Origin of the sequence: Collimonas sp., assembly GCF_039923675.1 — a bacterium.
Taxonomy (GTDB): Bacteria; Pseudomonadota; Gammaproteobacteria; order Burkholderiales; family Burkholderiaceae_D; genus Collimonas.
In genome coordinates, this window is sequence record NZ_JBDTCG010000088.1 from 1 (window position 1) to 45,235 (window position 45,235).

The following is a 45,235-nucleotide window of genomic DNA, read 5'->3' on the forward strand; positions in this document are numbered from 1 at the left end:
AGGAGTCAGCCATGTCAGCGTTAATCGTCATCCGGCTTCATCCCGACCATCCCATCCCGGGGGGCTCGTTCAGCGCCTACCTGAGCGGCCTGACCGTTACCGCCTACGACCTGTCGACCGGTGATCCAACAGTTGGCCAGGTCCTTGGCTCGGCAGTTTACGTAGCGCCGCCGGTACCCGCCACGCCTTGGATTCCCGCGCCCACCACTGGCATTGTCCAGCATTTCACCACCTTGCTGCTGCGGCCGCCGGAGGCGGTGGCGACGGCGGTGATCGAGATCGCGCCGCCGGCCGGCTACAAGGAATACGTCTCATCCGATTTGCGCATCGAGATCAGCCGCGGCGGCAGCACCGTGACCGACAAGACCCTGTATTACGACATTATCACCGTCCCCGGCCCGGCGCCGCTACCGGTTTTTTTCCCGGACCTGGACCCCAGCCTGTATTTGCAGTTGCCGCGTCCGCTCAGCGCCGGGCTGGCGTCGCTGGACCTCAGCAACGACGGCACGCCGCCAAATTTCACGGCCTTGAAGACCGCCGTGAATACGATACTGGCGGCGGATCAAGGTCCGATTCCTGCGCTCGCCGCCATCAAAGCCGAGCAGGCCCGGCATATCGCCTACGAAATCGTCTGGGGGCCGCAAGACCCATTGCCGGCCCTGCCGTCAGTCAGCGTGCCAGCGAACTGGGACCATATCGGTGCGCTGTATACTTCTGAGGCGAATGACGCCAGCCTGAGCAATCCGCTGGAACAGAATCGCCAGCAGTTCGAGGGCAATCTGAACAGTTATTACGCCACCCACAATGCCCAGGTTGACAGCCTGACGCGCTATGTCTATGCGCTCGGCGCAGCAATCGCCTGCGAAGCCAGCAGCACCAATGCCACATCCGCGCTATTGCAATTTCCGGTGTATCCCGGCAGCACCAGCCTGGGCACCACCGTCGACTCGGCCGAAGTCATGCTGGTCGACGGTAGTGGCGGCAGCGGGCCGCTGGTGCCTGCATTTACTGTTCCCGCCGAATATTTTTACGTGCTGGGCGCGCAGCTGTCAGTGCAAATGGGCGCCGCCCAACGATTCTTGATGGCGGTGCGCGACAATCAGGAGCGCCTGTTGCCGGTATTTATCAACGCGTACGACAGCGGCGTCATCGACCCGTCTCCTGCAATCAATCCGGCGCAAGCTGTGCGCCGGCTGGACGCCTTGCAACCGGTGTCCGACACCATCGCGCCGTCATGCAAACTGGATGCGACAGTTCTATCGCTGGTGAACGATTGGCTGGCGTTTCCCGGCGCCGCCGATTGGCGCAGTTACACGCCCGGCGATGATGTCGTAAAATTCTGGCAGCCAGAGCTGGCGGCTCGGCCATCGCCATATTTGCAATTGGTATTGTGCGCGCTGACCCTGGATTTCCCAACGCTGATAGCGGCCATCCTCGCCTTGCCGGTCGCTACCGTCGCAGCGCTTGCCGGGCTGTCGGCAGCGCAATGGACAAGCTTGTTTGGCTCGCCAGTCAACATCTTGCTGCTGCCGCCGTTCACCGCGCCCGGCACCCCTGAAATCCGGGTGGCGGCATTCATCCGTTGGGTACAAAAATTTTTCGATATGCAATCCGGCGTCGCCGCCCCACCGACCGGAGCGGCTGGCAACGCGCCGGTGCTGGATTTGCCGACTGTCGATATCATCGCCGAATTTGTTGCGCAATACGTACTGTTGACCGGTCCGTTTACCTTTGGCGCTGCAGGACTCAATGATGGTGCGGTCGAAGACGCGGCAGCATTGGTCTTTCCGGGCGACCCGGCGGCGCAATCCTGGTTATATCAGCGCATGTACATAATTAACAATCTGTGCCAGCTAGCCACTGTGGCGTCCAACGTGATGCCGCCGGTTCCGAGCTTGGCGTTTTCGGTGGCCGAGGCGCTCTACGCCCGCGGTTTTACCAGCGCCGACGACATCATTCCGCTCAGCCTGGCGGACTTCAGCGATGCATTGTGCGGCACCGTGGCGTTCGCACAAGCCGCGATCATCTATGCCAAGGCTGCAGCGACCGGTCCGCAACCGGCGCCGACGCCGAAGCCGTTCCAGCCGATTAATCCTGGAGGGCTGGTGAACTGCATCCCGCCTTGCTATCTGTCGCCGTCGGGGCCGGTGGAATATCTGCACGAACTGCTTGCGCTTTCCGAAGCCTCGACTTGCCATGACCCGGCTGCCGAGCCGCCGAAGGGGAAATCGACCTTGGGCGACGCCATTGCCGCACGCCGCGGGCCACTAGGCAATTTGACCGTGACTGCGGCGAACGCCGAAACACAGATTCCCTTGCTTGATATCGTCAACGAAAACCTGGAAAACCTTGCCGCCGTCATTCCTGCATCGCCCATAGGCGCGGTGTACGACACCGCAAGCAGCCATCTCGGCGGCCATAAACTCTGCGCGACCAGAAGCAAGAAAGATGAGGATTGCCATCCTGCCTGCGAACTGTTCGATGCCTTGCCTGAACATTCCGCTCCCGCAGTGCCTGTCGCCCAGCCAGGCGCCTACGACAAGCTCGAGCAGGATTTTTCTGCGCCAGCGCTGCCCTATTCCGAGCCGTTGGATATTTGCCGCAGCTATCTGGAACATGTCGGCACATGCCGGTTTGAAACGATGCGCACTTTCCGGCAAGAGATTACCGAATTCGCGCTGGATCCTACCTTGCCGGCGCCGCTCTTCCAAAGCCAGTTGTGGCGTTATCCGGTACGCATCGACACCGCCATCGAGTATCTGGGAATCAATCCTGAAGAATATACATTGCTGTTCACCCAGGATATCGTTGCGGCGCCCACGCCAGGGTTTCTGGTCCTGTATGAATTATATGGATTCGACACATCCGACCCCGGCGGCGTCAGCTGGATCGAGATCGCGCTGCAGTTGCCGGAGTTTTTAAAACGTACCGGTTTAAGTTATTGCGAACTGGTGGATTTGCAAAAATCCAGATGCTTTACGTTTGCGGCAATTGAGCGCACAACGCTCAACCGCGGCGGCGGCGCCAGCAATCCGGGAGACACTGCCGTCGAACCACCCGGCAATGGCCGCACGCTACTGCCGGACTGCGAACCTTGCTGTCTTGAGCACTATCAGATACGCTTCATCAAACCGGCGAGCCAGGAAGATGCGCTGAGGATGCTGGCGGTTTTCTTGCGCCTATGGCGCAAGCTGCAAGCGGTGTGCGGCGCCAGATACAGCTTTACCCAGCTGTGCGACATTTGCGAAGTGCTGCAGCTGTTTATCGGCGATGCGATCAATCCCGATTTTATCCGGCAGCTTGCGGCATTCCAGATTCTGCGCGATCAATTCAAGCTGAAACTCGACGACGGCACACATCTGGCCGGCGCGCACGGCGCCAACCGGACGCATATCCTGGCCTTGTGGGTTGGCAGTAGCGCAGCGAAGTGGAACTGGGCTGTCGATCAGCTGGTCCAGAGAATCCAGAATTTTGCCCATACCTACCCGGCCTATGCAGATGAATCAGAGCATAAGGCAGGACATGAATCCAAGAGAAAACACCATCCGCAATTCATCAAGCTGCTGAAAGCCAATCTCGATCCCTTGTCGACACTGGCCGGATTCGATCCGGCGAACCCCACCGACACCTGGCACAACAAGCCGGCCGGCACTTTGCGCTTCGCCGAAGTACTGGCGAAGATGACCGCCTCGCAATTCGGGATTGGTGAAATCCTGTACTTGTTCAGCGCCGACGATCATCTCGATGGCGTCGACCCGTTTCCTTTGCAAGATGTCAACGACGCACTCGATTCACCCCTGTCGTGTCCCGAAGACGACGATCATCACGACCTTTGGACATTGCGGCATGCGTTGCTGGCAGCTGAAGTCAGCGAAGAAGAACAGCGAAAATGGAGCTGGCAGCGGGTCGAAGCGGCGCTACGCGATGAATTCGGCTTCCAGCTTGCGCCTGGCGCCACCGATTACCTGACTTCGCTGGCGCAGCATTTCTTCCCTGGCGTGCTGGAACATGCCGGCATGGCGGTATCGGCGACGGAACGGCAATACCGGGTCCATCTTGCCGCACCCTCGGCTGCCATGTGGAACCTTCCACCGGAAGGACCGTTCCGTTTCGACACCGCAGCTTCCCAGCTATGGACGCAATTGCCATTGAGCGACGAGCAAGTGGTCAACAAGCTGGAGCATCTGCGCAATCTGACGCCGGCGGAGCAGCTGGCGACACAAAACCTGTATCACATGCCGCGTGTGGACCTGGCGGCGTTTGCCTGTTTCTTTCCAGATTTCGGCGAGGCCGAAAGACATTTGATCGAGGAGCACGACGAAGACAAGCGCTGGGCCTGGTTCCGCCACCAGTTCGCCTTGATGTACAAACGCTGCCATCTGATTGCCGAACATCTGGCGCGGCACGTCGCTGCGGCCACCGGCGAGGAATGGCAACACGGGTTCCCGACCGCCTGGCTACTGCTGAAACACCTGTACGCAGACGAAAATCGCGCCCAGAGCACATGGGAAGCCGATAGCGGCGCCGTACCCGATGTGACCTGGAAACCGCAACCCAGCGGCGGCGCCTTTGCGGCCCTGCTTGGCCTGACCGGCACCGGGCTGCTCGGCGAATTCAAAAGAGTCGACGGCGCCGCCGGCGCTTTGGCCTGGCGTGAAATGCGTGGTCCGATGACTGCCTTTGATCATCAGAAAAATAAAAACAATGCGCCGGCGCCGACCATTCTGCCGGCAATGGATTTGCAGTTGAGCACCGAACAGCTCAAGTATGTCGACCTGCGCAATGGATTCGCCGTGCAAGACCAGCATGGCAAGGAACTCGGCGGCGCCGAGAGATTTATCGTCAACTGGTCTGGCGTGCTGCTGGTCGATGAAGACGGTAAATACACGTTCAGCGCCGGCGCGCCGACCCCTGACGGCGAAGAGCCGGATCTGGAGCGGGCGGAACATTGCCAGTGGCGAGTCACGCTCAACCGTGGTCAAAAGAGCTGGAGCGTCCTGCATCACCGTGGACATGAGGACCGCAGGCATGACAACCCCGATGGCGATCACGGTTTGCATGATTCCCATGGCCGGGAGGAGTCCACACTGCATCTGAAGCGCGGAGCTTACAACATCACGGTGGAATTCAGGCAGGCGGCAGCGGATTTCTCGGACGCCGATGATCTCTATCCGCAGCACACCGGTTTTCAGGTCAAATATTGTGGCGCCGATACGCATGAGCGGCCGGAAGCGCTGCCGCTGCGATGCCTGTTCCGCGGGCAGGCGGACGAGCCATTGAATAACGGGGTCAAATTTCCCGATACCCCGCAATATTGCAGCGCCGCGCTGTTCTTGCAATTGCGTTATACCAGCAGCTTGCGCGATATCCGCCGTACCTATCAGCGTGCATTCAAAGCACTGCTGTTTGCGCACCGGTTCGGACTTTCCGGGCGGCCATTGAAGCCTTACCAGCAATCCGAGCTGGGCTATATGCTGGATCACGCCGATCTGTTTGCCGGCGCCAGCTATTATCGCAATCCTGCGCCGGCCGGGCCGTTCTTGCGCCATGCCGCCAATTTCGATTTCAATTTCCTGCCGTTGAAAGACGTCTATGACTCTCCCTTGCCGGCCCAGGATCAGCGGGTGGCGCCAACCGCCAAACGCCGGCAGGCGCTGTTTGACAACTGGGAACGGATGTTCGATTACACCTGCATGCGGCATGAACGCCAAAGGGCAATCGAACGGCCGGTCTGGCTACTGTTTGAGGACGCGCTAGAAAAACAGCCAGACAATCCTGAACAGTTGCTACGCCACCTTGAGATCGATGCGCGCCATGCCAGCCTGGTATCGCGCTATTTTCAATCTCAAACCACGGCAGTTCATGCGATCAACACCACCGATCTGGAGGATGACCGCTGGACGGTGCGTGTGTGGCACGGCGACCGCTGGGTAAATAATCTGGTGAAGCATTTCACGCCGCAGAATATTGCCACCGCCCGCCCCGACCTGTGGGCCGCGGACGATCCGGGGCAATTGGTGACCGGCGAAGTAAAGACAGGCGACGCCAATCTGGTCCGCTTCATAGACGATGGCTGCCTGGAAAATGAAACGCCGCGGCGCTATGCCGACGTCAAACGGCTTAACGACCACTTGCGAAGCCGTGCCCGTGCCGCGCTGATTGCCTATCTGTGCGGCATGCAGCGGGTGGCGTTGCCTTGGGGCGGCTTTGCCAGTACGCCCAAAGAGCTGAGCGCCTTGCTGCTGCTGGACGTCGATACCGGATGTTGCGAACACGCCAGCCGCATCGAGGAAGCCATTACAGCGGTACAGAATTTCATCCAGCGGGCGCGTCTAGGGCTTGAAATGAACTGGTCCGTGAGCGCGGGCTTTGTCCATCTTTGGAAGCATGAATTCGCCTCATATCGGGTATGGGAAAAATGCAAATGCCGGACCTTGTACAAGGAAAACTGGATAGACTGGGATGAGCTCAAGCAGGCGCGCAAGATTGAAGCGTTTCAATTTCTCGAGCAAGAGCTACGCCGCTCCACACTCACCATTGCAGTGCCGGGCGGCCTGGAATACTGGCCGGAGACGCTGCCGCCGCTCCATCCTGCCGTGAAATTCCTGCAACAGCGCGATGCTTCGGCGTTGCGGCTGCTCGATCCACCGCGCGAAGGCTTAGGCGTGCTGGGAACACCGGAACGTGACGCACGGCCGAGTTGGCTTGCGCCGGATACAGCGCAAGCCACAATGCCTGCGCCACCCGGCGGCCTCCCCAACAACCCCACCGGCGCCGGCGGCAGCCTGAGTACATCCGCCGTTGCAGCCAAGGCCGCTACCGTCACGCTTGATGACAAACTGCCTTTCTGGATCCAGGCGGCGATACGTCTCGGAACAAAATTCGTACGGGTTGCAGCCGGTGGCGTTCCACCTGCTGCCGCTGAATTTCATCCCAGCGATTTTCACGAAGAACCTGGTTGCTGCAACGAATGCGGATGCGCACATCCGCCGCTGATGGATGAGTACTATTTCTGGCTGGTCGCCGCGCAAGTCTTTAACGCGCCGTTACAGGACGAATATTATGATCCGATACAGCAAGCGTCTACCTATTGGCATGACGACGATAAGCTGCCCGCGCTGCTGGATTGGAAAGCGGCGGCGGCCACGCAGCTGGCCTGGTGCCGCGTGCATAACGGTGAGTTCAAACAGCCGCGACGCGCAGACGGGCTGGTGCAGCTGACCAGCGGCAGCATGCCCGATCTGGCCTATGTCGGCCGGACCGGCGATTCGCTGACATTCTCCGTGACTGGCGGCGCGGCTCCAACCGGCTACCACGGCACAGACGCACCCGGCTTCCGCTATGACATGGCGGCCGATGCCTGCGTTACGCTGCCTTTGGTGGCGGATGCGCCTGCCACGGCAAGCCCGTACCCGGCAGGTTTGCCGGCCTACCCGTACTTCGCTTTTGTGGAGCCGGGCGATTGTCTGTTTCCGGCTTCCCTGTTCAGTCCGGCGCTGTCGGTGGCAGGCGTATTGCGTTGCCACTGCCGTTTCGAACCCGCGTTGAAATGGTATCAATTGGTGAGCAACCCTCTGCTGACTGACAACAGCTGGGTGCATTGCCTGGGAGATGACGGTGGAAACCAGCCACCGGCGGCCAATCTTCCACCTGTGACATCGGTGCCGCCAGCGGCGGACATAACGCCTGCGGCGACGGCGGCAGGAACCGCCCCGGCCCGCACCGACGGCGGCATGTTACCGGCTGCGATGTGCTGCGACAGTACCCATATCTCGGCAGAAGCGGCGCGCAATCGCTCCGTCCTCCTGCACTACCTGGAAACCCTGGTGGAATGGTCGCGGGCGCTGATGCGCCAGAACTCGCGCGAATCTGCGCAGCAAGCGCGACTGGTGCTGGATACCGCGGCGATGATCCTGGGCGCCTGTCCGCGGGTTCTGGTCAATTACACGCCTGCCGCAAGCGAAACGGTGGCGACCTTCACCCCGCTTATCCCGCCGCTCAATCCGCGCCTGATGGCATTGTATTGCGATGTCAATGACGGATTGGCGCTGGTGCATCACTGCATGAGCGAGGCACGCCTGCGCAATGCCGGCACGTGCGGTCCGTACGGCAAATGCGGGGCGCCGTATTTCGGGCAGGATCCATGCCGCTGCGCCACGCTGGAGCAGCACTGCGGCTGCGAAGCGATGCAAGAGCCTTGCTGCGACGACGATGAGTGGTGCCGACCGCATAGCCCTTACCGCTTTGTCTACCTGCTGCAGAAGGCCCAGGAAGCAAGCGGTAAAGTACGTGAACTGAGTGGCGCATTGCTGTCGGCATTCAACAATGGCGATGCCGAATTCCTGGCGTCCATACGGGCGCGCCACGAAACGCAGCTGGCCGACATGACCATCAACGTACGGCAAAACCAATGGCGCGACGCCGATTGGCAAGTGCAAGCGCTGGGCAAGACCAAGGAAGTCAGTCAAACCAATCGCCGTTTTTATAAACACCTGATCGACGTTGGCCTCAACAATGGAGAGCTGAATTATCAAAGCAACACCAATTCTTCTCTCGATCTGCGTTCCTCGGCGATCCCGATTGAAGCCACCGGTGAAGCGATGCGCTTGATTCCCGACTTGTTTGTCGGTTTTCCCTGCGAAGAAACATGGCTGCCGCTGGGTACCAAGCTGGGCGAAATGTTCCAGGCCATCGCACGCATCACCAATGAATTCGCGGAAATTGCCAGCGTCAATGCCGGATTGGATTTGACGCAGGCAAGCTGGCAGCGGCGGCTGGACGACTGGGTGCATCAGGTCGAGATCCTGGATATCGAAATCGAACAAGAGGAAATCCAGATACTGGGCGCCGAACGCCGCCGCGATTCGGCGCTGGAAGAGTTGAACATCCAGCAAACGCAATTTGCGCAATCGCGTGAAGTGCTGGATGCGTTGCGCGACAAATTCACCAGCCATGAGTTATATCTCTACCTGCAAAAGGAAACCGCCGCGCTGCACTGGCAAATGTTCGAACTGGCGCGCTATCTGGCCGTGGAAGCGCAACGTGCGTTCAATTTCGAACTGGGTTACACCAAACGGCAATTCGTCGTCAATGAAAGCTGGGACAATCTGCACGAAGGACTGCAGGCCGGCGAACGGCTGCAATTGGCGCTGCAACAGATGGAAACGGAATATGTCGGCTGCAACCGGCGCGAATATGAACTGACCAAGCATATTTCGCTGGCCCTGCATTTTCCTTTACAGTTCCTGCGGCTGAAAATCACGGGAAGCTGTGAAATAGAAATTCCGGAATGGATGTTCGACATGGATTATCCCGGCCAGTATCTGCGCCGTATAAAAAATGTCAGCTTGACCATACCCTGCGTCACCGGCCCTTATACCGGCGTCCATTGCCGTCTGACCCTGCTCAGCAGCCAGACCCGGATCGATCCGTGTCTGCCGTGTCCGGTCACCGAATGCTGCCACGACAAGCCACGCAACAGCTGCGGCTGCAGCCACGGACCGCATGAACATTACGCGCTTTGCGGCGCCGACCAGAGAGCGGTGCGGCATTATGGCGCGAAAGAAGCCATCGCCACTTCCAGCGGTCGCAGCGATGCCGGGCTATTCGAGCTCAACTTCCACGACGAGCGGCACCTGCCTTTCGAATTCCTCGGCGCTGTCAGTTGCTGGCGCATAGAAATGCCGCCTGAAAATAACTACTTCGATATGGATAGCCTGACGGATGTGGTGGTGCACATGAATTACACGGCGCGCGAGGGAGGCATTCCTCTCAGGCAGGCCGCAAGCGCCAGCGCACAGCAGAAATTGCCCGGCAATGGCTGGATATTGATTGATTTGCGCAAGGATTATCCGGATGCCTGGGAGTTGTTCCAGCGGCGTTCCGCGCATCAGGACCACGACGATGAAAAAGCCGGGGCACGTAGCATGCGCTTACCCATTTCACGCAAATTATTCCCTTTCCTGCCGGCTGATCCAGAGTTGCGCATCTCGAAGCTGGCCGTGCTGTTCGAGCTGGAAGAGTGCGGCGACGAGAAAGCCGATGCGTGCCCGGAAATCGACGCTTGCCCTTGCGCCCATGACGACGTGCAGGATTGCCAGCTGGTAGAGGTGATGATAGATCACGCCGACGACGACTGTGACGATGCCAGCGAGACCGAAATCAACTGCGTCACCAGTGCAGAATGGCCGAAGCTGTATCACGGGGTTGCCGAGGTAGATATCGGGCCGATCAGACATGGCCGCAAGCATCATTCCGTGACGCTGACCCTCGACCACGACGTCAGCAGGCTGAAACGCGCATTTATATTGTGCCGCTACGAGACGGTGTGCGCGTGCTGCGAAACTGTGCGGCCGGTTGCGCAGGAGCATGCTGCTTGCTAAGCAGATCAACCGCTGCAGACAATGGAGACTATGATGAGCACCAAGTCTAGCAAGGCCAACAAGACCAGTGCGCCGAGGTATCAGTTTCTGGTGGGAGCTAATCTCGCCACCCTGGAAACCGACCTGAACCGGCTCGCCACCGATAATCCAGGCTTGAACCTGAACCAGGTTTTTTACGTGCAGGGAACGGGATTTGTCGGTGTGCTTGAGCGGCCCGTGGAGCATACCGCTGCGGATGAGGTTGCCGTCGAAGTCGAAGTTGAAACGATAGGTAGCCGGAAAAAAAGTCAGCCGCAGTCGCACAAGAGTGGCAAGTAGTTAGTTGTCGGCATGTCTTTGCCACCCTTCGCAGGAGACCGCCCGGCGGATATTTCTATTAAAGGAAAAGGCCGCAAGCCAGTGGCGCAAAAACCACAGGCCTTAGGTACATTGATTGCTCGTCATCCTCCTGTAACGGTAGCAGGCTAGTCTCTCGCACGACTGGATTTCTTCCCTTGCTCCACTACAAAGGCTTTTGATGAACAAGCATTCGCATCCCGTATTGCGCCGTAAATCCACCCGCATCGCCCTCGCCGCTTCTGCGCTTTGCGCCACCCTGGCCAGCGGCCACGCATTTGCGCAAAATTCTACCCAAACCGTTAGCGCTACCACCGCCAACAGCGCGGAAGCAGCCGCGCCTGACAATGATGGCGGCCAGATCGCCACGGTCGAGATTTCGACGCGCAAGACACGTTCCACGGTGTCCATGAGCGGCAATGAAATCCAGAAAATCCTGCCTGGCGTGAATCCTCTGAAAGCGCTGGAAACGTTGCCTGGCGTCAGTTTCCAGACGGCCGACCCGTGGGGCAACAACGAACAGAACCTGTCACTGTTCGTGCACGGTTTCACCGGCCAGCAGCTGGGCTACACCATGGATGGCGTGCCGCTGGGCGACCAGCAATACGGCAACTACAATGGCTTGTCGCCGCAACGCGCGGTCACCAGCGAAAACGTGCGCAGCGTGGTGCTGTCGACCGGCGCAGGCGACCTCGGCACGGCCTCGACCAGCAACCTAGGCGGCACCATCGACACCTTTTCCAGCGATCCGCTGCAAAAGTACAACGTCAATGTCCAGCAAACCGTCGGCAGCCACAACACGTCGCGCACCTTTATCCGCGTAGATACCGGCGAATTCGGCAATGGCAACAGTGCTTACTTTTCAGCTTTGCATCATGAGGCACGGGCCTGGGATTTCAACGGCCGCCAGAGTAACGACCAGTTCAACGCCAAATTCGTGCACGACGGCAGCGCCGGCAAGCTGACCCTGTTTGCCGACTATTCCGACAAGACCGAACCCAACGAAGACGCGACGGTGCATGTCGCCGGTGAAAAAAGCGCACCCTACACACGCTCATTCCTGTACCCGAATTTCGCCGCCGCCCAAGCCTATCTGTCGCCGAGCGGCGCCACGCCGGCCGCGGACGGCAACAATTATCACAACTACTACAGCGATGCGCAGCGTACCGACTTCCTGACTTACGCCAAATACGAAGCCAACCTGAGTCCTGACCTGACCTGGACCAATCAGATTTATTTCCATCATGACGACGGCGTCGGCGTGGTTGCCGGCCCGATCGGCGTGGCCGGCTTGCCGGGCCTGTTCGCGGTGTACTATCCGAACCAGAACCTGAAACAGGTCTTCGGCAACTCCGGCTACGCCACCCGCACCACCGAATACACCATCAACCGCGACGGCTATATATCGACGCTGCACTGGGACCTGGGCAATCATCAGATAGAAACCGGCATCTGGCTGGAACATAATCGTTCGGAAGCTTACCGCCGCTGGTACGCACTGGATGTCAACAATCCGAGCTCGCCATATACCCGCCCGTCCAATCCGCTGATTACCCAGTATGGCAGCGGCATCGATAACAAGGTAGCCCAGTTCCACCTGCAGGATGAGTGGAAGTTACGGCCCAACCTGGCGCTGCAAGCCGGTTTCAAGTCCAGCTTGCAATTCGCCGACGGCCAGTTCCCCGTGCAGGAAGCGCCGGCTGCCATAGGCGGCGGATCGCAAGGTTTGCCGGTCGGGGAGATCGTCACCAAGAGCTGGTTCCTGCCCGGCGTGGGGGTGCGTTGGGACTTGTCGAAACAAGACCAGGTGTTCGCCAATATCCAGAAAAACATGCGCCAGTTCGTCACCTACGGCGCCGGCGGCGCGTCGCCATGGAGCCTGCCCAGCCAGCAGGCTTTCGACCTGTTCAAATCCACCGCCAAGCCGGAAACCTCGATTACCTACGAGCTAGGTTTGCGCGATACGCGCCAATTGGACTGGGGCGTAGTCAAAGCCTTCGACGGCCAGATCGACCTTTACCATGTGGATTTCAGCAATCGTCTGCTGTCGATCAGCCCTACTCCGGTCATCAGCTCGATCATCGGCGGCAACGCTATCCTGGCCAACGTCGGCAGCGTCAAGACCGATGGCGTGGACCTCGCCGGCACCCTGCATTTTGGCCATAACATCTCGTTCTATGACGCCGTCTCCTACAATCACTCGCAGTACGAAGACAACTACACTTCAGGCACCAGCGTGGTGCAGACGGCGGGCAAGAACGTGCCGGGTGCGCCGACCTGGATGAACAAGTTCGTCGCCACCACTACCGTCGCCGGGGTTGAAGTCCAACTAATCGGCGATTTCGTCGGCAAGCGCTATGCGACCTATACCAATGACCTGCACGTCTCCAGCTATTTCCTGATGGGCCTGAACCTGTCAGGCAAGCTGCCGTACATGGGCAACCTGCTGAAAAATCCGCGCTGGAACTTCAACGTGGCCAACCTGGCCAACCGCCAGGGTGTCTTGGAAGTTGTGGTCGGCGCTGCCAGCGGCACGTACAACACCTATCCGATTCCGCCGCGCCAGGCGTTCCTGACCTTGAAGGCTGATTTTTCATAACGGGCTTTGGATGCCAGGCTTTCTCCCGGAAAGCCTGGCACCGCAAGCTGCAATCCGGCGATCAGCTCGCCGCGCCAGACTATGGCTGCTGTTTGTAACGGCCTCCCGACAACAGCTGGATGATGACTGCAACCGCGATGTTGATCAGCAGCGCCAGCAGGCCGGTGTAGACGGTATAGCTGTCGCCGCCGAGGTGCAAGGTATGCACCGGCTTGATACCGTCCGCGTAAGCCAGCCAGCTGCCGCCGGCAATCCCCACCGCCCAGCCGGCCAGCAAGGCATTCGGTCCGAACCAGCCGAAGAACAGTCCGAAGACCACCGCCGGAAAGGTCTGCAGGATCCAGACGCCGCCCAGCAGTTGCAGATCAAGCGCAAACTTGGTCGGCAAGAACAGGATGAACACCACCGCGCCAAGCTTGACCGCCAGCGACACGATCTTGGCCACCTTGGCCTCGCCGGCCGGGGTGACGTTTGGATTGACATAAGGCTTCCAGAAATTGCGGGTGAACAGGTTGGCGGCGCCGATCGACATCACCGCCGCCGGCACCAGTGCGCCGATGGCGATCGCGGCAAACGCAAAGCCGCTGAACCAGCTCGGGAACAGCGCGTTGAACAAGGCCGGCACCACATCGTTGTTGTTGTCGACCTTGATGTGCGCGGCATAGGCCATGTATCCCAACAAGGCGATCAGGCCCAGCAGCACCGTATAGGCCGGCAGGAAAACCGCGTTCTTGCGGATGGTATCGGCGCTCTTGGCGGCAAAAATCCCGGTCAATGTGTGCGGATACATGAACGCCGCCATGGCTGAACCGAGCGCCAGGGTGGCGAACGGCAGGATCTGCGCAGATTTCAACGTCAGCCCGGTGGCTCCACCCTTGGCGGCGAACGCATCGCCGGCGGAAGCAAACACCACGCCGTAGCCGCCTAGTTTCAACGGCACCAGCACCACCGCGACAATGACCACGATATAGATCATCAGGTCCTTGACGAAGGCGATCAGCGCCGGCGCACGTAACCCGGCCGAATAAGTGTACAAGGCCAGTATCACGAAGGCCGCCAGCAGCGGCAGTTCACCGGTGATTCCCAGCGCCTTGATCACCACTTCCATGCCGATCAGCTGCAACGAAATGTAAGGCATGGTGGCAAACACCCCGGTCAGCGCAATTGCAAATTCCAGTTTGCGCGACGAATAACGGCCGTAGACGACATCGGCGGCAGTCACGTGGCCAGCCTTGTGGGCGGCATGCCACAGCTTCGGCATGATGACGAACACGATCGGATACACCAGGATCGTATACGGCAAGGCGAAGAAGCCATAGGCGCCCACCGCATACACCAGCGCCGGCACGGCGATCACCGTATAGGCAGTATAGAAATCGCCGCCGACCAGGAACCAGGTGATCCAGGTGCCGAAGTTGCGGCCGCCCAGGCCCCATTCGTCCAGATGCTGCCCCTTGTTGCTTTTGCCGCTTTGCCAGCGCGAGGCCCAGAATCCCATCACAGTCACCAGCGCAAAGAAGAACACAAACACCGACAGCGCGGTCCAGTTGATCTGGCCATTCATTATTCGACTCCCTTTTTCAGGTCGCTGCGATAGACCAGCCAGATGATCAGTGCGGTCAGCGGCACCCAGAGAAATTGATACCAGTAGAAGAACGGGAAGCCGAACAGGGCCGGTAGTTCGTGGTTATAGAACGGCACCCACAACAAACCGATGAAAGGCAAAACTAACAAATACCGCATGAAACGACTCCTTTTTTTGACCTGGCATAATGTGTTATTGGTTTTTCAGGATGTGCCAGATGTCACCAGGAGGCTTGTCATTGCTTCGCGAGTGAGTTTACCGGCATCGTCCAGGGTAATGCCGACCAGCAACGGATTTCATTATAATACCGCCGCCGTTCCTCGGTTTTTCACCTGGCTTGGGCCGGACTTGTGTCTGATTCCGGCCGCCGGCAAAGCTGTCGCCATCAGCTACCAACCGCAGCAGCCGTGCCGGACAGCCACGCCTGCCTTGCCCGTCGCGGGTGTTTTAGGATAGGCTTGTGACTTCGCCCTTCCCCTTTAGCATAAAGAGAAAATCGTCACCTATGGATATGCCATCTCACCAGCTCACCATGACCATACTGATGTCGCCCGACATGGCTAATTTTTCCGGCAACGTCCATGGCGGCGCCATTCTCAAACTGCTCGACCAGGTGGCGTATGCCTGCGCCAGCCGCTATGCGGCGCAGTACGTGGTGACTTTGAGCGTCGACCAGGTGACTTTCCGCCAGCCGATCCATGTCGGCGAGCTGGTCAGTTTTCTTGCCAGCGTCAACCACACCGGCACGTCATCGATGGAAGTCGGCATCAAGGTGGTGGCCGAAGATATACGCACCCAGGTGGTGCGTCATGTGAACAGTTGTTTTTTCACGATGGTGGCGGTGGACGACGAACGGCGGCCGATCGCCGTACCGCCGCTGCGGCCGTTCAGCGCCGAGGAGAAGCGGCGCTTTGAAGGCGCCATCCTGCGCAAGCAGCTACGCCAGGAACTGGCGCGCCGCTTTGAAGAGGGCAAGCCGACCTGAGGGTGGCCTTTGCTTTCCTCCTCCCGTGTTTTTTACTCTTTGCGATCACCCAAAATGGCTTGATCGCATTCCTGTCGACAGAAACGATCCGATGACATCTTCACTCGTACGCCTTGCTTGCGTGTTTGGACTATGCATGTTCTCAGCGGCTACCGCGCTAGCGGCTCCCGCACCATCCAAGGCCGCCGCCAGCCAACAATTCCACGCGCTGTACACACAAGAATGGCAGTGGCGCCAGCAACAGTTTGCCGGCGCTGACGATGAGGACAACCAGGGGCATACAGCCGACCATCTACCCAAAGTGGACGCCGCCACCCAAACCATGCGCGAGCAGTACTGGGCCAACGTACTCAATCGGCTGAATACCATCCCCAAGAGCCAACTGAAAGGCGAGGACCCGGTCAATTACGAGGTCTACAAACAGCAGATCAAGGTACTGCTGGCCCGCCAGAAACTCCTCACCTGGGAGATGCCGTTCAACAGTGACTCGGCGTTCTGGAGCGACCTGGGCTTTACCGCGCGCAGCACTTTCACTGATCTGCAGAGCTACGAGAATTATCTCGGCCAGCTGCGCGATATCCCGCGTTATTTCGACGAACAGATCGCCAACATGCGTTCAGGCCTGGCGCGTGGCTTCACCCAGCCGAAGATCATCCTCAAGGGACGCGACCAATCGATCACTGCTGTGACCGATGCACCCGGCGAGCAGAACCTGTTCTACACGCCTTACAAAAAAATGCCCGCAATTATTCCAGCAGAGGAGCAGACCAGGCTTCGCGCCGAAGCGCTCGCGGCAATCAAGAACAGCGTGATTCCTGCCTACGGCAAGCTGCTCGCCTTCATGCGCAACGAGTACATCCTCAAGGCACGCGACAGTCTCGCCGCTGAAGACCTGCCCGATGGCAAAGCGTTCTATCGCTCACAGATTCTCGAATACACCACGCTGGGCATGAGCCCCGATGCGATTCATGCGCTGGGGCTCAAGGAAATGACCGCCATTCATCAGCAGATGCTGGACACTATCAAGGAGACCGGCTTCAAGGGCAGCTTTGCCGACTTCCTGCATTTCCTGCGTACAGACCCGCAATTCTATGCCAAGACGCCGGATGAATTGCTCAAGGAAGCCGCGTGGATCGCCAAGCAGGTCGATGGCAAGGTTGGCAACTACATCGGCCGGCTGCCGCGACGCCGCTTTGCGATCGAACCGGTGCCGGCGGATCTGGCGCCCTTCTACACCAGTGGTCGCGGTGGCCCGGGCAGCTACCTCGTCAATACGTATGACCTGCCTTCCCGCCCGATGTACTCGCTGCCGGCACTGACCTTGCACGAATCTTCACCCGGCCATGCTTTGCAGATGCCACTGGCTACCGAGATGGATGGGCTGCCCGACTTCCGTCGCCACAGCTACATCTCCGCCTACGGCGAAGGCTGGGCGCTATATTGTGAATACCTGGGCCAGGAAATGGGCATGTATGCCACGCCTTACGAACGCTTCGGTTATTTGAGCTATCAGGCCTGGCGTGCGGCGCGACTGGTGGTTGACACCGGCTTGCACCATCTCCATTGGACACGCCAGCAAGCGCAGGATTATCTGCGCGAGAACACGGCGCTGGCCGATCACGAAATCGAAACCGAAGTCGATCGCTATACCAGTTGGCCGGCCCAGGCCTTGTCCTATTACCTGGGCGAGATGGTGATACGCAATGACCGTGCTCGCGCCGAAAAAGCACTCGGCGCAAAGTTCGACATCCGAGCCTTCCACGATGCGGTGCTATCCACCGGCTCGATCCCGCTGCCGGTACTTGATGCGCGGATCGATCGATTCATCAGCGATGGCGGCAAGTCGCCTTATCCGCAGCATTGACAGGCATCGGCTTTGTCACGTTGGCGGGCCGCTTTGAATACCCAAGCCGGCTTGGGTTCCTGGCGGCAGAACATGTGCCGTCAGCTTGGTTCGGCTGTTTACCGGTCCGTCGGAAAACGTAAAGACTCTCTCAACAGGTAGCCCATCGGCATGTTCAACGTAATATTGTTTTTTGCGGGTATCGGACTCAGGAACCACTTGGCGTATAGCTTATAGATTTCGCCATCCTGGATTATGCGTGCAATTTCGTGGTCAACCATCGTCTTGAAAGCGACGTCGCCCTTCGGCAGCATGATCGCGTAGGGTTCGGTCGTCAAAGCCTCTCCTACGATGACATACTCCGCCGGCTTGCCGGCTGTCGCTTTCAATCCATAGAGCAGCACATCATCCATCGCAAAAGCATCTGCGGTCTTGTTTTCCACCATCTTGAACGATTCGTTGTGGTCGCGCCCTTCCAGCACCGTCATGTTGAGCGAACGGATCTGGCCGCGGTCTTCCAGCGATTTGACGCTGGTCGTACCTTTGGTTGTCACCACTTTCTTATCGCGCAGATCAGGCCAGTTCTTGATCTTGTCCTCGACCCGGACGATCATGCGCGATGCCGCGATGAAGTGCACGATCGCAAAATCGACGCGCTTGCGTCGCTCTGCGGTATCCGTCGTCGAGCCGCATTCCATGTCGGCTTTTCCAGCAGCCATGATGTCGATGCGATTGGTTGATGTGACAGGGATATAGGTGATGTTCAGCTGTTGCAGCTTCAATTGCTGTTTTATCGCATCGGCTATTTTGAGGCAAAGATCGATCGTGTAGCCGACCGGCTTTTTATCCTGATCCATAAAAGAAAATGGAAATGACGATTCCCGATAAGCGATGACGATGGTTTTACTGTCAAGTATTTTTGTCAAGACATCGGCGGCATGCACCGCTGGTGCGGCGACGCCCAGCATCAGCACAAGCGCCATGCCAACGCTTGAAACATGCCAAGCGCTTCTCTTGTTATTCCCCATTGCCACATTTATCCCCTGTCAATTTGCGCGGCCGAGCCGAGCCGTTTGCAAGTACGCCGGTCAGGATGCAATCTTCGCAGCGTGCATGATTTTTCCATGTCGCTGAATGGGGACAAGCTTTCCCGGTCCATCAGCCAGGTCAGCATAATCAATGCAAGGGGTGTGGCGAAATCAGGAAATAATGATTTTCTTGTAGTCTCGGGAGTCAGGCCTGTAGGGAGATCCTTAGCCATTGGAAGACGCAGCTACCTATCGTGGCCCGCCACATTTTTCCTCCACACGTATCCGCGTGCAGCTTACGGTTCTCGTCAGATTGGTGCATTTTTTGTCACATGCAGCGTTCATTTTTCAGATTTATCAGTTTCCCTTTCTTTTTTTGTTTGGCACGAATCCTGCAGGGAACGTGAATAATTCAATTCACCAATCGAACCATGGAAATCAAGACCAACGCCGCCAATGCGACCATCGCAGCCTGCGTCTCTGCCTGTATCTCTGTCCTGGCCGCTTGCGGCGGCGGCGACAGTAGCGGAGCGGCTTCAAACCCTTCTACGGCTCCCGGCGGCAATGTCACGACCAACAGCAATCCGGCTACGACGCCTGTGGCTGCGTCACGCTCCGACATCACTGCGGCCATCCTGGCGAACAGCAATGTGATCTTGAATGGCGACTCCATAGTCAACCTGCCTGCAGGGACAACTACCTACAGCGGCGTCATTTCCGGCACAGGCACCTTGGCTATCGGCGTTGCCGGCGCAGCTGGCACCTTGATTCTTACGGGAGACAGCACATTCACACTGCCCGCCGCGCAGCAGACCGAGACAGCCACCCAGACCAAGAGCCCCACCGACCCCAACCACGTCCATTACTGGGTTATCCGCAACCCCAATCCGCCAGCAGTGATTGTCAATGCCGGCGCCACTTTGCAGCTGGGCACCCCCTCGTCGGCCAGCGGCAGCATCGGCAGCTATATCCCCAATACTGCGGGCACTACGATCAACCTGGACAATTTTCAGATCGACGGCACCCTGGTGCTTGAATCCGGACCGACGCTCCACATGGGCATCCTGAGCGGAGCCGGCGTGATCCAGCGGCCACCTGTCGGCGCAACCGGAGGGACGGTCTTTTTCGTCGGCGAGAATTCGTTCAGCGGCGTGTATTCGCAACTGTTCGGTGGCTATTTCGGCAGTGATCACGTGATCTTTTCCATGCCAAAAGCGACCATTTTCAGTAATGAATCATTCATCACCGCCGCCCCCCAGGGGTTGTTCGACGACACCGCCGGCAGCGTACTGAAGTATCCCCAGACCATCTGGGAAAGCCACTATGGCGACGACATCAACACCGACGCCGGCCATGTCATCTTCACCGGCATCTACAGCTACAGCAATAGCGGCGACCAGCTCAAGCCGTCGCTCAGCGATCCAAGCCTGAATACCATGCTGGTCCGCAATGGCAGAGGTAGCCTCACCGGCGGTAACAATTCGAGCTTCCGTGGCATCAATATCGAAGGCGGCACCACACAATGGGGCGACGGCAGTTCCAACAAATTCTTCCTGCCGTCAGCGCCCTCACCGGCCGCTTCGGATTCATCGGTCAAGAACGCCTATATCAATCTTCATAACGGTTCGACGCTGGTCTTCGACTACAACGGCAAGTACGCCTGCAATATCAGCATCACCGGCGGCGGCGGCGGCCCGGACGCCGACGGCTCCGCCGGCACCGGCAACCTGACCATCGCCGGGACGCCCGGGAACTATGCAGTCCTGACCATGCCGCAGAATTACAACGGCATAACAGCTATCGGCGCGGGTGCGACGCTGCAATTGGGTAACGGCTCGGCTGTCACGGCAACCGAGGCCACCATCGGCGCGCCAACCACTGCCGAGCCATTCGGCGCCATCACTTCCAAAACGACCATTGCGACGTATACAGGCGACAGCAGTCTCCTCACTGCGGGGTCATCCAACGGTAATGCTGCGGACGCCATCGTCAACAACGGCGCTCTTGTCGTCGCCAATACCAGCGCGGCGATTTCCTTGTCCAACATCAGTGGCCCGGGATCGCTGCTTCAAGCCGGTACGGCAAGCACCACTCTGCTCGGAAATAATACCTTTAGCGGCGGCACGACTATCACGAGCGGCGCACTGACCGTTGCAAGCGATACCGCGCTAGGTACAGGCAATGTCGCCAATTCGAGCTCGCTGGCGACTGCCGGCGGCCAACATCTGGTCAAGGTGGGTGGCGCCTACAGTCAGACCGCCAATGCCGCGCTCACGCTTGCTATCGGTACGTCACCCGATCAATTGCAGGTCGCCGGCCAGGCAGCTCTGAGCGGGACTTTAGTGCTTAATTTCAGCGGCACACCAGCTCGAGGGACAAAATTCGTGGTGGTAAGCGCAGCGGGCGGCATTGCCGGAACATTTAACGCTATCACCAGCAACGGCGCTTCTGTCGTCGGAAACAAGGATGCGACGACCTACTATGTCGTCGTCCAATGAATCTGATCAGGCAAATAACAGGCTTTCACGCTCAACCGCTTTTTTGTCCATCTTCGCGATTTTCACGCGCATTAGAAATAACCTCGACGAGGCTGACATAAAGCTGCAGATGCGCTCCCATTCTTCGCAAAATATTGCATCGGAAATCAGGCTTTCCATCAATCGCGCCGCACGGGTTGTCATCAAATATTTTGCAAATGCAAAACAAGGAAATCCCTACGCAAAAATAAGAATGACCTGATTTCCATTGGTGGAAATTTAATCAATCATTCCTCGCAATGTGGCCGTTGTTCGCTGGGAAATTCGCAACTCTCAAATATCGAGCTGTATGTCGAATACTTTTGCAAACACGAAGACAAATCTCGAAATGTTAATAAATTATAAATAAGAGAAAATATGCCCTACCCAATCCACTATCGCCTCCTTCTTTCTGCGACATCTTCTCTGTTATTGATACCAGCGTTGACTGTGACGCCTGGAACCGCCTACGCCGCCTGCAACACTTCGGGGCTCTCAACCAGCTGTGATGCAAGCGCAACCAATCCCTGGACAACGACGGTAGGCACCGGCAACGTACCCGCAGAGGACGGACGGATTGTCACCGTCGGGGCAGGCAGCCAGCTCTCAGTTGGCGATGCAAATGCCATCAGTCTGCGCGACAACGCAAACGTAACAGTTCAGAGCGGTGGCACGGTGAGCGCCAAGGGTAGCAGCAATACAGGGCTATACAAGACAGGCGCCAATACGGTCGAATTCCGCAATAACGGCACATTGACTATCGACCAAGGGGGGCAAATCCTCGCGACCGGGACCGACGGCAGGGCAGAAGCAGTCAATCCGCAAGGCGCGGGGAATGTCATCACCAACAATGGCACGATCAAGGCCGATCATGCCGCTGCCATCTGGTTTCAAAATGCCAGCGGGTTGAACACGATTATCAACAACGCAACAGGCATTATCCAGGCGCCAGGCAATGTGATTGGCGCGTCGGGGAATGGCGCCGTCGATTTCACCAACAAAGGACAGGTCATCGGCAATCTCGTTTTTGCCGGCGGAAATGACGTACTCAGACTCTATACAGGGTCGTTGATTACGGGTAATTTCGACGGCGGCGGGGGCAATAACACCCTGTTCTTGAGCGGCAATGGGGCCTCGTCCCTATCGGGTAACATGACGCATTTCTCGTCACTGATCAAGAACGACTCTGGGACCTGGACGTTGACCAGCCCTATCACCGGGGTCACGGTCACCGAAGTTCGACAAGGCACATTGACTCTCGCCGGCAACAACAGCGGGTATACCGGCAAGATGACTGTCGATGCAACAGGTACACTTGAAGCACCTGCACAAAACCTGCCACTCGCCATCACGGACAACGGTCTGGTACGCTTTGTACAGCCCGCCAATGGAACTTATGCCGGTCTCATTTCAGGCACTGGCGCGGTCGAGAAAACCTCGGGCGGCACATTAGTGCTGGCGCCGACAGCTTCTGGCGGCAACACTTATTCCGGAGGCACCACGCTCACCGGCGGAACTGTCGCTGCGGGCGTTGACAACGCATTGGGTGCAAATACGGGCAGTCTCACATTCAATGGCGGTACGCTTCAGTTCCTGCAGAACTTCAATCTCGCCAATACGCGCGCGATAACGCTAGATGCGCCAGGCGGCACGATCGATACGCAGGGGTTTTCATCCACGCTGGTGCAAGGCATGGATGGTTCCGGCAGCTTTAACAAAACGGGAACGGGCAGCCTGACGCTGGCAGGAGCCAACACCTATACCGGAGGCACCACGATCACGCGTGGTACGTTGCAGCTTGGCGATGGCGGCACAACCGGCAGCATCGTTGGCGATGTCGCAAATAATGGCTCGCTTGTCTTCAAGCGCTCGGATACGGTGACTTTCCTTGGCGCGATTTCCGGCGCCGGCGCCGTTACCCAGGCCGGCAGCGGCATAACGGTGCTGAATACGGACAATCCGTATACCGGCGGAACAATCGTTGCTGCAGGCATACTTGCGGTGGGCGACGCATCGCACGCAAGAGCAGCGTTGTCTGGCGGCGGCAACACAATCATCTCATCAGGCGCCACGCTTGGCGGCTATGGCAACGTCGCAGGAGCGGTAACCAACAACGGCACCATCGCCGTGGCCAATGCTTTGTCTGCGTTTACCAGTTCGGGCAACGGCGCGTTGACAATCAACGGGCCATTGGTCAACGCCGGACTTGTGCAGGTCGGCGGCCAGGGTATTGGCAATCGGCTCAATATCGTCGGCAATTATGTCGGACAAAACGGCACTATCGCCCTGAACACTTATCTTGCAGGCGATGGCGCGGCGTCGGACCGGTTAGTGATCAACGGCGGCGCTGCCAGCGGTTCGTCCAACTTGCGCATCACGAATGTTGGCGGACCGGGAGCTTCCATCATCGCCGATGGCATCCAAGTGGTTCAAACCGTTAACGGTGCGACGACGACAGCAAACGCATTCACACTTGCCGGGCCGGTCAAGGCCGGTGCATATTCTTACTATCTTGCCAAAGGCGGGACGACCAGCGGAACGTCTGAAAACTGGTATCTGCGAAACACCATGGCACAGCAGCCCACCATCCCTGTGACGCCTCTGGGCACTCCGCCGATCACCCCTTCGGTTACACCCCCGGTGGCAACAACACCAACAGGTTCCAATGCAATCCCGTTATATCGTCCGGAAGTACCGATTTATGCGGAAATTTCCAGTGTTATCCGACAGATCAATATTCAGCAGCTCGATAATTTTCATGATCGACAAGGAGAACAGTCACTGCTGACTGAGAACGGCACATTGCCAGCCGCATGGGGACGTGTCTGGGGTAGCCGTACCAGGCAACGCCAGGAAGGCACTGTTACGCCCGAATTTGATGGCTCGACGACAGGGATGCAGGTAGGTCAGGATATCTATGCCGACAGCGGTGCTAGCGGAGGTCATAATCATTACGGCCTTTTTGCCGGTCTTGCGCACGCGACCGGCAACGTCAACGGCTTTGCGAAGGCGGTACAAAATCTTGATGTCGGCACCCTTGCGGTAGACACATACAGTCTGGGCGGTTACTGGACCCACGTCGGCTCGAGCGGCTGGTACACGGATGCGGTCTTGATGGCTGGCTCACTTTCTGCAGATCCTCATTCACATGACGGCGTTGGTGCGACAACGCATGGTCGTATGGTCGTCGGATCGATCGAAGGCGGCATTCCAATCCCTCTTGCGGCAGATGTGACTGTGGAACCGCAGGCGCAATTGACCTGGCAGAATTTCTCGATCAACGACTTGAACGATGGCGTGTCGGCCGTGCGCTTTAACAGCGGCGACACGGTCCTCGGCCGCTTTGGCCTGAGGCTGCAAAGTCGTTTTGAAATGGCCGGAGCCACTTGGCGGCCCTATCTGCGGGTGAATATACTGCGCAGCTTCGGCCCTCATGACACCACGACATTCGACGACACGACGGTTATTTCCACCGGCACGAATCAGACATCTGCGCAATTGAACGCAGGCCTGGTAGCAAAAATCGGCACAACAGTCAGCACGTTTGTCACAACGACCTACACCACCAACGTTGGCGGAGCAAAACGGTACACGCTGATGGCAGATGCCGGCATACGGTGGGATTGGTAGGTGTAGCGACAAATCTACCCCGGCCGCATCTAACAACAAACTCAGCGACCGGCGGCTGAAGGTGAATGTCTGATCGACATTGCGACATAGCACTCCAAGCCATGACATCAGCAGCCAATGCGCTTCAGCATGGATAGTCCATATGCCAATCTGGCGCTTGACCACAAGAAGCGTGCACGAAACGCAATTCTTCGGCATCGGCGACGAGGAGGCGCGGTTCCGTACGCTCTCCTTCCTCCCCGTTGGTATGTACTGCGATTATCTAATTGCTATAACCGCGGGTTCCAAGGGTTGCCAACCGCCGCCGAGCGCCTTGAAAGCCCCGACCGCGGCGCGTGCGGATTCGGTTTGCGCTTGCGCTCGCATATCGGCGGCACGTAGCAGGTTCTCGTCGGCTTGCAGGACTTCGATCAGGCTGACGACTCCTTTCTGATATGCCGCGAACGAGGCACCCCTCGCTCGACTGAGCGAGTCCACACCCTGAGCGAGTATCTCGGCCTGATCCTCGCGTTTTACCAGGGCCGAGAGCGCATTTTCCACGTCTTCGGCAGCCCGCAGCACGGCGAGCCGATAACCGGCCAGCGCCTCGGCTTCCTGCCCCTTGGCCAGGTCAATCTGCGCGTTGATGCGGCCGAAGTCGAACAGACGCCAGCGCAGGCCCAGCACGCCTGCGGCCTGGCTTGCGCCGCTGGTGAACAGGTTGCCGCTAGCCACCGATGTCGCGCTGCCGATCAGGCCGCCAAAGGAGAGTTTGGGGTAATACTCGGCGATCGCCATGCCGATACGCGCGTTCGACGCAGCCAGGCGGCGTTCGGCCACGATGAGATCAGGCCGGCGCCTGAGCAAATCACCCGGCGATCCGGTTGATGCGATCTGCGGGGCGGCCGGTATATCGCGGGCGTTGGCCAGTTCCTCCCGATGCGTACCGGGCGGTGTGCCCAGCATCACGTCCAGCGCATTCATGGCTGTATCCAGACCCGCTTCGAGGACCGGTACCGACGCTCGTACCTGGGCCAGTGCGCCCTCGGCTTGCCGCACTTGAAGTTCGGCAGCCAATCCCTTGCCATACAGCAGATTGATCGTTGAGAGTAACTCCTGTTGCGTCTGCACCTGCCTGCGGGCAACGTCAAGGCGGGCTTGCAGTCCACGGATGCTGATGTAGATGTCGGCGGTCTGCGCCGCCACCGCCAGACGTGTCGCCGCAGCGCCAGCCTCTGAAGCCTGATACTCGGCCAGCGCCGCTTCCCGTCCGCGCCGCAGGCCACCGAATACGTCCAGTTCCCAGCCTACGCCGAGATCGGCCTCATAGGCGTTGCCGTAACGATCGAAATTGGGTCTTGAATTCAAGACCTGTCCCAACGGCGTTTCAACCGACTGGTACGCGCGCGCGCCTTGGGCACTGATGTTGCCGGAAGGAAGTAGCGCGGCATTTGCCGACCCGATTCCTGCGCGCGCCTGAGCGACGCGGGCAGAGGCCTGTGCGAGATCCAGATTCTGTTCCAGCGCAAGCGTTACAAAGCGGGTCAGTTGTGGATCGCCAAAACCTCCCCACCACGCGCTGAAGTCGGCGGTGGCGTTGGCATGCCGCTGCTCAACTGCGGTTTGACCCAGGTAGCGGCCTGGCATGGGCGTGTCGGGCCGAACATAATCCGGTCCGACAGCACAAGCCGCGGAAAGACTGGCGACGGCCAACATAATGAGAGTACGTTTGAGTAGCATGAGCATCTTCCGCGAAGTAAAAAGGGATAAATACGAAGTGACTATATCACATATTAGTCACCTGTTGCGCAAATCAACAATAAGAGATAAGCTATCGAATATGAATAAAGCAACCGTCCGCCCAGGCCCAGCCCGAGGCCCAGCCGATCACGAAGTACGAGATCAAATCGTTGTCGCTGCTACCGAACACTTCCGCTTGTACGGCTACGAAAAAACCACCGTCTCCGATCTGGCCAAGGCAATCGGCTTTTCCAAAGCCTATATTTACAAGTTCTTCGAGTCCAAGCAGGCCATTGGCGAACTGATTTGCGCAAACTGCCTGCAAGAGATCGAAGCGGATGTGAGAACAGCGATCGACGGGGCTGACCGCCCGCCAGAGAAGCTGCGGCGCATGTTCAAGACGGCCGTCGAGTCAAGCCTTCGCCTGTTTTTTGAAGATCGCAAGCTCTACGACATTGCAGCCTCGGCCGCGACCGGGAATTGGGAGGCCACGCGCTCCTTTGAGGCGCGCATCCAGGCGATGCTGCAGGACGTTTTGCGCCAAGGGCGCGAGTCGGAGGAGTTCGAGCGCAAGACGCCACTCGACGAGGCGGCGACGGCGATCTACCTGGTCATGCGCCCCTACCTCAATCCGCTGCTCTTGCAGTACAGCCTGGATTCCACTGACAACGCGCCAACCCAACTATCTAGCCTGGTGTTACGCAGTCTGTCGCCATAAATACACAACACAATACATAACATCAATGTGACTATTGACTTAATTGGTCACTAGTCTCACAATAGAAATCCTGTTTAGCTCTTTATGGGATTTCTATGTTCCGCCGCCTCGTTTTCTCCGCCGTCATATCTGCATTGCCGTTTGCGTTGGTCGCTTGTGGCGGAAAACCACAATCAGATCCACGTACCGAAGCGCCGCTGGTGCGTGCGGCCACCATTCAAGACGCGGCCGCTGCGTCACGTATGTTCACCGGAACCGTCGCTGCCCGAGTGCAAAGCGATATGGGTTTCCGGGTCTCCGGCAAAGTGTTGGAGCGGCTTGTTGATACAGGGCAAGCCGTTAAGCGCGGGCAACCACTCATGCGCATCGACCCTGTCGATCTGAAGCTGGCAGCCCATGCGCAGCAAGAAGCTGTGGCGGCCGCCCGAGCGCGCGCGCAGCAAACAGCGGAGGATGAGGCCCGCTACCGCGACCTGCGCGGAACCGGCGCGATATCGGCTTCAGCCTACGATCAAATCAAGGCTGCGGCAGATGCCGCCAAAGCCCAGCTCAACGCGAGCGAAGCCCAGGCAGAAGTTGCGCGTAACGCCAGCCGCTATGCGGAGTTGGTGGCGGATGCCGATGGGGTCATCATGGAAACGCTGGTTGAGCCCGGCCAAGTCGTCAGCGCCGGCCAGGTCGTGATGCGTATAGCCCATGCCGGACGCCGCGAAGCGGTCATCCAATTACCGGAAACCTTGCGCCCTGCCGTCGGCTCAGTCGGCCAGGCGACGCTCTTTGGCAAAGAGGGCGTGACTGTTCCGACAAAACTCCGGCAGCTCTCGGATGCCGCAGACCGGCTAACCCGCACCTTTGAAGCACGGTACGTGCTTGATGGCGAACTGTCCGACGCCCCATTGGGTACGACCGTTACCATTCAGATTCCGGACGCGCGTAGTGCGGCGCAGGACAGTTTACGGGTACCTATCGGCTCGCTTTTTGACGCCGGCAAGGGGCCTGGAGTCTGGGTCATCGCAGGCGAGCCGACAAAGGTTTCCTGGCGCGCGGTCAAGGTCCAGCGCCTGGATGACGACGGCGCGTATATCGCCGGACAACTCAAACAAAGCGACCGGATTGTCGCACTTGGCACGCACTTGCTGCATGAAGGTGAGCAAGTCCGGGTGGCTACCCAAGCCCCCACTGCAACCGTAGGAGTGCGGCCATGAGCGAAGGTCGTTTCAACCTATCTGCGCTCGCCGTACGCGAGCGCTCCGTCACCTTGTTTCTGATCTGCCTGATCTCGTTGGCAGGACTGGTTGCGTTCTTCAAGCTGGGCCGGGCGGAAGATCCGGCTTTCACGGTCAAGGTGATGAATATCGTCACCGTCTGGCCCGGGGCCACCGCGCAGGAAATGCAGGGCCAGGTCGCCGAGAAACTCGAAAAGCGCTTGCAGGAACTGCGCTGGTATGACCGTACCGAGACCTACACCAGACCTGGCTTGGCCTTCACTACCTTGACTTTGCGCGACAGTACCCCTCCTGCGGAAGTGCAGGAGGAGTTCTACCAAGCCCGCAAGAAAGTCGGCGATGAGACAAGCAACCTGCCATCCGGCGTGATCGGACCGATGATCAACGACGAATACGCGGATGTTACCTTTGCTCTGTACGCACTCAAGGCCAAAGGCGAACCGCAGCGCCTGCTGGTACGCGACGCCGAGTCGCTACGCCAGCGGCTGCTGCATGTGCCAGGCGTAAAGAAGGTCAACATCGTTGGCGAGCAGTCCGAGCGTATTTATGTCGAATTCTCGCATGATCGCCTGGCAACCCTGGGTATCAGCCCGCAGGAAGTCTTCGCCGCGCTCAATAGTCAGAACGCGCTAACACCTGCCGGCTCCGTGGAAACCAAAGGACCGGAGGTGTTGATTCGCCTGGACGGTGCATTCGATGAATTGCAGAAGATCCGCGATACGCCGGTTGTAGCACAGGGCCGCACACTGAAGCTGTCGGACATCGCTACGGTCAAGCGTGGCTATGAAGACCCGGCGACTTTCATGATCCGCAATGGCGGCGAGCCCGCGCTGCTACTGGGCGTCGTCATGCGCGACGGCTGGAACGGGCTCGACCTGGGTAAAGCGCTGGACAGCGAAATCGGTGCGATCAACGCCGTGCAACCGCTGGGCATGAGCTTGACCAAAGTCACAGACCAGGCTGTCAACATCAGCTCCGCAGTTGATGAGTTCATGGTCAAGTTCTTTGTCGCACTCCTGGTGGTCATGGTGGTGTGTTTCGTGAGCATGGGCTGGCGTGTGGGCCTGGTGGTTGCCGCCGCCGTGCCATTAACACTGGCCGTGGTGTTCGTGGTGATGCTCGCCACCGGTAAGAACTTCGACCGCATCACCCTGGGGTCCCTGATCCTGGGGCTGGGCTTGCTGGTGGATGACGCCATCATCGCCATCGAAATGATGGTGGTGAAGATGGAAGAAGGCTATAGCCGCGTCGCCGCCTCCGCCTATGCCTGGAGCCATACCGCCGCGCCCATGCTGTCGGGCACGCTGGTCACGGCGGTAGGCTTCATGCCCAACGGCTTCGCCCGCTCCACCGCCGGCGAATACACCAGCAACATGTTCTGGATCGTCGGTATCGCGCTGATCGCATCGTGGGTAGTCGCGGTGGTTTTTACGCCCTATTTAGGTGTCAAGATGTTGCCCGACCTCAAAAAGATCGAAGGCGGCCACGACGCGATTTACAACACGCCGCACTACAACCGCTTCCGTCAACTGCTGGCACGCATCATCACACGCAAGTGGCTGGTCGCAGGTTCGGTGGTGGGCCTCTTTGTTTTGGCCGTACTCGGCATGGCGGTGGTCAAAAAGCAGTTCTTCCCGATCTCCGACCGCCCGGAAGTGCTGGTCGAGGTACAGATGCCCTATGGCACGTCGATTGCGCAAACCAGTGCCGCCTCGGCCAAGGTGGAAGCCTGGCTGGCCAAACAAGAGGAAGCCAAGATCGTCACCGCCTACATTGGCCAAGGCGCGCCACGCTTCTATTTCTCAATGGGTCCGGAAATGCCCGACCCGTCGTTTGCCAAAATTGTGGTGCGCACCGACAATCAGGACGCGCGCGAAGCGTTGAAATTCCGACTGCGCCGGGCCATCGCCGACGGTCTCGCCACAGAGGCGCGCCTGCGCGTCACTCAACTTGTATTCGGCCCCTATTCGCCGTTCCCCGTTGCCTATCGGGTCAGCGGACCAGATCCTGACAAATTGCGCAAAATCGCCGCTGACGTGCAACAGGTCATGGATGCCAGTCCGATGATGCGCACGGTCAACACTGATTGGGGCACACGCACGCCCACGTTGCACTTCACCTTGCAGCAGGACCGATTGCAGGCCGTAGGGCTGACCTCCAGCGCCGTGGCGCAGCAATTGCAATTCTTGCTAAGCGGCGTACCTGTCACCACTGTTCGCGAAGACATTCGCACGGTACAGGTGGTTGCCCGTTCGGCTGGCGATAACCGGCTCGACCCGGCCAAGATCGGCGACTTCACGCTGGCTGGCGCCAACGGGCAACGCATCCCGCTGTCACAGGTCGGCAAGGTTGATGTACGCATGGAAGAGCCGATCATACGGCGGCGTGACCGCATGCCGACGATCACCGTCCGTGGCGACATCGCCGAAGGCTTGCAGCCGCCGGACGTGTCGGCGGCCATCACCCTGCAGCTCCAGCCCATCATGGACAAGCTGCCGAGCGGTTACCGCATTGAGGAAGCTGGCACGATCGAAGAATCAGGCAAGGCAATGACGGCCATGTTGCCGCTGTTCCCCATCATGCTGGCCGCCACTCTGCTCATCATCATCTTCCAGGTACGCTCTATCTCCGCGATGGTCATGGTGTTCCTGACCAGTCCGCTGGGGCTGATCGGTGTCGTGCCGACTCTGCTTCTGTTCCAGCAGCCATTTGGCATCAACGCGCTGGTCGGGTTGATTGCGCTGTCGGGAATTGTGATGCGCAACACGCTGATTCTGATCGGGCAGATCCACCACAATGAACAGGCAGGTTTGGATCCGTTCCACGCGGTCGTTGAGGCAACCGTGCAGCGCGCACGACCGGTAATCTTGACTGCCCTGGCAGCGATCTTCGCCTTCATCCCGCTGACCCATTCGGTGTTCTGGGGCACGCTCGCCTACACATTGATTGGTGGCACTTTCGCCGGGACGATTCTGACCCTGGTGTTCCTGCCGGCCATGTATTCCATCTGGTTCAAGATCAAGCCCGGCAACGACAGCCCATCTGCGGACAAGACACCTGCATAAATAGACGCAGAAAAACCATCATTCACACAAAAAGGATATGAAATGCCGGATTCAAAAGTTGTCGTTGTAACGGGCGTCTCATCGGGCATCGGACGTGCCACCGCAGAGAAGTTTTCCAAGCGAGGTTGCCGGGTATATGGCACTGTGCGCAGCACCGCAAAGGCCCAGGCCATACCTGGCGTTGTGCTGGTCGAGATGGATGTGCGCGACGATGCCTCTGTTCAGCGTGCCATCCAGACCATCATCGGTCAGGCCAAGCGTATAGATGTGCTTGTCAATAATGCGGGTGGGTCGCTGCTCGGCTCGGTAGAAGAAACCTCGATTGCCGAAGCGCAGTCGCTGTTCGATACCAACGTGTTCGGTACCTTGCGCACCATGCAAGCGGTGCTGCCGCATATGCGCGCGCAGCGTTCGGGAAGAATCGTCAATATCAGCTCAGTGCTGGGCTTCCTCCCGGCTCCGTACATGGGGCTTTATTCGGCGTCCAAGCATGCGGTTGAGGGGATGTCAGAGACCTTGGATCATGAGGTGCGCAATTTCGGAATCCGCGTGGTGCTCGTCGAGCCGTCCTATACCAAGACCAATCTGGATATCAATTCACCACAGGCTGCTTCCAAAATTCCAGCCTATGACGATGAGCGCGACATTGTATCCCGAGCGATCGTAAAAAATGTCACTGGCGCGCCACTACCCGATGCTGTGACTGACACAATTGTCAAGGCCGCTTTGGGAACATGGAAAATGCGGCACACTCCTAAAGGCCAGGCCTCTCTTTTGAGCAAATTGCGCCGCTTTATGCCTGCTGGCCCGGTGGATGCAGGTGTCAGGAAGGACTTGAACATGAAATGAATATCATCGACCTGACACTATATTGGATTAACGCATGCGCCGACGTGAAGGACTGACTCAACAGCCGTTCCAGATGACGCGTCGCCATCTGCGGCGGAAGCAGTATGCTGCTTCCGCCCTTGGGATATATGCCCTAAACAAGCTCGGAAAGTGCAGCGGCGTCAAAACCCTTTAGGCTTTCGCGATTGGTGCCCTGGATCTTCGCAGCCCAGTTGGAATCGCTGATCAGGGCCCGACCCACTGCGATCAGATCGAACTCGTCTCGCTCCATCCGCTCGATCAGACGCTCCAAGCCCATCGTCCCCGATCCCTTGCCGGCGAAGGCGTTCATGACGTCGCCATCAAGGCCGACCGATCCGACGCTGATCGTTGCCGCACCGGTCAGTTTCTTGGCCCAGCCAGCGCAATTAAGACCATTTTCCCCGTCGATCTCCGGAAATTCCGGCTCCCAGTAGCGCCGTTGCGAGCAATGCAGAACATCAACCCCGGCTTCGACCAGCGGCAGCAGCCAGTCTGTCATCAGCGCCGGCGTTGCGGCCAGCCGCACGCTAAAGTCCTGCTGCTTCCATTGACTCACCCGAAGAATGATCGGAAAATCGGGGCCGACCGCCTTACGGACTTCAGCCACGATTTCGCTTGCGAAGCGTGACCGCTCCTTAATCGTTGCACCGCCATAGCGATCGCTGCGCTGGTTGGTCCCCGACCAAAAGAACTGATCAATGAGATAGCCATGCGCACCATGGATTTCCACGGTGTCGAATCCTAGACGCTTGGCATCCGCTGCCGCTTTGGCGAAGGCCGCGATCGTGTCGGCGATGGCTTCCTCGCTCATTGCTTCGCCGCGCGGCGCGCCTGGCGCATCAAGCCCGGACGGGCTTTCCACCGGCGCCTCCGGCTCCCATTCGCTGTGCCGGGCGGAGCCGGTGTGCCAGAGTTGTGGCCCCATGCGCCCGCCCGCGCCATGCACGGCATCAATTACGCCCTTCCAACCGGCCAGCGCCGCCTTGCCATGGAAGAAGGGGATTTTAGGATCGTTGCGAGATGCCGGGCGGTCTACCACCGTCCCTTCCGACAGGATCAGCCCGACTTGTCCCGCCGCGCGGCGCTGGTAGTACGCGGCGTTTGCCTCCGCTGGCACACCGTCAGGAGAAAAAGTGCGCGTCATCGGGGCCATGACGATTCTGTTTTTCAGCTCGAGTGACTTGATGGTGAGGGGGCGAAACAGCACGCCGGTATCGATAGAAGACATAGGATGAACTCGATTGTTATTGGAAGTTGCATGGTATATGAATTATACTTAGAGTCAATTAGGTACTTTAAAGTGCCTAGGTATAGCCAAGGAAACCACCCATGACCGATATCCCAATCCAATGCTTCTCTGCTGAATGCCCGAGCCGTACGCTGTTTGATCAGATCTCTGATAAATGGTCGATGATGGTGCTGATAGCGCTCGAAGGTAGTCCAGTTCGCTTCAACGCCATCAAACGCCGATTGGAAGGCGTGACTCAAAAGGCGCTCACTCAGTGTCTACGTAGACTGGAGCGAAATGGTCTGGTATCGCGTCACGTGATTCCGGTGTCGCCCATTGCAGTGGAGTACGAGATTACGCCGCTCGGCCGCACCTTGCTGCAGCCGTTTAAGGTGATGCACGACTGGACGCTGACAAAGTTGCCTGAAGTTGAGCAAGCGCGGCGAGCCTTCGATCAACGTAACCTGGGTTAGGACGTGTCAACACTAGTGCGGAAGTGGCTACTGTGCTTGAAACAGAGCGGCAATGGGGAATAGGTTTGATTTTTACGCTATCGTGACCCATACGGTTCCAGCACACCCCCGCGTGATTTTCTTGTCAGTAAACGGTGCCATTGATGGACAGCTTCCGATGGCGTCATATAGTCGATTAACGATTCATGGTGCGCCTCGATTTGATCCAGTAACTGACCGGCTTTCTCCCACAGCGAGTTTTCCTCATTGTCATTATTTCTCAATGCACACAAGATGGCGTCAGCGAGCGTGCCATAGAACTGCAGTTGAGGAGAGATGCTGCAGGTGCGCTCCCACTCCTCGCAAAATATTGCATCGGAAATCAGGCTTTCTATAAATCGCGCCGCACTGGTTGTCTCATCCAGGTCTAAAGACCGTAACTCCTTTGCTAGCAACAAGGCATCGTCGCTCGATATTTTTTCAATCATGTTTCCCGTCCGTTCTGATAGTAGATACGTTCCCTGCCGATCTTTCATGTTTGTCAAATTCGGATAAAAATACAATCAGATGTTTCCGAATTACATGTAAGCATGCCGTCGCCGGCGTAGGGATTTCCCTACCATCAAAATCTGTCTGGCTGACATGAAAACCAAGATTTCCCGATTGCCCCCTGCCCTCGCACTGACTATCCTGAATTCAATGGAGGACATCGGGAAGGTGCTGCCAACAATATTACCCATATCGCAAGCGGCTCCGTTTCCGGTGCCATGCCATCACCTCAAGAATCGTATTCAACCCGGTTTTCATCATGCGCATAACCTCCCTTATTTCCGTCAATTACCTCGCTGAAAAGGAGTTCTTGCGTTATGAACTCTTGATGGAAATCGCTGGAGAGCAAACGGCGTTTCGTTGGATTTTGTCGGATTTGAAAGCGGCATCGGTGGCGATTCTCGACCCGTGGCTTTTTAGCACTGCCTATGTACCTCCTGAACAATGTATTTGTATCTGGCTTGCGCGACCTGGTGGCTACGCCGGTCGCCAAGGAGACTTGGTCTTACCGCTCGGTTTTCGTCTGCACGACTTGATCGACGTGCTGGATCAGGCTGCCTTGCGTCTGTTCGAGATGAAAGAAAAGCCTGCAGCGGATATCGCGTCACGGCGCGCGACGCTGGAGATGGCGCTGCGCCACCTGTTTACTCAGTTCAGAGTATCTTGAACTGCAGGACTGCCGCCGCTGCGCGATTTGTACGAAAAAATTTCAACGCCAGGCAGCATACGCGATAATAGGATGGAATCAGAATGACAGTTACAACAAAAACAATCATTTACCTGATTCATGGAAGGAACGTCAAGACATGCATGCTCATCCATAATGTAGCGGGAGTTTTATGATACGGGTACTGATTGCCGACGACCACGCGATCATGCGAGAGGGGCTAAAACAGCTGTTTTCCCTTGGCAAGGAGATCGTGGTGGCGGGAGAAGCAGCCAATGGCGGCCAGGTTCTGGATGCCTTGCATGTCGGCGGCATCGACCTGGTGCTGCTCGACATGACCATGCCTGGCGTCAGCGGGGTCAATCTGATCCAGCGTATTCGCGCGCATGCATCCTATCCGCCGGTCCTGGTGCTCACCATGCACAATGAATTGCCTATTGCGCGCCGGGTGCTGACAGCAGGCGCCGCAGGCTACCTGACCAAAGACAACAAACCTGAAATATTGATGGCTGCCATTCGCAAGGTGGTCGCCGGCGGCCGTTTCATCGACCCCGAACTGGCGGAACAGATGGTGTTCGAATCGAGCGCTTCCGACCAGCGGCCGCAACATGAATTGCTCTCCGATCGCGAGTTCCATATCCTGCAATTGCTGGTGCGGGGCAAAAGCGTCAACGAGGTTGCGGAAGAACTATCGATCAGCAACAAGACCGTCAGCACGCACAAGGCGCGCTTGATGCAAAAGATGAATTTCCAGAACAATGCCGATCTGGTCCGTTACGCGATTACACATAACCTGATCCAGTAATGCGTCACGGCTTCCAGCCAGTCATTGTGCCTGGCAGGCGCCGTCGATGGGAATGAAAACCCGGATGGTGGTGCCTGCGCCGGCCACGCTGATGATGTTGGCATCACCACCTAGCATGAAGGCGCGCTCCCGGATGCCGATCAGGCCGAACGACTTCTTTTTGCGCAGATCTGGGTCGAAGCCCTTGCCGTTGTCACGTATCTCCAACAGATAACGGTTTTCCTGTCGTTCCAGCGTAATATCGACCCGGCTCGCCTCCGCGTGGCGGCCGACATTGGTCAGCGATTCCTGGGCGATGCGAAAAATGGTGGTTGCCCGCTTCTCATCCAAGGTGATTTTTTCCTCGCGGACGTGCAAGAGGCAGCGGATACCGGTGTTTTCCGTAAATTCTTCAGCCAGCCATTCCAGCGCAGAGACCACTCCCAGGTCCAGCGCACCGGGCCGCAATGCCGAGACGATGTTACGAACTACCTTGATGGTGCCGTCAACCAGCGAAACCAGGCGCTGGACCTTCCCTTGCAGCGACGGATTTTTCTCTCCAAACTCCATGCCGACCACCGACACTCCCATTCGTAACGCCGACAGGTACTGTCCCAATTCATCGTGGATTTCACGCGTCAGATGCCTGCGCTCCTCTTCCCGCGACAATTCAAGTTCGTAGGCACGCTCGCGCGCCTGCCGCCCCTTCAGCCGCTGGCGGGCAAGCAACCGGCGAACCCGGTAGCGGTCAGCCACAAACAGCAGGATTGTCAGAAATACGCCGCATGCGGTGTAGAAGACTGTAGTTCTCCACCACGGCGGAAGAATTTCGACCTTGACTTCGGTTGTCGGCGACGACGTCTGCATGGAGACGTTGTCGGCAGTGACCTGAAGGGTGTAACGGCCTGGCGGCAAAGCCGGGTAGCGCACTTCGGGGACCGTGGTGGTCGACCAGTCCTGTTCCAGGCCCTTCATCCGGTAATGAAATTGTACGGTTTCCCGATTCTGATACGACAGCACCGCGAACTTGAAATTGAGCGGGCCGGAGGTCCATGGCAGCCGGATCGATTTGGTAGGACCCGGCAGCCGGCCATCGCCGCCATCGCTTTCCACCAGCACTTCCAGCGAGAATGAAGAGAACAGGGTTTCCGGATGCAAGATATGCGAAGCGCCATTGCTGGTGCCTATCCATATCGAGCCGTCGTGGTCTTCATACAAAGCATCCGGATCGATATCGTCCCACACCACGCCACTTTCCTGGTTGAGAAAGCGCCATTGCTTACGATTCCATACAGCGACCCCATTGCCGGTAGCCATCCATAGCCAACCGCGGCTGTCCTCGATCAATCCGCCTATTTCCTTGCCCTGCAACAGCGCGGGAGTCGCTTCGTCGATCTTCAGCGCATTACCTTGTTGCGCAGCGTGCCAGAGGCCGCCGTCCATACTGCCGATCCACAGTGTGCCGTCGTTCGAACAGGTCATTGTGCTCAGTTCGGCCTCTGGCGCCGCAGGGCTTAGCTGCAGATTACGCCAGCGGCCGCCATCGAATTGCTGAACCCCCTTGCTGGACAAAAACCAAAGCGTTCCAGAACTGCTTTGACATCCGCGGAAAACCTGGACATCCGGCCCTCCCATGATCGACGAAAATTCTGCCTCAATCAACGGCTTGGCGTCCGCCTCGGGATGCCGGATGACATACAACCCGCGGTCGGTGCTTATCCAAAGCTGGCCGGCGCGGTCAAAAAACAAATTATTAATCATGGCCAGTTTGGCGACCAGGATGTCCTGCTTTGATCCCGGCTCTCGGCGCACCAGCACTCCACTTAATGTACCGGCCCAGATACGGCCTTTGCCATCCTGCACCATGCTGTTCCATTGATGAGATGTCTTGCCATATCTCCCTTCCACAACGGAAAAATGCCGGGGCGTTGTCTGTACCGCCGATCCGGAGCGCGTGCCAATATGAAACAGGTGGTCCTGGTCCCGTAAAAAAGACAGAACGACGTTATTCGGCAGGCCCTGCTCCGTAGTCCAGTTTTCCAAGTTGGGGTAACCCAGCCAATGAATCAGCCCGCGTCCCACCGATCCGAGCCAGACACCATTGTCACGGTCTATAAGAATAGAATTGATTCCTCCGCCAATCGTCAGTCCATTAGACTCGTCAAAAGATTGCCAGGCTTTGCCGCTCCATCGAATGAGTCCGCTATCCTGCTGACTGAACATGCGGTCATTGGCGTCGGCCATCAGCAGCGCTACGCGTCCTGATTTTTCTTGCCCCTCCTGCGGCGGAGAACGATCGACAAACACGTTTGCGCCGGACTGCAGCACATAGATATGCTGATTGCCACGCAACCATAATGTCCCTTGCCTGTCATGATGAATGGCTCCCCACTCCTCGCCTGGCAAGCCGTCTTTCTTCCCGAAGACAGTGAATGCGCCTCGATCGTAACGACATAGCGACCGGCTGCATCCCATCCACAAATCCCCCTTCGGGCCGACATGGATGCTGTAAAGCACGCGCATTTCCGGGTGCTGCGATAGTTGCTCCTCGCTAAAGAATGGTTGCGCCTGCCAGGTTGCCCCCTTATCGTCCGATTTCACCAGCCACACGTGATCCTGACTCAAGGCGAGCAGACGATTTTCTCCAAGAGAGGCAAAAACCTGCCCCTGGAAAAATGGCATTTTGGTATTTGTAAACTGGACCGGCGTCAGACGTTGTGCCTGCAGCAGATGCAAGCCTTTGCTGGTACCCACCCATAACCTGCCATTCGCCTCCATATGGAGCGCCGTGATAAACGGATCGGCAACGGCAACGCCGTCATTCACTTCAAAGCGCTGGAAGCGCGCGCCATCGTAGCGAAACAAGCCGTTTTGCGTGCCAATCCAGATATAGCCCGCTGCCTCTTGCACCATGGCAGTGATAGCCAGGTTTCCTAATCCATCGACTTGCCTGTAATAACGTAATGGCAACTGCTGGCAGAACGCCTGCAGCGGGAGAAAAATCAGCCATAGCAGCACGATAAATCGAGGGCGAAAGAACAAGGCCATCACGATATATATTCCATAAATATTATGAAAATACTATGTAAATTCCATGCCGATTTTCATACCGCTATTGTTGAGTTCATCCATTACACTCTTCGGGATAAGGCTATCGATAGCCCGACGACGTTCAAAAAACAGGATAGCTCCCCAGCCGGCAACTACTCCTATGATCACACCGATGGCAAGAAATAGCGACAGTGAAGGAGAACCAGGAGCGGCAGGGATGAAAACCGTGCCGATCACGGCAGTTGGAAAAGCGACGGTCTGCGTATGCAGATCGGTCAGTAATGCATGTTCGGCAATCAACGCGCGGATCGCCTCCGCGCGCATGGAGAGTTGGCTCTCTATCAACAGGTTTGCTTCAAATTTGAGAGACGAGGAGGCAGTATTTTTGAGATTGACCTGCAGACTCTCTTTTTCCGAAATCGCTTCGTGCATTTGACGCGCATTGTTTGCAAGCCGGTCTTCGAGATTTTTCATCAGCGGCGCCAAACGTTCATCATGCGCTTTCACCAAGGTTTGGATCGCTGCATCGAGATTGGTTTTGGCATCTGTCCGGGACAATCCCTCAATGCTGACATCGACGAAATTGGTGTTTTTCCCGGCAGCGGCTTTGAGTGTTTTGCGGAGCAGGCGCGCGCGACTGTCGCCACCGTCGTCTTGAGGAAAATCCACCGCAGCGAGCACCTGGTCCTGAAATTGACGTCGATTGAACCGCTCCGCAGCTTGCTCCGAAGATTCGATCAAGGTTGCCGGCAATAACGGCAACTGCCCGATCTGCAAGACCGCCGATGCTTTCCAGTGCGATGGTACAGCTGCCCATAACATCGCGGAGGCCGCCACGGCAACGGCAATGCATGTCGCCAAAATACCCCAGTGGCGTTTGATGGCGTCAAAGATTACTACAAGTTCATCTGGCTCGACCTCGTCATGTTGTGCTGTACGCGTACTGTCAGAAAAATTATTAAGCATGTGAGAAATAGTTTGTTTGATTATTATCAGGTTGATATCTGGTTCTTTTTCCGGCTTGGATTTTTTTCGCTGATAAAGAATTTTTCGCGGTGATCTCCCATCAGAGCGCGCAATTCGCCGATCGGCAAATTGCTGACTTCATGCATACGTATCAGCATCGAGCCGCCGACCATCAAGCGGCGATGGCGGAGCTTGCTGATGATAGGCGGCGAGACCTCGAGCAAACGACACAGCGCAATGTCATTTTTCAAATCCAGTTTCTTGATCAATGTGTCGAGCAGATGGTTGGGATCGTAGGTCTCTTGTGCATTAAGTCTGTTGCTGGCTGGGGTATCGTGGAATGTATCGGTCGTCATGATTTGTTGACTCTGTTGCGGATGGATAGTGAGAAGATAATTAATCAGGCAGGCGCCGGCGAAAATCAGGTAATCCCGATTTTCATGTAGGAATATCCTGATTTTCCTTTTGTAAATTGCGGCCCAAATTATTTGGGCAGATTCTCCGGCTCAAATCGGCGAAGTCGCCAATACCGAACCCAAGGACTGAAATGCGGAGCCGCAATCTACAGCCGTCGACCCTCCCGGCGCGCCGTTGACGGTAACGCCTGCCGCTGTAGAAGGGCTGATGGACGATGCAAAGCTGACGGCGCCAGGGCCTAGCGTGAAATGTGTTGCATTGGGAACGGTGGCCGGACCGCCGTTGTGACCGCTCTCGAAAGTGGGCTGAACTCCATCAAACACCACATTGTCGAGTTTGATTGTCAGTGGATTGTTCTGGCCGTTGATCTCATAGCCGACAAAAGTCAGCAAGCCGCCGCCGTATTTGGCGCTGCCGAGATCATGAAAGCCACTGATCGTGATATTGCTGAAGCTGGGATAGAGGCTCCCGGTCGAACTGCTATAGAAGGGATCGAACACCAGCGGCCGACGAACGTTGCGCATGCAGATCTGGCTATAGTTCACTGTATCGACCTTGCCACCACGGGACGAATCGGACTTGATACGCAGGCCACCACCGTTACCGCTATCATTGCCGTCCACGACAAGATCCGCGACGATGACGTTGCTGACGCCTGCATCGGTTTCGCTCCCGATCGACATGCCGTGGCCATAGTAAAAATGGTTGTGCGAAAAATTGAGTTTGCTCGATGCGGGTCCGCTGTGCGACTTGATGGCCACGTGATCGTCGCCAACGCTGATATACGAATAGGCCAGCAGCACGTTGCTCGATTGGCCTGGATCAAAGCCATCGGTGTTTTTCACCGTATCGGGAGTGAAACAAGTTGCAGGCGTCACGACATCCGGCGTCGTGCCCGCAGGACAGGCATAGGCCGGCTTGCTATAGACCAGGCTCGGCGAGAGAATCTTGATGTTCCAGGCTGTCACACCCGTCACGCCGCTCGTCACTATGTGGAAATTCGGCGAATTCTGCACCGTGATACGGTATAGCGTGAAGTTGCTGCCGTTTTTTACCTGAATCAAGCGTGGATTCTGTTGAATCAAGTTTGAGGTATTGGTCTGATAAGCGACATCCCACCAGCTGCGCTTACCTGCGTTCGGACCGCTGGTAAGCAGACTACCACCGCGGCCGTCAATCACGCCATCGCCAACGATACCGCTATTGACGGCGCCTGAAGCGGCGATGAGGGGATTGCAAGCGTTGGTATCCGTCGGGGTCGCCGTGCCGCAAGTGCCCGGCCCGTTGTCGTAATTCGCAGGATTTCGCGATGCAAAGAGCGTTACGCCGCTGTCGATCCTGAGCGTGACACCAGACTTCAATTGCAGTGGCCCGGTCAGGAAAGCTGACTCCCCCGATGCGCCAGGCGCCAACTGCACCGCCTGGCCGGCCGGACAAGCGTTGATTGCCGCCTGGATGCGCAGAGCATCAGGTTGCGAATTGGACGGATCGCCGTCAATGGCATCGAGTGAGCCTTTCCTCGGAGTCAGCGTGGCGGAAAGTTTCGCACAAACCGTGTTGGGAAAACTGGGTTCGTTAACGATGCCCCACTGTGCAGCGATACTTGCAGTCGGTGTTGGTGTTGGTGTTGGTGTCGGTGTTGGTGTCGGTGTCGAAGTTGTGCCAGATGACGAACCGCCGCCACAAGCTGTTATTGACGCGACAAGAACAGCAATCGTAACGAGTTGGAATGGCGACGTGGAGCCGCGCGCTTCTTTTGCCAGTTTCAAGCAAGTGCCAATTTTTATATAAGGTGTTCGCAAATTATTCATAAATGTAAGGATGCAATTAATACTTGGAAAAACTCTTCGGCGTCGTTTTTTTTGCACTGAAATGGATCAACGGATCATCCATGTTAAAACGCGTTGCAGCACGATCCGTGCCAAACAAAATAAATCCTCTTCCCCTCGCTAACAACGTCCCTAACCCGTCGCATTATTATCAGTGCGGCGGTCATTCAGGCATGTATTCGATGGCACGGCATTCAACAAACTCTGTCACTGCACATAACAAAAAATGGCGCCAAAACTGGACAAACATTGACATGCCGGGGCAATCAACGCGGAGACTAGGGAAATCCTTACACAGAAAAAAGCATTTCCCTATATTTCATGCCCATTGATTTTTGTAACATTCGCCACGTATTCATTTTTGTGAAATTTCATCGGGCTCGATCGTTGGTGATCCCGCTTCCCATCAAGCATATTTCTCTCTTGACTAAAAAATCATGACGAGCCAGCGCGCGCAGACAGAGCTTGGGATTGCCTTCGCGATCGGCAATCTCACCGAGTTCGACCAGCAACAAGTGCGCATCATGATGCGCATGTTGTCCACCCGACTCTGCACGCCATTTTTGGTAAGCAATGCGCGTGACGGTGAAATCGTTCTGGTGGCAAATGCCGCCGAAGCCGGGGCCTTCATCTTGCGCGCCAAAAGGCAGGCCGAGATCCGTGAAATACGGTTGCCTCGACCATTGCGGCTCATGCAGTTGGCCAATGGCCTGGATGCGATGATTCCCTTCATACACCCTGCTGCTCTGGTATCTGCCACGCCGCACAAGCCCTGTTCAAGATTATCCGGCGCATTGGGCTCGTCGCCTTCGGCGATACTGTGCCTGACTGGCGCCTGGGGCCGCTGCTGGCTTGTTCCGCACTCTGACGATGTGATGTTTGATTGCCCTCTCGAACATGTCGCCATCGCTCTGGCAACCAGCGATGTGATCTTTAAAACCGAGACGCTGGGTTCAATCGACGTTGAACATGACGCCAAGCTTCGCTTGCGCCGCGATGAAGTACTCTGGCTAAGCAAGCCTGACCCCGACCTGGAGCGCATCATCACCGTAAAATTAAGGCAGCCCGACGCTTTCCTCAAATTGCAAATCTGGCCGAATCTCGCTCGCATGCCCACGCATGCGCCGTGGACTACCGTATTTGCGGCGATGCAGGATGGCATCGCCGCCGACGACGCCATGCACCTCGCCATCGAAGCAGGTATCCAGGAAGCCGATGCGCATGTCGGATTCTGCGTGCTGTTGCAGCAGCGCTACGCCACGCTTAGCGTCCAGGCGCATTCCCCGCATCCGGCGCAGACCATCAGAGCGGCCACCGAAAATTCTTTCCTGCAGCGTATCAAAGGCCGCTTGCTGCACATGCTTGCAAGTGCATGAGCGTACCCGCCTGGTTAGGCGCCGATCCAATATTGTCACGGAGTTTGATTCAATGCAGCGCCACAAGTTGATTTTCCTGGGTTCACCCGGCGTCGGAAAAACGACGGCGATCCGCGCCGTCAGCGACGAGTCGCCGGTATGTACCGACGTCCAGTCTACCGACGAGCACCGTAGTACTACCGTCGCCCTCGATTTCGGTGAATTGACGCTGGCCGATGGCGATGTGCTGCATTTGTTCGGCGTACCCGGCCAGGAGCGGTTCAAGTTCATCTGGCCATTGGTGGTCGAAGGGGCGATGGGGCTCATTCTGATGGTCGACAATTCGCAGGAAACGCCGTTCGACGCGCTGGATTTCTACCTCAACAATTTTTCCTGGTCGATCGCCCAATTGCCTACCATCGTGGCAGTCACCCGCATGCGGCCTGACTCCCGGCCTCAACTTGCCGATTATGTGCGGCACCTTGGTCAACGCAATTTCAATCTTCCGGTGGTGGCGATGGATCCGCGCGAACGCAAGGATGTGCTGTTCTTGTTGAACATGGTGGTTGCGTTGATTGAAAAGCGGGTCGCCGCATGGAATTGACATCCGCACATGCTGCGGACCACGTGGCATTCGAACTCTTTTTCCCGCAACAGGCGCAAAGGGATGCCTGCATGGAAGCCATGGCGCGCCTGCTGCACAGCGTCCAAGGCTCCTACACCAGCGTGCTGGCAACGGTCGACGGCCATCTGGTAACGCACATATCGTACAACCGTGACCGGCCGGCGCGCGTCGCGGCCATGATCGGTTCGCTGTGCGCCTTGGGCGAGACCTTGAGTAAAGAGATCAACCAGCGCGACTACCGTGACGTCCTGATCCAAACCGACACCGGGCTTTCCGTGATCCAGCGGCTGCCTAAACCTGCGCAGCGACTGGTGCTTATGACCGCCAGCAACAACGAAGCAAACCTGGGTGTGCTTCTCGCCCACAGCAGAACCTGTGCGACCTCGCTGGCGCGGCTTGCCACGGACCCGCCCGAGCTTTGAGCATCGGATTGAACATTGAAGCGGTACATGTAGCTGATACCGCAGATGCCGTAACAACCTTACCCCGTATCCTCGGCGCCGGCACCGGCCAAAGAGCGGTTTTTTTAACGGTGCCTGGAGAAATGAAATGGCAAATATCAAAGACAGTCTCAGTAAATTGATGGAAGTCGATGGTGCAACAGCGGTAGCGCTGGTCGATTCGGAAAGCGGCCTGGTGCTTGGCAAAGAAGGCAGCGGCATCGATCTCGACCTGGCCGCGGCCGGTAACACGGAAGTGGTGCGAGCGAAGCTGAACACCATGAAATCGCTCAATATCAGCGACAAGATTGAAGACATCCTGATCACGCTGACCAAGCAGTACCACATCATCCGTCCGGTCGAATCCGCC

General features: G+C 57.5%; 29 protein-coding genes. 18 read left to right on the forward strand and 11 right to left on the reverse strand.

Annotated elements, in window-relative coordinates:
- Window positions 1-11 precede the first annotated feature (11 nt).
- The 3 genes from ABI171_RS18690 to ABI171_RS18700 all read left to right on the forward strand — a co-directional run bounded on the left by ABI171_RS18690 (window position 12) and on the right by ABI171_RS18700 (window position 13,317).
- On the forward strand, window positions 12-10,382 hold the full coding sequence (locus ABI171_RS18690; protein WP_348094043.1) for a neuraminidase-like domain-containing protein: 10,371 nt from the start codon (window positions 12-14) through the stop codon (window positions 10,380-10,382).
- Between the two features lie 33 nt (window positions 10,383-10,415).
- Window positions 10,416-10,700 (forward strand): hypothetical protein, encoded by a 285-nt coding sequence (locus tag ABI171_RS18695; RefSeq protein WP_348094044.1) that lies wholly within the window; start codon window positions 10,416-10,418, stop codon window positions 10,698-10,700.
- Between the two features lie 199 nt (window positions 10,701-10,899).
- Entirely contained in the window at window positions 10,900-13,317 is a 2,418-nt protein-coding gene (locus tag ABI171_RS18700) for a TonB-dependent receptor (protein ID WP_348094045.1), read from the forward strand.
- Between the two features lie 79 nt (window positions 13,318-13,396).
- Here ABI171_RS18700 and ABI171_RS18705 read toward each other — a convergent pair whose 3' ends face one another.
- Together ABI171_RS18705 and ABI171_RS18710 are read right to left on the reverse strand one after the other, a co-directional pair.
- Complete coding sequence (locus ABI171_RS18705; RefSeq protein WP_348094046.1) at window positions 13,397-14,881, reverse strand: sodium:solute symporter family protein; 1,485 nt, start codon at window positions 14,879-14,881, stop codon at window positions 13,397-13,399.
- Window positions 14,881-15,060: a DUF3311 domain-containing protein gene (locus tag ABI171_RS18710; RefSeq protein ID WP_348094047.1), complete on the reverse strand. Its 180-nt coding sequence runs from the start codon at window positions 15,058-15,060 to the stop codon at window positions 14,881-14,883. The genes ABI171_RS18705 and ABI171_RS18710 overlap by 1 nt, the downstream gene beginning before the upstream one ends.
- 347 nt (window positions 15,061-15,407) lie before the next feature.
- Here ABI171_RS18710 and ABI171_RS18715 point away from each other — a divergent pair, with 347 nt between their 5' ends.
- Complete coding sequence (locus ABI171_RS18715) at window positions 15,408-15,887, forward strand: acyl-CoA thioesterase (RefSeq protein ID WP_348094048.1); 480 nt, start codon at window positions 15,408-15,410, stop codon at window positions 15,885-15,887.
- Window positions 15,888-16,023: 136 nt separating this feature from the next.
- Entirely contained in the window at window positions 16,024-17,751 is a 1,728-nt protein-coding gene (locus ABI171_RS18720; RefSeq protein ID WP_348094049.1) for a DUF885 family protein, read from the forward strand.
- A 98-nt stretch (window positions 17,752-17,849) separates the two neighbouring features.
- Here ABI171_RS18720 and ABI171_RS18725 read toward each other — a convergent pair whose 3' ends face one another.
- Entirely contained in the window at window positions 17,850-18,713 is an 864-nt protein-coding gene (locus ABI171_RS18725; protein ID WP_348094050.1) for an amino acid ABC transporter substrate-binding protein, read from the reverse strand.
- 476 nt (window positions 18,714-19,189) lie between these two features.
- Between ABI171_RS18725 and ABI171_RS18730 the strand changes: the two genes are divergently transcribed.
- Entirely contained in the window at window positions 19,190-21,256 is a 2,067-nt protein-coding gene (locus tag ABI171_RS18730; protein WP_348094051.1) for an autotransporter, read from the forward strand.
- 6 nt (window positions 21,257-21,262) lie between these two features.
- Here the strand turns inward: ABI171_RS18730 and ABI171_RS18735 are convergent, their stop codons facing one another.
- Window positions 21,263-21,439 carry a hypothetical protein gene (locus ABI171_RS18735; protein ID WP_348094052.1) on the reverse strand — a complete coding sequence of 59 codons (177 nt, stop codon included), beginning with the start codon at window positions 21,437-21,439 and terminating at the stop codon, window positions 21,263-21,265.
- 213 nt (window positions 21,440-21,652) lie between these two features.
- Here ABI171_RS18735 and ABI171_RS18740 point away from each other — a divergent pair, with 213 nt between their 5' ends.
- Window positions 21,653-24,904, forward strand: a complete 3,252-nt coding sequence (locus tag ABI171_RS18740) for an autotransporter outer membrane beta-barrel domain-containing protein (RefSeq protein WP_348094053.1) — start codon at window positions 21,653-21,655, stop codon at window positions 24,902-24,904.
- Between the two features lie 258 nt (window positions 24,905-25,162).
- Here ABI171_RS18740 and ABI171_RS18745 read toward each other — a convergent pair whose 3' ends face one another.
- Window positions 25,163-26,623 carry an efflux transporter outer membrane subunit gene (locus ABI171_RS18745; RefSeq protein ID WP_348094054.1) on the reverse strand — a complete coding sequence of 487 codons (1,461 nt, stop codon included), beginning with the start codon at window positions 26,621-26,623 and terminating at the stop codon, window positions 25,163-25,165.
- A 100-nt stretch (window positions 26,624-26,723) separates the two neighbouring features.
- Here ABI171_RS18745 and ABI171_RS18750 point away from each other — a divergent pair, with 100 nt between their 5' ends.
- The 4 genes from ABI171_RS18750 to ABI171_RS18765 all read left to right on the forward strand — a co-directional run bounded on the left by ABI171_RS18750 (window position 26,724) and on the right by ABI171_RS18765 (window position 32,481).
- Window positions 26,724-27,341, forward strand: a complete 618-nt coding sequence (locus ABI171_RS18750; RefSeq protein ID WP_348094071.1) for a TetR/AcrR family transcriptional regulator — start codon at window positions 26,724-26,726, stop codon at window positions 27,339-27,341.
- A gap of 95 nt (window positions 27,342-27,436) precedes the next feature.
- Complete coding sequence (locus tag ABI171_RS18755; protein ID WP_348094055.1) at window positions 27,437-28,546, forward strand: efflux RND transporter periplasmic adaptor subunit; 1,110 nt, start codon at window positions 27,437-27,439, stop codon at window positions 28,544-28,546.
- Window positions 28,543-31,632, forward strand: coding sequence for an efflux RND transporter permease subunit (locus tag ABI171_RS18760; protein WP_348094056.1), 3,090 nt, complete (start codon window positions 28,543-28,545; stop codon window positions 31,630-31,632). Before ABI171_RS18755 ends, ABI171_RS18760 begins: the two co-directional genes overlap by 4 nt.
- A gap of 42 nt (window positions 31,633-31,674) precedes the next feature.
- The gene (locus ABI171_RS18765; protein ID WP_348094057.1) at window positions 31,675-32,481 is read left to right on the forward strand and encodes an oxidoreductase; all 807 of its coding nucleotides are present in this window, start codon (window positions 31,675-31,677) and stop codon (window positions 32,479-32,481) included.
- 133 nt (window positions 32,482-32,614) lie between these two features.
- Here the strand turns inward: ABI171_RS18765 and ABI171_RS18770 are convergent, their stop codons facing one another.
- Window positions 32,615-33,730 carry an NADH:flavin oxidoreductase gene (locus tag ABI171_RS18770; RefSeq protein WP_348094058.1) on the reverse strand — a complete coding sequence of 372 codons (1,116 nt, stop codon included), beginning with the start codon at window positions 33,728-33,730 and terminating at the stop codon, window positions 32,615-32,617.
- Between the two features lie 101 nt (window positions 33,731-33,831).
- On the opposite strand from ABI171_RS18770, the gene ABI171_RS18775 reads away from it, so the two are divergent.
- Window positions 33,832-34,203, forward strand: a complete 372-nt coding sequence (locus tag ABI171_RS18775; RefSeq protein ID WP_348094059.1) for a helix-turn-helix domain-containing protein — start codon at window positions 33,832-33,834, stop codon at window positions 34,201-34,203.
- 77 nt (window positions 34,204-34,280) lie between these two features.
- Here the strand turns inward: ABI171_RS18775 and ABI171_RS18780 are convergent, their stop codons facing one another.
- Entirely contained in the window at window positions 34,281-34,670 is a 390-nt protein-coding gene (locus ABI171_RS18780) for a hypothetical protein (RefSeq protein ID WP_348094060.1), read from the reverse strand.
- Between the two features lie 320 nt (window positions 34,671-34,990).
- Between ABI171_RS18780 and ABI171_RS18785 the strand changes: the two genes are divergently transcribed.
- Both ABI171_RS18785 and ABI171_RS18790 read left to right on the forward strand, forming a co-directional pair.
- The gene (locus tag ABI171_RS18785) at window positions 34,991-35,398 is read left to right on the forward strand and encodes a hypothetical protein (RefSeq protein ID WP_348094061.1); all 408 of its coding nucleotides are present in this window, start codon (window positions 34,991-34,993) and stop codon (window positions 35,396-35,398) included.
- A gap of 172 nt (window positions 35,399-35,570) precedes the next feature.
- A complete protein-coding gene (locus tag ABI171_RS18790; RefSeq protein ID WP_348094062.1) occupies window positions 35,571-36,203 on the forward strand; it encodes a response regulator transcription factor in 633 nt (210 codons plus the stop codon).
- A gap of 21 nt (window positions 36,204-36,224) precedes the next feature.
- Here the strand turns inward: ABI171_RS18790 and ABI171_RS18795 are convergent, their stop codons facing one another.
- From ABI171_RS18795 to ABI171_RS18810, 4 genes are all read right to left on the reverse strand, one after another.
- Complete coding sequence (locus ABI171_RS18795; RefSeq protein ID WP_348099339.1) at window positions 36,225-39,230, reverse strand: two-component regulator propeller domain-containing protein; 3,006 nt, start codon at window positions 39,228-39,230, stop codon at window positions 36,225-36,227.
- Between the two features lie 33 nt (window positions 39,231-39,263).
- Window positions 39,264-40,199: a hypothetical protein gene (locus ABI171_RS18800; RefSeq protein WP_348094064.1), complete on the reverse strand. Its 936-nt coding sequence runs from the start codon at window positions 40,197-40,199 to the stop codon at window positions 39,264-39,266.
- A 26-nt stretch (window positions 40,200-40,225) separates the two neighbouring features.
- Window positions 40,226-40,555 (reverse strand): hypothetical protein, encoded by a 330-nt coding sequence (locus tag ABI171_RS18805; protein WP_348094065.1) that lies wholly within the window; start codon window positions 40,553-40,555, stop codon window positions 40,226-40,228.
- Window positions 40,556-40,705: 150 nt separating this feature from the next.
- Window positions 40,706-42,484, reverse strand: coding sequence for a glycoside hydrolase family 28 protein (locus ABI171_RS18810; protein WP_348094066.1), 1,779 nt, complete (start codon window positions 42,482-42,484; stop codon window positions 40,706-40,708).
- Between the two features lie 398 nt (window positions 42,485-42,882).
- Between ABI171_RS18810 and ABI171_RS18815 the strand changes: the two genes are divergently transcribed.
- From ABI171_RS18815 to ABI171_RS18830, 4 genes are all read left to right on the forward strand, one after another.
- Window positions 42,883-43,821: a hypothetical protein gene (locus ABI171_RS18815; RefSeq protein ID WP_348094067.1), complete on the forward strand. Its 939-nt coding sequence runs from the start codon at window positions 42,883-42,885 to the stop codon at window positions 43,819-43,821.
- Window positions 43,822-43,873: 52 nt separating this feature from the next.
- Window positions 43,874-44,404, forward strand: a complete 531-nt coding sequence (locus ABI171_RS18820) for an ATP/GTP-binding protein (protein ID WP_348094068.1) — start codon at window positions 43,874-43,876, stop codon at window positions 44,402-44,404.
- Window positions 44,395-44,847 carry a roadblock/LC7 domain-containing protein gene (locus ABI171_RS18825; protein ID WP_348094069.1) on the forward strand — a complete coding sequence of 151 codons (453 nt, stop codon included), beginning with the start codon at window positions 44,395-44,397 and terminating at the stop codon, window positions 44,845-44,847. The genes ABI171_RS18820 and ABI171_RS18825 overlap by 10 nt, the downstream gene beginning before the upstream one ends.
- Window positions 44,848-44,974: 127 nt before the next feature.
- On the forward strand, window positions 44,975-45,235 hold a 261-nt coding region (locus ABI171_RS18830; RefSeq protein ID WP_348094070.1), incomplete at its 3' end, for a hypothetical protein.

What these genes read in the sequence shown, in the direction of transcription:
- ABI171_RS18690 (WP_348094043.1), top strand. Translation starts at nt 12, where the DNA reads ATGTCAGCGTTAATCGTCATCCGGCTTCATCCCGACCATCCCATCCCG.
- ABI171_RS18695 (WP_348094044.1), top strand. Translation starts at nt 10,416, where the DNA reads ATGAGCACCAAGTCTAGCAAGGCCAACAAGACCAGTGCGCCGAGGTAT.
- ABI171_RS18700 (WP_348094045.1), top strand. Translation starts at nt 10,900, where the DNA reads ATGAACAAGCATTCGCATCCCGTATTGCGCCGTAAATCCACCCGCATC.
- ABI171_RS18705 (WP_348094046.1), bottom strand. Translation starts at nt 14,881, where the DNA reads ATGAATGGCCAGATCAACTGGACCGCGCTGTCGGTGTTTGTGTTCTTC.
- ABI171_RS18710 (WP_348094047.1), bottom strand. Translation starts at nt 15,060, where the DNA reads ATGCGGTATTTGTTAGTTTTGCCTTTCATCGGTTTGTTGTGGGTGCCG.
- ABI171_RS18715 (WP_348094048.1), top strand. Translation starts at nt 15,408, where the DNA reads ATGGATATGCCATCTCACCAGCTCACCATGACCATACTGATGTCGCCC.
- ABI171_RS18720 (WP_348094049.1), top strand. Translation starts at nt 16,024, where the DNA reads ATGTTCTCAGCGGCTACCGCGCTAGCGGCTCCCGCACCATCCAAGGCC.
- ABI171_RS18725 (WP_348094050.1), bottom strand. Translation starts at nt 18,713, where the DNA reads ATGGCGCTTGTGCTGATGCTGGGCGTCGCCGCACCAGCGGTGCATGCC.
- ABI171_RS18730 (WP_348094051.1), top strand. Translation starts at nt 19,190, where the DNA reads ATGGAAATCAAGACCAACGCCGCCAATGCGACCATCGCAGCCTGCGTC.
- ABI171_RS18735 (WP_348094052.1), bottom strand. Translation starts at nt 21,439, where the DNA reads ATGACAACCCGTGCGGCGCGATTGATGGAAAGCCTGATTTCCGATGCA.
- ABI171_RS18740 (WP_348094053.1), top strand. Translation starts at nt 21,653, where the DNA reads ATGCCCTACCCAATCCACTATCGCCTCCTTCTTTCTGCGACATCTTCT.
- ABI171_RS18745 (WP_348094054.1), bottom strand. Translation starts at nt 26,623, where the DNA reads ATGCTACTCAAACGTACTCTCATTATGTTGGCCGTCGCCAGTCTTTCC.
- ABI171_RS18750 (WP_348094071.1), top strand. Translation starts at nt 26,724, where the DNA reads ATGAATAAAGCAACCGTCCGCCCAGGCCCAGCCCGAGGCCCAGCCGAT.
- ABI171_RS18755 (WP_348094055.1), top strand. Translation starts at nt 27,437, where the DNA reads ATGTTCCGCCGCCTCGTTTTCTCCGCCGTCATATCTGCATTGCCGTTT.
- ABI171_RS18760 (WP_348094056.1), top strand. Translation starts at nt 28,543, where the DNA reads ATGAGCGAAGGTCGTTTCAACCTATCTGCGCTCGCCGTACGCGAGCGC.
- ABI171_RS18765 (WP_348094057.1), top strand. Translation starts at nt 31,675, where the DNA reads ATGCCGGATTCAAAAGTTGTCGTTGTAACGGGCGTCTCATCGGGCATC.
- ABI171_RS18770 (WP_348094058.1), bottom strand. Translation starts at nt 33,730, where the DNA reads ATGTCTTCTATCGATACCGGCGTGCTGTTTCGCCCCCTCACCATCAAG.
- ABI171_RS18775 (WP_348094059.1), top strand. Translation starts at nt 33,832, where the DNA reads ATGACCGATATCCCAATCCAATGCTTCTCTGCTGAATGCCCGAGCCGT.
- ABI171_RS18780 (WP_348094060.1), bottom strand. Translation starts at nt 34,670, where the DNA reads ATGATTGAAAAAATATCGAGCGACGATGCCTTGTTGCTAGCAAAGGAG.
- ABI171_RS18785 (WP_348094061.1), top strand. Translation starts at nt 34,991, where the DNA reads ATGCGCATAACCTCCCTTATTTCCGTCAATTACCTCGCTGAAAAGGAG.
- ABI171_RS18790 (WP_348094062.1), top strand. Translation starts at nt 35,571, where the DNA reads ATGATACGGGTACTGATTGCCGACGACCACGCGATCATGCGAGAGGGG.
- ABI171_RS18795 (WP_348099339.1), bottom strand. Translation starts at nt 39,230, where the DNA reads ATGGCCTTGTTCTTTCGCCCTCGATTTATCGTGCTGCTATGGCTGATT.
- ABI171_RS18800 (WP_348094064.1), bottom strand. Translation starts at nt 40,199, where the DNA reads ATGCTTAATAATTTTTCTGACAGTACGCGTACAGCACAACATGACGAG.
- ABI171_RS18805 (WP_348094065.1), bottom strand. Translation starts at nt 40,555, where the DNA reads ATGACGACCGATACATTCCACGATACCCCAGCCAGCAACAGACTTAAT.
- ABI171_RS18815 (WP_348094067.1), top strand. Translation starts at nt 42,883, where the DNA reads ATGACGAGCCAGCGCGCGCAGACAGAGCTTGGGATTGCCTTCGCGATC.
- ABI171_RS18820 (WP_348094068.1), top strand. Translation starts at nt 43,874, where the DNA reads ATGCAGCGCCACAAGTTGATTTTCCTGGGTTCACCCGGCGTCGGAAAA.
- ABI171_RS18825 (WP_348094069.1), top strand. Translation starts at nt 44,395, where the DNA reads ATGGAATTGACATCCGCACATGCTGCGGACCACGTGGCATTCGAACTC.